General features: G+C 75.3%; 49 protein-coding genes (2 of these 49 cut by a window edge). 31 read left to right on the top strand and 18 right to left on the bottom strand.

Annotated elements, in window-relative coordinates; all coding sequences use genetic code 11:
- The 5 genes from serA to HWY08_RS13980 all read left to right on the top strand — a co-directional run.
- Positions 1–517 carry the 3' portion of a phosphoglycerate dehydrogenase gene (serA, locus tag HWY08_RS13960; RefSeq protein WP_176066193.1) on the top strand. It extends 1070 nt beyond the left edge of the window, so 517 of the gene's 1587 nt are visible here — the last part of the coding sequence; the start codon falls outside the window, past its left edge; its stop codon occupies positions 515–517.
- 166 nt (positions 518–683) lie between these two features.
- Positions 684–1394, top strand: coding sequence for a hypothetical protein (locus tag HWY08_RS13965; RefSeq protein ID WP_176066195.1), 711 nt, complete (start codon positions 684–686; stop codon positions 1392–1394).
- Between the two features lie 66 nt (positions 1395–1460).
- Positions 1461–2489, top strand: a complete 1029-nt coding sequence (hisZ, locus tag HWY08_RS13970; protein WP_176066198.1) for an ATP phosphoribosyltransferase regulatory subunit — start codon at positions 1461–1463, stop codon at positions 2487–2489.
- A gap of 78 nt (positions 2490–2567) precedes the next feature.
- Positions 2568–3875 (top strand): adenylosuccinate synthase, encoded by a 1308-nt coding sequence (locus HWY08_RS13975; RefSeq protein ID WP_176066200.1) that lies wholly within the window; start codon positions 2568–2570, stop codon positions 3873–3875.
- A 115-nt stretch (positions 3876–3990) separates the two neighbouring features.
- Positions 3991–4395 carry a PH domain-containing protein gene (locus tag HWY08_RS13980; protein WP_176066202.1) on the top strand — a complete coding sequence of 135 codons (405 nt, stop codon included), beginning with the start codon at positions 3991–3993 and terminating at the stop codon, positions 4393–4395.
- Positions 4396–4398: 3 nt separating this feature from the next.
- Here HWY08_RS13980 and HWY08_RS13985 read toward each other — a convergent pair whose 3' ends face one another.
- The 3 genes from HWY08_RS13985 to HWY08_RS13995 are packed head-to-tail and all read right to left on the bottom strand — an operon-like array spanning position 4399 to position 7537.
- Positions 4399–4917, bottom strand: a complete 519-nt coding sequence (locus tag HWY08_RS13985) for an FHA domain-containing protein (protein ID WP_176066204.1) — start codon at positions 4915–4917, stop codon at positions 4399–4401.
- Between the two features lie 40 nt (positions 4918–4957).
- Entirely contained in the window at positions 4958–5212 is a 255-nt protein-coding gene (locus HWY08_RS13990; protein ID WP_176066415.1) for a hypothetical protein, read from the bottom strand.
- Positions 5213–5227: 15 nt separating this feature from the next.
- Positions 5228–7537 carry a DNA internalization-related competence protein ComEC/Rec2 gene (locus HWY08_RS13995; RefSeq protein WP_235969634.1) on the bottom strand — a complete coding sequence of 770 codons (2310 nt, stop codon included), beginning with the start codon at positions 7535–7537 and terminating at the stop codon, positions 5228–5230.
- A gap of 182 nt (positions 7538–7719) precedes the next feature.
- On the opposite strand from HWY08_RS13995, the gene HWY08_RS14000 reads away from it, so the two are divergent.
- The 4 genes from HWY08_RS14000 to uvrB all read left to right on the top strand — a co-directional run bounded on the left by HWY08_RS14000 (position 7720) and on the right by uvrB (position 13241).
- Positions 7720–8253 (top strand): CarD family transcriptional regulator, encoded by a 534-nt coding sequence (locus HWY08_RS14000; protein ID WP_176066208.1) that lies wholly within the window; start codon positions 7720–7722, stop codon positions 8251–8253.
- Positions 8254–8430: 177 nt separating this feature from the next.
- Positions 8431–9597, top strand: a complete 1167-nt coding sequence (gene ispF / locus HWY08_RS14005; RefSeq protein ID WP_176066210.1) for a 2-C-methyl-D-erythritol 2,4-cyclodiphosphate synthase — start codon at positions 8431–8433, stop codon at positions 9595–9597.
- 50 nt (positions 9598–9647) lie between these two features.
- Entirely contained in the window at positions 9648–11105 is a 1458-nt protein-coding gene (gene cysS, locus HWY08_RS14010; RefSeq protein ID WP_176066212.1) for a cysteine--tRNA ligase, read from the top strand.
- A 39-nt stretch (positions 11106–11144) separates the two neighbouring features.
- Complete coding sequence (gene uvrB, locus HWY08_RS14015) at positions 11145–13241, top strand: excinuclease ABC subunit UvrB (protein ID WP_176066214.1); 2097 nt, start codon at positions 11145–11147, stop codon at positions 13239–13241.
- A gap of 6 nt (positions 13242–13247) precedes the next feature.
- Here uvrB and HWY08_RS14020 read toward each other — a convergent pair whose 3' ends face one another.
- Positions 13248–15239, bottom strand: coding sequence for a S8 family serine peptidase (locus HWY08_RS14020; protein WP_176066217.1), 1992 nt, complete (start codon positions 15237–15239; stop codon positions 13248–13250).
- Positions 15240–15423: 184 nt separating this feature from the next.
- On the opposite strand from HWY08_RS14020, the gene uvrC reads away from it, so the two are divergent.
- From uvrC to HWY08_RS14035, 3 genes are all read left to right on the top strand, one after another.
- Positions 15424–17520 (top strand): excinuclease ABC subunit UvrC, encoded by a 2097-nt coding sequence (gene uvrC, locus HWY08_RS14025; RefSeq protein WP_176066219.1) that lies wholly within the window; start codon positions 15424–15426, stop codon positions 17518–17520.
- 43 nt (positions 17521–17563) lie between these two features.
- Positions 17564–18493 carry a serine O-acetyltransferase EpsC gene (gene epsC, locus HWY08_RS14030; protein WP_209005155.1) on the top strand — a complete coding sequence of 310 codons (930 nt, stop codon included), beginning with the start codon at positions 17564–17566 and terminating at the stop codon, positions 18491–18493.
- A gap of 238 nt (positions 18494–18731) precedes the next feature.
- Positions 18732–19343 carry an inorganic diphosphatase gene (locus HWY08_RS14035; protein ID WP_176066220.1) on the top strand — a complete coding sequence of 204 codons (612 nt, stop codon included), beginning with the start codon at positions 18732–18734 and terminating at the stop codon, positions 19341–19343.
- A 17-nt stretch (positions 19344–19360) separates the two neighbouring features.
- Here HWY08_RS14035 and HWY08_RS14040 read toward each other — a convergent pair whose 3' ends face one another.
- Complete coding sequence (locus HWY08_RS14040; RefSeq protein WP_176066222.1) at positions 19361–19735, bottom strand: hypothetical protein; 375 nt, start codon at positions 19733–19735, stop codon at positions 19361–19363.
- 165 nt (positions 19736–19900) lie between these two features.
- Between HWY08_RS14040 and HWY08_RS14045 the strand changes: the two genes are divergently transcribed.
- On the top strand, positions 19901–21730 hold the full coding sequence (locus tag HWY08_RS14045) for a GspE/PulE family protein (protein ID WP_176066225.1): 1830 nt from the start codon (positions 19901–19903) through the stop codon (positions 21728–21730).
- Complete coding sequence (locus tag HWY08_RS14050) at positions 21727–23223, top strand: Ycf46 family AAA ATPase (RefSeq protein ID WP_176066227.1); 1497 nt, start codon at positions 21727–21729, stop codon at positions 23221–23223. The genes HWY08_RS14045 and HWY08_RS14050 overlap by 4 nt, the downstream gene beginning before the upstream one ends.
- Before the next feature lie 310 nt (positions 23224–23533).
- Here HWY08_RS14050 and HWY08_RS14055 read toward each other — a convergent pair whose 3' ends face one another.
- The 7 genes from HWY08_RS14055 to HWY08_RS14085 all read right to left on the bottom strand — a co-directional run bounded on the left by HWY08_RS14055 (position 23534) and on the right by HWY08_RS14085 (position 32226).
- Positions 23534–24427: a transposase gene (locus tag HWY08_RS14055; protein ID WP_176066228.1), complete on the bottom strand. Its 894-nt coding sequence runs from the start codon at positions 24425–24427 to the stop codon at positions 23534–23536.
- Positions 24428–24555: 128 nt separating this feature from the next.
- Complete coding sequence (locus HWY08_RS14060; RefSeq protein WP_176066230.1) at positions 24556–25311, bottom strand: WecB/TagA/CpsF family glycosyltransferase; 756 nt, start codon at positions 25309–25311, stop codon at positions 24556–24558.
- The gene (locus HWY08_RS14065; protein ID WP_176066233.1) at positions 25308–26111 is read right to left on the bottom strand and encodes an inositol monophosphatase family protein; all 804 of its coding nucleotides are present in this window, start codon (positions 26109–26111) and stop codon (positions 25308–25310) included. The genes HWY08_RS14060 and HWY08_RS14065 overlap by 4 nt, the downstream gene beginning before the upstream one ends.
- Positions 26112–26218: 107 nt before the next feature.
- Complete coding sequence (scpC, locus tag HWY08_RS14070; RefSeq protein WP_176066235.1) at positions 26219–27745, bottom strand: succinyl-CoA:acetate CoA-transferase ScpC; 1527 nt, start codon at positions 27743–27745, stop codon at positions 26219–26221.
- A 133-nt stretch (positions 27746–27878) separates the two neighbouring features.
- Positions 27879–30401, bottom strand: a complete 2523-nt coding sequence (locus tag HWY08_RS14075; RefSeq protein ID WP_235969635.1) for a 1-acyl-sn-glycerol-3-phosphate acyltransferase — start codon at positions 30399–30401, stop codon at positions 27879–27881.
- 91 nt (positions 30402–30492) lie between these two features.
- Entirely contained in the window at positions 30493–31251 is a 759-nt protein-coding gene (locus tag HWY08_RS14080; RefSeq protein WP_176066238.1) for a HEAT repeat domain-containing protein, read from the bottom strand.
- Positions 31252–31272: 21 nt separating this feature from the next.
- Positions 31273–32226 carry a DnaJ C-terminal domain-containing protein gene (locus HWY08_RS14085; protein WP_176066240.1) on the bottom strand — a complete coding sequence of 318 codons (954 nt, stop codon included), beginning with the start codon at positions 32224–32226 and terminating at the stop codon, positions 31273–31275.
- Between the two features lie 145 nt (positions 32227–32371).
- Between HWY08_RS14085 and HWY08_RS14090 the strand changes: the two genes are divergently transcribed.
- From HWY08_RS14090 to HWY08_RS14155, 14 genes are all read left to right on the top strand, one after another.
- Positions 32372–33079 (top strand): hypothetical protein, encoded by a 708-nt coding sequence (locus HWY08_RS14090; RefSeq protein ID WP_176066242.1) that lies wholly within the window; start codon positions 32372–32374, stop codon positions 33077–33079.
- Between the two features lie 5 nt (positions 33080–33084).
- Positions 33085–33600: a ribosomal protein S18-alanine N-acetyltransferase gene (rimI, locus tag HWY08_RS14095; RefSeq protein WP_176066244.1), complete on the top strand. Its 516-nt coding sequence runs from the start codon at positions 33085–33087 to the stop codon at positions 33598–33600.
- A gap of 24 nt (positions 33601–33624) precedes the next feature.
- Positions 33625–34713, top strand: coding sequence for a quinone-dependent dihydroorotate dehydrogenase (locus tag HWY08_RS14100; protein WP_176066246.1), 1089 nt, complete (start codon positions 33625–33627; stop codon positions 34711–34713).
- Between the two features lie 254 nt (positions 34714–34967).
- Positions 34968–35450, top strand: a complete 483-nt coding sequence (locus HWY08_RS14105) for a hypothetical protein (RefSeq protein WP_176066248.1) — start codon at positions 34968–34970, stop codon at positions 35448–35450.
- A gap of 2 nt (positions 35451–35452) precedes the next feature.
- Positions 35453–35800 (top strand): phasin family protein, encoded by a 348-nt coding sequence (locus tag HWY08_RS14110; RefSeq protein WP_176066250.1) that lies wholly within the window; start codon positions 35453–35455, stop codon positions 35798–35800.
- Positions 35797–36546, top strand: a complete 750-nt coding sequence (locus HWY08_RS14115; RefSeq protein WP_235969636.1) for a lytic transglycosylase domain-containing protein — start codon at positions 35797–35799, stop codon at positions 36544–36546. Before HWY08_RS14110 ends, HWY08_RS14115 begins: the two co-directional genes overlap by 4 nt.
- 11 nt (positions 36547–36557) lie before the next feature.
- Positions 36558–37190 carry a radical SAM protein gene (locus tag HWY08_RS14120; RefSeq protein ID WP_176066252.1) on the top strand — a complete coding sequence of 211 codons (633 nt, stop codon included), beginning with the start codon at positions 36558–36560 and terminating at the stop codon, positions 37188–37190.
- Positions 37191–37272: 82 nt separating this feature from the next.
- Complete coding sequence (locus tag HWY08_RS14125; protein ID WP_176066254.1) at positions 37273–37719, top strand: hypothetical protein; 447 nt, start codon at positions 37273–37275, stop codon at positions 37717–37719.
- A 2-nt stretch (positions 37720–37721) separates the two neighbouring features.
- Complete coding sequence (locus tag HWY08_RS14130; protein ID WP_176066256.1) at positions 37722–38489, top strand: tetratricopeptide repeat protein; 768 nt, start codon at positions 37722–37724, stop codon at positions 38487–38489.
- Positions 38486–38950, top strand: a complete 465-nt coding sequence (locus HWY08_RS14135) for a helix-turn-helix domain-containing protein (RefSeq protein WP_176066258.1) — start codon at positions 38486–38488, stop codon at positions 38948–38950. Before HWY08_RS14130 ends, HWY08_RS14135 begins: the two co-directional genes overlap by 4 nt.
- A 5-nt stretch (positions 38951–38955) precedes the next feature.
- Positions 38956–39729 (top strand): DNA repair protein RecO, encoded by a 774-nt coding sequence (recO, locus tag HWY08_RS14140; RefSeq protein WP_176066260.1) that lies wholly within the window; start codon positions 38956–38958, stop codon positions 39727–39729.
- Positions 39730–39823: 94 nt separating this feature from the next.
- Positions 39824–40543, top strand: coding sequence for an oxygen-binding di-iron domain-containing protein (locus HWY08_RS14145; RefSeq protein ID WP_176066262.1), 720 nt, complete (start codon positions 39824–39826; stop codon positions 40541–40543).
- Positions 40544–40598: 55 nt separating this feature from the next.
- On the top strand, positions 40599–41762 hold the full coding sequence (locus tag HWY08_RS14150) for a M24 family metallopeptidase (RefSeq protein ID WP_176066264.1): 1164 nt from the start codon (positions 40599–40601) through the stop codon (positions 41760–41762).
- Between the two features lie 234 nt (positions 41763–41996).
- Positions 41997–42443 carry a response regulator gene (locus HWY08_RS14155; protein ID WP_176066266.1) on the top strand — a complete coding sequence of 149 codons (447 nt, stop codon included), beginning with the start codon at positions 41997–41999 and terminating at the stop codon, positions 42441–42443.
- 16 nt (positions 42444–42459) lie between these two features.
- On the opposite strand, the gene senB is transcribed toward HWY08_RS14155, so the two are convergent.
- On the bottom strand, positions 42460–43407 hold the full coding sequence (senB, locus tag HWY08_RS14160) for a selenoneine biosynthesis selenosugar synthase SenB (protein WP_176066268.1): 948 nt from the start codon (positions 43405–43407) through the stop codon (positions 42460–42462).
- Positions 43404–44519: a selenoneine synthase SenA gene (senA, locus tag HWY08_RS14165; RefSeq protein WP_176066270.1), complete on the bottom strand. Its 1116-nt coding sequence runs from the start codon at positions 44517–44519 to the stop codon at positions 43404–43406. Before senA ends, senB begins: the two co-directional genes overlap by 4 nt.
- Before the next feature lie 142 nt (positions 44520–44661).
- Between senA and HWY08_RS14170 the strand changes: the two genes are divergently transcribed.
- On the top strand, positions 44662–45606 hold the full coding sequence (locus HWY08_RS14170; protein WP_235969637.1) for a ferritin family protein: 945 nt from the start codon (positions 44662–44664) through the stop codon (positions 45604–45606).
- A 199-nt stretch (positions 45607–45805) separates the two neighbouring features.
- On the opposite strand, the gene HWY08_RS14175 is transcribed toward HWY08_RS14170, so the two are convergent.
- From HWY08_RS14175 to HWY08_RS14190, 4 genes are all read right to left on the bottom strand, one after another.
- On the bottom strand, positions 45806–46987 hold the full coding sequence (locus HWY08_RS14175; RefSeq protein WP_176066272.1) for an efflux RND transporter periplasmic adaptor subunit: 1182 nt from the start codon (positions 46985–46987) through the stop codon (positions 45806–45808).
- A 2-nt stretch (positions 46988–46989) separates the two neighbouring features.
- Positions 46990–49356, bottom strand: coding sequence for an FtsX-like permease family protein (locus tag HWY08_RS14180; RefSeq protein WP_235969638.1), 2367 nt, complete (start codon positions 49354–49356; stop codon positions 46990–46992).
- Positions 49353–50072 carry an ABC transporter ATP-binding protein gene (locus tag HWY08_RS14185; protein ID WP_176066274.1) on the bottom strand — a complete coding sequence of 240 codons (720 nt, stop codon included), beginning with the start codon at positions 50070–50072 and terminating at the stop codon, positions 49353–49355. The genes HWY08_RS14180 and HWY08_RS14185 overlap by 4 nt, the downstream gene beginning before the upstream one ends.
- Before the next feature lie 97 nt (positions 50073–50169).
- Positions 50170–52746: a PEP/pyruvate-binding domain-containing protein gene (locus HWY08_RS14190; RefSeq protein WP_176066276.1), complete on the bottom strand. Its 2577-nt coding sequence runs from the start codon at positions 52744–52746 to the stop codon at positions 50170–50172.
- A gap of 95 nt (positions 52747–52841) precedes the next feature.
- Between HWY08_RS14190 and gdhA the strand changes: the two genes are divergently transcribed.
- Positions 52842–54194, top strand: coding sequence for an NADP-specific glutamate dehydrogenase (gdhA, locus tag HWY08_RS14195; protein WP_176066278.1), 1353 nt, complete (start codon positions 52842–52844; stop codon positions 54192–54194).
- A 210-nt stretch (positions 54195–54404) separates the two neighbouring features.
- Positions 54405–56471, top strand: partial view of a methyl-accepting chemotaxis protein gene (locus HWY08_RS14200; protein WP_176066281.1) — the 5' portion only. 21 nt of this gene lie beyond the right edge of the window; the window shows 2067 of its 2088 coding nt (coding positions 1–2067); it begins with the start codon at positions 54405–54407; its stop codon lies off the right edge, out of view.

The raw sequence follows: 56471 nt of genomic DNA on the forward strand, positions 1-56471 counted from the left end.
CGAGCTGTCGCGCGCGCCGCACCGCGTGCTCGCGGCGCAGGTGCTGAAGGGGCTCCTGCGCCACGTGCTCGACCAGCCCGTGAACGAGGTCTCGGCCCCCGCCATCGCCCGCGAGCGCGGGATCGTGCTGCGCGAGGACCTGAACCCGGAGGCGCGCGACTACGTGGCCGAGCTCACGGTGACGCTGCGCGGCGGCGGCGGCGAGGCGGTGGTGGCGGGCACGGTGTTCGGCCGGCACGAGCTGCGCGTCGTGCGGGTGAACCAGTTCCGGCTGGAGGCGGTGCCCGAGGGCGACATCATCATGTGCGAGAACGACGACGCGCCCGGGGTGGTGGGGCGGCTCGGCACCGCGCTCGGGCAGGCCGGCGTCAACATCGCCCGCATCTACCTCTCCCGCGACGCCGAGCGCCGCTCGGCCTTCTCGCTCATCAACGTCGACTCCGCGCCGGGCCAGGAGGTCCTGGAGGCCCTCCGCCGCCTGGAGCACGTCCGCGCGGTGCGCTCGATCCGGCTGTAGGAGCGGCGGCGCCGCGGCCGGCCCGCGCGTGCGCGCCCCCTGCGCTCGCCTCCCTCGCCGCCGGGGAGCCGCCCGGCCGGAGGCCGGGCGCGGGCGACGCGCCGCGGCGGTGCTCCCTTGTCGGGGCCGACCGGGATGGGCACCTTCCCGTCCGGAGGGTTCACTCATGGCGACGGAAGCGTTGACTCGAGGTGCATGGCCCAGGGTCCAGTGGGGCCCCGTCATCGCGGGCGTGCTGTGCGCGATCGCCTGCCACATCGTGCTCGGGCTGTTCGGCGCGGCCTTCGGCTTCGCCGCCGGGCCGGCCGACTCGAAGGGGATCGGGATCGGCGCCGGGATCTGGGGACTCTTGACGCCCTTCGCCGCCTCCCTCGCCGGCGCGTGGGTGGCGGTGCGAATCGCCGCCGAGCGCGAGGAGGCCGGGGCGGTGCTGCACGGCGCGATGGTCTGGGCCATCGGGCTCATCGCCGGCGCGATCTTCCTCACCGGCGTGCTGTCCTCGGGCGCGATGACGCTCGGCACCGCCGCCAGCGGCAACGTGGGGGCGCGGGCGGTCGAGCGGCGCGACACCCCCGGGAACCGCGCTCGCGCACAGGCCACCGCCGAGGATGCGGCCAAGGGCGCCGCCGCGGGCAGCGGCGCGGCCGGCGTGGCGGCGCTGCTCGGGCTCGCCGGGGCGGTGCTCGGCGCGACGATCGGGCGGCGGATGGTGACGGGGGAGGGGATGCGGCCGCGCCATGGCCTGCCGGCCCGTGCCTCCACGGAGCGGACGGTCGAGAGCGGCGTCGCCTACACGACGCGCGAGGGCTACGTCGCCACCCGCCCGCCCGGCGAGGTCGATCGCCTCCACGACGAGGGGCTCGACCCCCGCCACTGACCACGGGTCCGGGCGAGCGCGCCGCCCTTTCGCAGCTGCCCCGCAGCGGGTACATTGCCGCGCGCCATGCTCGACCTGTCGCTCCCCGCCGGACTGCGCGACCTCCTGCCCGACCACTCGGCCGACCTCGCCGAGCTGTCGGGCAGCTTGCACCAGGTCTTCTCCTCCTTCGGCTACCGCCGGGTGCTGCTCCCCACGCTCGAGCGCCTCGAGGTGGTCGAGCGCGGGCTCTCGCCGGCCGCGGTCGCGGGCGTGCTCAAGTTCGTCGAGCCGGGCTCGGGCGAGGTGGTCGCCATCCGGCCCGACATCACGCCGCAGATCGCGCGCCTCTACGCCTCCCGGCCCGACGCCCTGCCGGCGCCGGCGCGGCTCTGCTACGACGGGCCGGTGCTGCGCGCGCACGAGGCGCGGGCGGGACGGCCGCGCGAGGTGTACCAGGCCGGCATCGAGCTGCTCGGGGAGGGCGGGCCGAGCGCCGACGCCGAGGGGCTTTCGGTGCTCGCGCGCGCGCTCGCGAGCGCGGGGCTCGGGGACGCCGTGATCGAGGTCGGGCACGCCCGCTTCGCGCAGGAGGTCGTGGCCGCGGCCGGGCTGCCGCCCGCGGCCCGCGCCGAGGCCGCGGTGGCGCTGGCGCGCAAGGACGAGGGCGCCCTGGCGGCGCTGGCGCGGCGGGCTCGCGGGAGCGCGGCCGCCCGGGCGGCGCTGCCGGCGCTGGCGGGGCTCTACGGAGATCGCGCGCTGGAGCGGGCGCGAGAGGTGGCGGAGGTGGCGCCCGGGGCGGCCGCCGCGCTCGGCGAGGTCGAGGCCGCCATCAAGCTCGCGCGCCGGCGGGGGCTGCCCGAGGTGGCGGTGGACCTCGGCGAGGTGCGCGGGCTCGGCTACTACACCGGCATCACCTTCGCCGGCTACGCACCCGGCGCGGGGAGCGAGGTCGCGAGCGGCGGCCGCTACGATGGGCTCCTGGCGCGCTTCGGCCGGCCCGGCCCGGCGATCGGCTTCGCCGTCGACCTCGAGTTCGCCACCCAGGCGCTGGAGCGCGCGGGCGCGCGCCGCGCGCCCAGGCGCCGCGACGCGGGACGCCGCCGGCGCCGGTGAGCGGCGGCGCGCCCGCGCTGGCGGGTCCGCGGCACCCCTGATATCGTCCCAGGCTTCGCAGCACTTCGAGGAACGAGCATGCCCAACGTCGTCGTGATCGGTGCGCAGTGGGGAGACGAGGGGAAGGGGAAGGTCGTCGACCTCTTCACCCAGCAGGCGGACGTGGTGGTCCGGTTCCAGGGCGGCAACAACGCCGGCCACACGCTGGTGGTCGGGGGCCAGAAGACGGTCCTCCACCTCATCCCGTCCGGCATCCTCCACCCGGGCAAGTCCTGCGTCATCGGGAACGGCGTGGTGGTGGACCCGCAGGTGCTGGCGCGCGAGATCGACGCCCTCAAGTCCCGCGGCCTGCTGCAGGACGACGAGCAGCTCGTCCTCTCCCTCGACGCCCACGTCATCATGCCCTGGCACCAGGCGCTCGACGTCGCCCGCGAGCAGCGGATGGGCGAGGGCAAGATCGGCACCACCGGCCGCGGCATCGGGCCCACCTACGAGGACAAGGTGGCCCGGCGCGGGCTGCGCATCCGCGACCTGCTCGACGAGGCGCGGCTCGCGCGCAAGGTGAAGGAGCGGCTGCCGGCGGCGCGCGAGGAGCTGGCGCGCCTGGGCGCGCGCCTCGACGCCGACGAGGGCGCGATCGTCCAGCAGTACGCGCAGCTCGGGAAGAAGCTCGCGCCGTTCGCCCGCGACGCCTCGCTCTGGCTGCACCGCGCCATCGGCGCGGGCAAGTCGCTCCTCTTCGAGGGCGCGCAGGGCACGCTGCTCGACGTCGACCACGGCACCTACCCGTTCGTCACCAGCTCGAACACCGTGGCGGGCAACGCCGCCACCGGCTCGGGCGTCGGGCCGACCGCCATCGACCGCGTCATCGGCATCACCAAGGCCTACTCGACCCGCGTCGGGGGCGGCCCTTACCCGAGCGAGCTCAAGGACGCGACCGGCGAGAAGCTGCGGCAGGTCGGCGGCGAGTTCGGCGCCACCACCGGGCGCCCGCGCCGCACCGGCTGGATGGACGCGCTCGCCCTCCGCTACGCGGTGCGCGTGAACGGGCTCGACGGCATCGCCGTGACGAAGCTCGACGTCCTGACCGGCTTCCCCGAGATCAAGATCGCGGTGGCCTACCGCTGCGGCGACAAGACCTACGAGGAGATGCCGAGCGACCTCGAGACGCTGGAGAAGTGCGAGGCGGTCTACGAGTCGCTCCCGGGCTGGACCGAGAAGCTGGACGGCGCCCGCCGCTGGGAGGACCTGCCGCGCGCCGCCCGCGCCTACGTCGAGCGCATGGCCGAGCTCGTCGGGGTGAAGGTGGTGGCGGTCTCGGTCGGGGCCGACCGCGGCGAGACCATCGTCCTCGAGAACCCCTTCCTCGCCCCGCGGCGGCGCTGAGCCGCGGCGGAGCAGCGCCGGGGCGTCACCGAAAGGGACGCCCCGCGACAGGGCGCCCGAGCGGGAGGGGTTGCTCCGTTTGCGGAGGCGCGGCGGCGCTCCGTAGACTCTCCTCGTGGCGCCACGGACCTACCGCGCGCGGCTCTCGCTGCGGCTGGCGCTCCTCGCGGCTGCGGCCGTGTGGGCGGCGGCCCTCGGCGCGCTCGCCCTCTTCCCCGGTGCGCCGCTCGGGAGCGTGGCCGCCGCGCTCGCCTTCCTCGCCTACTTCGCCTGCTGCAGCGCGCACTACGGGCGGCTGGCGGTGGAGGTGGGACCGGAAGGGGTCGTCTTCCGGACCGTGTTCCGCCGCCTGCGCGTGACCTGGGACGAGATCCTGAAGGTCGAGGTGCGGGTCGGGCTGGCCGGGACGCTCTACGCCGTGCTCACCCGCCGCGGGCGCGTCCAGTTCTCGAGCCTGCTCGCCCGGCACCGCGAGCTGGCCCAGCTCATGCTCGAGCGGGCCGGACTCGTCCGCAGCTGAGGGTCACCGCGCCGCGGCGGCGAGGGCGGCCGCGCAGGCGAGCAGCGCCCAGGCGGCGGCGAGGGCCGCGGGCCGACGGGCCGCCACCGGTGGGGCGCCCGCCGGCGCGGGTGCGCGAACGGGCGCCAAGGCGCGGGCCGGCCCCGCCGCGGGGGGCTCGAACAGGAGCAGGCTATCGCCGACCGCCAGCCGATCGCCCGGGGCGAGCAGGGCGCCGCTCCTCGCCGCGGGCCGGCCGTTGACCCGCACGCCGTTCTTGCTGCCGAGGTCGTGGACCCGCCAGCTGGCGCCGGCGCGGGTGAAGCGCGCGTGGCTCCGCGAGGTCCGTCCGTCGCGCAGCCGCAGGTCCGCGGCGCGGCCGCGACCCAGCACGGCGCCGTCGCGCAGCGCCAGCCGATCGCCCGCGCCGGGCCCGCGGATCGCCACGAGCCACGAGCCGCTGCCCGCGCCCTCGGGGGGCCGTGGAGCCGGGGCGAGGATCGCGGCGAGGAGCGCCCGGGTGCTCTCCGGAGGTGCTGCCATGCCCTCGGCATCTTCCACGGGGCATGCCAGCCGGCGGTGGTCAGCCGACGTGGATGTCCCAGCGGCTGTCCGCGACGGACCGCTCGGCGGGATCTCCCTCGAAGTGGAGGTAGCCGTTCATCTCGAGCGTGTCGACGAGCTGCTCCGCCTCGACGTCGGAGCAGTCGAGCGCGTGGACGAGCACGTCGCGGAAGTAGCTCCGCCCGCGCAGGTACCCCACCGGCGGCTCTCCGGGCGGGATGTGCTGCTGGATGAGGCGCGCCACGCCGGCCAGGTCGATGTTCTCGAAGTCCACCATTCGACGCGGAACCTAGGGACGCTCCGCCCACAGCGCCAGCGCGTCGAGCGACGACGCCGCGGGCGCGCGACGGACCGTCCGTCCGTCCGAGAGGAACCGCGCCGCCCCCGCGCTGGTGCGCACGACCTCGGCGCCCGACGCCTCCCACCGCGCGACCACCTCCGGCGAGGGAAACCCGAACCGGTTGTCGCGCCCGGCCGTGACGACCGCCCAGCGGGCCCGCGCCGCGGCCACGAGGCCCGGGCCGGAGCTGGTGGCGCTGCCGTGGTGCGGGACCTTGACCACCTGGGCCGCGAGGCGGTCGGCCCCGCCCGAGAGGAGGGCCGCCTCGCCCTCCGCCTCGACGTCGCCGCAGAGGAGGAACGCGACGGCGCCGTGGTCGACGCGCAGCACCAGCGAGGCGTCGTTCTCGCTCCAGGCCTCGCTCCCGGCGGGCGGCCCGAGCACCTCGACGCGGACCCCGGCGCGCTCGTACGCCTGCCCTGGAGAGAGCGGGAACGCCGGGGGGAGGGCGGCGAAGCTCGCCGCGGTGGCCTCGTCGCCCGGGCGCCCGCTGGTGAAGAAGCGCTCGACCGGCAGCGCGCGGGCGACGGCGGCCAGGCCGGCCAGGTGGTCCGGGTGCGGGTGCGAGAGGAACACCGCGGCCAGCCGGCGCACCCCCGCGTCGCGCAGCCACGGCAGCACGTCGCGCGCGCCGGGGTCGCCATGCCCCTGCGCCTCGCCGCCGCCGTCCACGAGCACGGCGCTCCCGTCGGGCAGCAGGAGCGCGGCCGCGTCGCCCTGGCCGACGGAGAGGAACGTGACCTCGAGGCCGCCCCGCCGGACCGCGAGCGCGTGCCGGAGCGGCGCGGGCGCGAGCAGCCCGGCCAGCGCGAGCGCCGCCGCCCCGGCGCGCGCCGCGCCCCGCAGCCGGAAGGCGCCGAGGAGGCCGAGGTAGCAGAGGGCGCAGCCGAGGAGGCTGGGCGAGCCGACGCCCACGGAGGACCAGGAGGGCGCGGCGCAGCGGTCGTTCACCCACAGGAGCGCGGTCGCGAGCGGGCGCGCGGCGAGGAGGAGCGGCGGCGCCGCGCCCGGGGTGAGCGATCCCGCCGCGGCGGCCAGCGCGGCCACCACCGTCAGCGCGGAGCCGAGCGGCACGCCGGCCAGGTTCGAGATCGGCGCCAGCAGCGAGAGGCGCCGGAAGTGGAAGGCGACGATGGGCGCGGTGGCGAGCGTGGCCGCCGCGCTGGCGCAGGCGCTGGCGAGGAGGAGCTCGCGGGCGCGCCCCCACCAGCGCTCGCGCTCCGGCGGCCAGGGCAGCGCCCGCCGCAGCGGGCCGGAGAGGAGCGCCAGCCCCGCCACCGACGCGAAGGAGAGCTGGAGGGAGGGGTCGAAGAGCGCGCCCGGCTGGAAGGCCAGGACCGCCACCAGCGCCAGCGCGATCCCGCTCAGCGCGTCCGCCTCGCGGTCGAAGAGCACGGCGCCGAAGCCGAGCGCGGCGGCGAGCGCCGAGCGCACCACGGGTACGTCGGCGCCGGTGGCGAGCGCGTAGAGCGCCGCGAGGGGCAGCGCGAGGAGGGCCGCCGGGCGGCGCACGTCGCCCCGGCGCGCGAGCGGGCCCGCGCGGGCGAGCCCGGCCCGGAGGAGCCGGTAGGCGCCCAGCGCCACCACCGCGAGGTGGAGCCCGGAGACGGAGAGGAGGTGGGCGAGCCCGCTCCGCGCGAAGGCGTCGGCGGTCGCGGGGTCGACGCCGCCGCGGTCGCCGGTCCCGATGGCCCGCACCAGCCCGGCCTCGCGGGGCGGCAGCGCGCTCGCGGCCGCCGCCGCGAACCTCACCCGCGCGAGCTCCAGGTGCGCGAGCGGGGAGGGCGGCCCGGCGCGGATGGGCGGCGCGGAGGCGTGCGCCTCGAGCGCCACCCCGCGCGCCCGCAGCTCCGCGGCGCGGTCTCGGCCGCCGGGGTTGCGCTGCCCCTCGGGCGCGCGCAGCCGCGCCTGCAGCCGGAGGCGATCCCCGAGCGCGATGGGCCACGGGAGGTCGGGCGCGGTGGCGAGGAGGTCCGCGCCGGCGGTGCGGAGCGTGAAGCGCACCTGGCCCTCGAAGCGCTCCGGCACCGACGCGACGCGCCCCTGCACGATCCCCTCGGCCGGAGCGGCGGCGGCCGGGACGCGGGCGCGGGTGGCCGCCGCGGCGGCGTACCCCGCACAGGCGAACGCGAGCGGGGCGAGCGGCGGCGAGAGCGCGAGGAGGGCGGCCAGCGCCGCGGCCGGGAGCGGCCACCCCGCGCCGGGCCAGGCGACGCCGGCCGCGAAGCCGAGCGCCAGCGCCGGCAGCGGCCGCCGCATCAACGCGCCCGGGCGCCGGCGGTGTGCGCAACAGACGCACCACCCCCGACATCACCCGACTTTTCAAGATTGACGGGTTTGGAAAGCTGTGGTAGGGTCCCGCGACTCGGCACCCTGCCCGTTCCGCCCGAAGGTGGGAGGAGAACGGGTTCCGCCACTCCTGGCGAGGGCCGGAGGAACTGATGCCCGCAACCGCAACGCCTGCAGCGCAGACTATCCCAGCCGGCCACAATTTCAAGGTCGGAGACAAGGCCGTCTACCCCGGGCAAGGGGTCGGCGAGGTGCTGGGGATCGAGCACAAGGAGGTCGCCGGCCAGCGGCAGTCCTTCTACGTGCTCCGCATCCTCGACAACGGGATGAAGATCATGATCCCGATGAACAAGGTCGGCTCGGTCGGCCTGCGCGAGATCATCGGGGAGAAGGACGTCCGCCGCGTCTACAGCATCCTGCGCGAGAAGGAGGTCTCGGTCGACTCGACGACCTGGAACCGCCGGTACCGGGAGTACATGGACAAGATCAAGACCGGCTCGGTGTTCGAGATCGCCGAGGTGCTGCGCGACCTGTACCTCCTCCGCTCCGACAAGGACCTCTCGTTCGGCGAGCGGAAGATGCTCGACACGGCGCGCTCGCTCCTCATCAAGGAGCTGGCCATCGCCAAGGACTGCGACGAGCAGGACGTCGAGACCGACCTGAAGAAGATCTTCAACATCCAGTGACGTGCTCCGGGCCGGGCGCCACGCGGCGCTCGGCCCAGGGGTGCACCCTCCGCCGCGTGGACCCAGGTCCGCGCGGCGGTCGTCTGTAGGAGCGTCAGGGCGCGCTGGAACGTGGAGCCGGGGCATCCGCGGGCACGCTGAAGCACGCGCGGTGCCAGGCTCCGGCAAAGGAGCGGGATGATCGGCGGCGAGCGGGTGGGCGGGATCGTGGCGGCGGGCGGCTCCGGGACGCGGGCCGGCGTCGCGAAGCAGTGGCTCAGCCTGGGCGGTCAGACCGTCCTGCGCCGGAGCGCGGCCACGCTGGCCGCCTGCGAGCTGGTCGACGTCCTCGTGGCGGTGGTGCCCCCCGGCGAGGAGGCGCGCGCCGCGGCCGACCTGGCCGGGCTGGGGAAGCCGGTGCGCGCGGTGGCGGGCGGCCCCGCCCGCGCCGACTCGGTGAAGCGCGGGCTCGCCGCGGCCGACGACTGCGCGCTGGTGCTGGTCCACGACGCCGCGCGGCCGTTCGCGACGCCGGCGCTGGTCCGCGCGGTCGCGCTGGCGGCCGCGGCGGAGGGGGCCGCGCTGGCCGCGCTGCCGGCGAGCGACACGGTGAAGGAGGCGGCGCCGAACGCCGGCGGGGCCCCGCGCGCCGGCCGCACCCTCGACCGCCGCACGCTCTGGCTGGCGCAGACGCCGCAGGGCTTCCGCGCCGAGGTGCTGCGGCGCGCCTTCGCCGAGGCGGGGGCGGCCGCGGCCGAGGCCACCGACGAGTGCGCGCTGGTGGAGCGGCTCGGGCTCCCGGTCGCGCTCGTCCCGGGGGAGGCGGGGAACTTCAAGATCACGAGCGCCGAGGACGTGGAGCGGGCGCGGGCGCGGCTGGAGGCGCCGGTCGCGATGGGGGTCGGCTACGACGTCCACCCCTTCGGGCCCGGCCGCCGGCTGGTGCTGGGCGGGGTGGAGTTCGAGGGCGACGGCCTGGTCGGCCACTCGGACGCGGACATCTGCGCCCACGCCATCGGCGACGCCGTGCTGGGCGCCGCCGGGCTGGGCGACCTGGGCCGCCACTTCCCCGACACGGACGACCGCTGGAAGGGCGTCTCCTCGCTCGTCCTCCTGCGCGAGATCGCCCGCAAGGCGGCGGCCGCCGGCTGGCGGGTCGGCAACTGCGACGTGACCCTGGCGGCGCGCCGGCCGAAGATCGCGCCCCGCGCCGAGGAGATGCGCGCCCGGCTGGCGGAGGCGCTCGGCGTCGCCCCGGCGCAGGTGAACGTGAAGGCCACCACCGGCGAGCGGCTCGGCTTCGTCGGCCGCGGCGAGGGCATCGCCGCGCACGCGGTCGCGCTGCTCTACCGCGCCGCCCTTTAGCGGCCGGGTTCTCGACACCGGCGCGCGCTTCCGGGCTAGGATCGACCGCGATGGCCATCCAGATCCACGACACCCTCGCCGGGAAGAAGCGCGAGTTCGTCCCCCTCGAGCCGGGGCAGGTCCGCTTCTACGCCTGCGGCCCCACCGTCTACGACCACGCCCACGTCGGGCACGCGCGCAGCTACGTGGTCTGGGACGTGGTGGTGCGCCACCTCCGCGCCCGCGGCTACCAGGTGAAGTACGTCCGCAACTTCACCGACGTGGACGACAAGATCATCAAGCGCGCGAACGAGCGGGGCGAGGATCCCATCGCGCTGGCGGACTTCTACGCCCGCGCCTTCGACGAGGACATGGCCGCGCTCGGCAACGGGCCGCCGGACGTGGCGCCGCGCGTCTCCGGGCACCTGCCGCAGATCGTCGCGCTCATCGAGCGCCTCGTCGCGCGCGGCTTCGCCTACGCGCCCGGGAACGGCGACGTCTACTACGCGGTCCGCAAGTTCCCCGAGTACGGCCGCCTGGCCAAGCGCAACCTCGACGATCTGCTGTCGGGCGCGCGCGTCGACCCCGGCGAGGCCAAGCGCGACCCGCTCGACTTCGCGCTGTGGAAGGGCGCGAAGCCCGGCGAGCCGGCCTGGGACTCGCCCTGGGGCCGGGGGCGGCCGGGCTGGCACATCGAGTGCTCGGCCATGAGCGCCGCGCACCTCGGCGAGCCCATCGACCTCCACGGCGGCGGCAAGGACCTCGTCTTCCCCCACCACACCAACGAGATCGCGCAGTCGGTGGCGGCCGGGGGCGAGGGGGAGCTCCGCGCGGAGGGGTACTCCCGTTACTGGATGCACCACGGCTTCGTCGAGATCGACGACCAGAAGATGTCGAAGTCGCTCGGCAACTTCTTCACCGTGCGCGACGTGCTGGCCAAGTTCGACCCGGAGGCGGTGCGGGTCTTCCTGCTCAACACCCACTACCGCAACCCCATCAACTACAGCGACGCGGTGCTGGTGGAGGCGGAGAAGCGGCTCGTCTACCTGTACGAGACGCTGCAGAAGGCGGACGCGCTCGGCGCCGGCGCGCCGGCCGGCGAGGGCGCCGCCGACGGCGACCTCGTCGAGGCCTGCCGCGCCGCGCTCGACGACGACTTCAACACCGCCGCCGTGCTCGGCCTGCTCGCCGACGCGTTCACCGCCGCCAACGCCCTCGCCGACAAGAAGGGCAAGAAGACCCCGGAGGACCGGGCGCGCCTGGCCCGCTTCGCCCGCGACGCGCGGCTCGCCGGCCACGAGCTCGGCATCGTGCAGCGGCCTCCGGCAGCGGCGCTGGCGGCGCTGCGCGACCGGGCCGCGGCGCGGCGCGGCGTCGACCAGGCGCTGGTGGCCCGGCGCCTCGAGGAGCGCGCCGCGGCGCGGAAGGCGAAGGACTTCGCCCGCTCCGACGCCATCCGCGACGAGCTCCTCGCCCTGGGCGTCGCGCTCATGGACGGGCCGCAGGGCACCACCTGGAAGGTGGAGTAGTCCGCGGCGGGGGCCGCCGCTCCGCGTTAAGCTCCGCGGGTGTCCTTCGCGATCAAGAGCCCCTACCAGCCGACCGGCGACCAGCCGCGCGCCGTCCGCGAGCTGACGGAGGGGCTGCGCCGCGGCGACCTGGCGCAGGTGCTCCTGGGGGTGACGGGCTCGGGCAAGACCTTCACCGTCGCCAACGTGGTGGCGGAGGTGAAGCGGCCGACGCTCGTCATCGCCCACAACAAGACCCTGGCGGCGCAGCTCTACGGCGAGTTCAAGGAGCTCTTCCCCGACGCCGCCGTCCACTACTTCGTCAGCTACTACGACTACTACCAGCCCGAGGCGTACGTCCCCTCGACCGACACGTACATCGAGAAGGACTCGTCCATCAACGACGAGATCGACCGCATGCGGCACGCGGCGACCCACGCGCTCCTCACCCGCAACGACGTGCTCATCGTGGCGTCGGTGTCGTGCATCTACGGCCTCGGCACCGCCGAGGCGTACTACGGGCTGTTGCAGCAGGTGGAGAAGGGCCAGGAGTTCCTGCGCGACCGCTTCATCCGCTCCCTCATCGACATCCAGTACGAGCGGAACGACCTCGACTTCCACCGCGGCACCTTCCGCGTCCGCGGCGACACGCTCGAGGTCTTCCCTCCGTACGAGGAGGAGCGCGCCGTCCGCATCGAGTTCTTCGGCGACGTGGTGGACCGCATCACCGAGTTCGACCCCCTGCGCGGCCAGAACCTGGGGGAGCTGGACAAGGTCGCCATCTTCCCCAACAGCCACTACGTCTCGGCGCCGGAGACGCGCAAGCGCGCCATCGACGGGATCTGCGAGGAGCTGCGCGGCCGGCTCCAGGAGCTGCGCGCGCAGGACAAGCTGGTCGAGGCGCAGCGGCTCGAGCAGCGGACGATGTTCGACCTCGAGATGCTGGAGCAGATGGGCTTCTGCTCGGGGATCGAGAACTACTCGCGCTGGCTCTCCGGGCGCCGGGCCGGCGACGCGCCGCCCTGCCTCATCGACTACTTCCCGAAGGACTTCCTGCTCGTCATCGACGAGTCCCACCAGACCGTGCCGCAGATCGGCGCCATGTACCGCGGCGACCGCTCCCGCAAGGAGACGCTGGTGGACTTCGGCTTCCGCCTGCCCTCGGCGCTCGACAACCGCCCGCTCAAGTTCGAGGAGTTCGAGCGCATCGTGAAGCAGGGCATCTACGTCTCCGCCACCCCGGCCCGGTACGAGCTCGACCGGGCGGGCGGCGTGGTGGTGGAGCAGATCATCCGGCCCACCGGCCTCGTGGACCCGGAGGTGGAGGTGCGGCCGGTCGGGACGCAGGTGGACGACCTCCTGGCGGAGGTGCGGACGCGCGCCACGGCGGGCGAGCGCGTCCTCGTCACCACCCTCACCAAGCGCATGGCGGAGGATCTGACCGAGTACTACACCGACGTCGGCGTCCGCTGCCGCTACCTGCACTCCGACATCGACACGCTGGAGCGGAGCGCCCTCATCCGCGACCTGCGGCGGGGCGAGTTCGACGTCCTCATCGGCATCAACCTGCTGCGCGAGGGGCTCGACATCCCGGAGGTGTCGCTGGTGGCGGTGCTCGACGCCGACAAGGAGGGGTTCCTGCGCAGCGAGGTCTCGCTCATCCAGACCATCGGCCGCGCCGCCCGCAACCTGAACGGCCGGGTGCTGCTCTACGCCGACAAGGTCACCGACTCGATGCGCAAGGCGCTCGACGAGACGAACCGGCGGCGCGAGATCCAGCGCCGGTACAACGAGGAACACGGGATCACTCCCCAGTCGGTGCGGAGGAACATCACCGACCTGCACCTGGCCGAGGCCCCGGCGGGCGAGCTGCCCGTGCCGCTGGCGGCCGACGGCGCCGAGTACCAGCCGGAGGAGCTCCCGCGCATGATCGCCGAGCTGGAGAAGGAGATGAAGGCCGCCTCGCAGGCGCTCGAGTTCGAGCGGGCGGCCCAGCTCCGGGACCGCGTCCTGGCGCTGAAGGACCTCCAGCTCGGGGTGGTGCGGAAGCTCGGCGTCGGGATGAAGGGCCTGCTCGGCTCGGGGGCCAACCTCGCGGCCGGCGACGCGGCCCGGGCGCCTCGCCGGGCCCAGGCGATGCGGCGCCGGCGCCGGTGAGCGGCGCTACTGCACCACCGTGACCGCCGCGTCGTCGACGAGGAAGCTCGTCTGGAGCGTGGGATCCTCGGCGGCGTGGAGGTGGAGGCGGATGGTCCTGCCGCGCCACGCCGAGAGGTCGAAGCGCCACTGGGTCCAGCCGCTCGACGCGTCGAGGTTCGAGAAGGCGCCGAGCGTGCCGAGGAGGCTTCCGGCGCCGTCGCGCACGGTGACGGTGAGCGTGTCGAAGGCGGTCGAGGCGCTGGTCTCGGCGGTGGTCACTTGCAGCCAGAAGCTGAAGCTCGCGCCGCAGGCGCCGGCGGGGAGGGTGACCTCCTGCCAGAGGTCGTCCACGTGGGGGCTGCCGTAGCCGTCGAGCCAGGCCTTCCAGCCGCCGCTGTGCGCGGCCGGCGAGGTGGTCGGGTCGAGGACGCCGGCGGTGGCGACCCACGGCGCGGCGGTGCCCGCCTCGAAGCCGGGGTTGGCGAGGAGCTGGCGGGTGGCGGCGCAGGCGGCCGCGGGCGCGGCGTTCGCCACCGTCACGGACACGGCGGCCGACTCGCCGGCGTGGCCGGCCGCGTCGTAGGCCCGGCTGGTGAGGGTGTGCGGCCCGTTCGCGGCCGCGGTGGTGTCCCAGGGCGCGGTCCAGGGCGGCGCGGCCGCGGTGGCGACGAGCGCCCCGTCGACGTAGAGCTCGACGCGCGTCACGCCCACGTCGTCGCTGGCGGTCGCGGCGAAGGTCACCACGCCCGACACGGTGGCGCCGGGGGCGGGCGCGCTCACGCCGGTCGCCGGCGCGGTGGCGTCCGCGGGAGCGCCGAAGCCCAGGAACCCGGTGAAGAGCAGCGCGTCCGGGGAGCCGGTTCCGACCCCCGAGAGCTGGCCGGAGGTGGCGTTCGCGGTGAGCGCCGCCGCCACCTCGGCCGGCGTCGCCGACGGGCGCTGCGACAGGACGAGGGCCGCGGCCCCGGCGACGTGCGGGGTCGCCATCGAGGTCCCGCTGAGCGTGTTCGTGGCGGTGTCGGAGGTGAACCACGCCGAGGTGATGCCCACGCCCGGCGCGTACAGGTCGAGGCAGCTGCCGAAGTTCGAGAACGAGGCCTGGGCGTCCGAGGCGTCGGAGGCGCCCACGGTCAGGGCGGCCGGGAGGCGCCCCGGCGACTGCGTGCAGGCGTCGAGCGCGCCGTTGCCCGCCGCCACCGCGAAGGTGACGCCGGCGGCGATGGCGCTCTGCACCGCCTGGTCGAGGGTGGCCGAGGCCGCGCCGCCCAGGCTCAGGTTCGCGACCGCCGGCGAGAGGTGGTTGGCGGCCACCCAGTCGATCCCCGACAGCGCGGACGAGACCGACCCGGCCCCGGTGCAGTCGAGGACGCGCACCGACCACAGCCGCGCGCCCTTCGCCACGCCGTGGGTCGAACCCCCCAGCGTGCCCGCCACGTGCGTCCCGTGGCCGTTGCAGTCGTCGGTGCCGTGGCCGTCGTCCACGGCCGTGAAGGCGCCCGCGGCGCGGCCGCCGAACTCCGCGTGCGTGGCGCGGATCCCGGTGTCGATGACGTAGGCGTTCACCCCCGCGCCGTCCGCGCCGTAGCCGTAGCTGCCGTCGAGCGGCAGGCCGCGCTGGTCGAGGCGGTCGAGCCCCCAGGGGGCGCCCACCTCGATCCCCTCGGCGTGGAGCTCGCCGTCCTCCTCCACCCGCGCGACGCTCGGGTCCTGCGCGAGCGCCTGCGCCTGGGCGTCCGTCAGCTCCGCCAGGAAGCCGCGCAGCGCGTGGCGCCAGGTGCCCGCCACCCGCCCGCCGTGCTGGCCGGCGAGCGCGGCGGCGTCGATCGCCACGTCGTGCTCCTTGGCGAGGTCGTCGCGCAGCACCACGAGGTAACGGCCGCCCACCGGGTGCGCGACGCGGAGCACCGCGCCGGACTGGGTGTGGAGCGCCGGCGCCCCAGGGCCGCTCGTGGCGCCGGGGCCGCAGGCGAGGAGCGGTCCCGCCAGCAGCAGCGCGGCGGCGGAGCGGAGGTGCATCGAGGGTCCTCGCGGGCGGGCGGACGGCGCGCCTCCGGGCGGCTGGCCACCGGGTTCGACTGTGCCCCTGGGGGGTTCCCTCGATCAACGGGGACAAGGTGCGCAGGAGGTGGCGCGCGTGCGGTCGTCTGGCAGGAGGGACGACCGGCGCAAGCCGTGGGAACCGCTTAGAATCCCGCCGCAGATGGACGCCGCCCTGCGACAGAAGCTGGCCGACCTGCCGCCCGAGCCGGGCTGCTACCTCATGAAGGACCGGGCCGGGGAGGTGGTCTACGTCGGGAAGGCGTCGAGCCTCCGCTCCCGGGTGCGCAGCTACTTCGACGCGGGGCGGGGCGACGAGCGGGCCTTCGTCGCGCTGCTCGACGACCTCCTCGGCGACATCGACGTCATCGTCACCCGCTCCGAGAAGGAGGCGGTGCTCCTCGAGAACGAGCTCATCAAGAAGCACCACCCGCGCTTCAACGTCCGCCTGCGCGACGACAAGGACTTCATCGTCCTGCGGCTCGACGACCGCCACCCGTACCCGCGGCTCGAGGTGCGGCGCGCGCGCCAGCGCAAGGACGACGGCGCGCGCTACTTCGGGCCCTACTCGAGCGCGAGCTCGATCCGCGAGACCCTGCGCGTCGTGAACCGCTGGTTCCAGCTCCGGACCTGCAGCGACCACGTCTTCGACCACCGCAAGCGGCCCTGCATCCTGTACCAGATCCACCGCTGCCCGGCGCCGTGCGTCTACGAGGTGCCGGCCGAGGAGTACGGCCGCTCGGTGGAGGACGCGGTGGAGTTCCTGGAGGGCCGGGAGGGGGAGCTGGCGGGGCGGCTCCGGGCCCGGATGGAGGAGGCCGCCGCGGCGCTCCGCTTCGAGGAGGCCGCGCGCGCCCGCGACCAGCTCGTCGCCGTCGAGCGCAGCCTGGAGAAGCAGCGGGTGCTCATGGCGGACGAGAGCGACCGCGACGTGTTCGGCCTCTACCGCGAGGGGCCGGACCTCGTCCTGGCCGTGCTGGCCATGCGGCGCGGCCGGCTGCAGGACGCGCGCACCTACCCGTTCCGCGAGCAGGAGTTCCCGGACGAGGAGACGCTCTCCTCGTTCCTCGCCCTCTACTACGAGCAGAACCCGCCGCCGGACGAGGTGCTCCTCCCGCTCGAGGTCGAGGGGGCGTGGGCGCTGGCCGAGGTGCTCTCGGACCGGCGCGGGCGGAAGGTGAGGCTCCTCACCCCGCAGCGGGGCGCCAAGGCCGACCTGCTCGAGGTCGCGGCCAGGAACGCGGCGCAGGGGTTCAAGAGCTGGCACGAGAAGGACGAGCGGCGCGAAGAGGCGCTGGCGGCGCTGACGCGCGCGCTGCACCTCGCGAAGGAGCCGCGCTGGATGGAGTGCTACGACATCTCCACCTTCCAGGGCGCGCTGGCGGTCGGCTCCGGGGTGTCGATGAAGGACGGCGAGCCGGACAAGGACAACTACCGCCGGTACAAGGTGAAGGGCGTCGCCGGGCAGGACGACTTCGCCATGCTCCACGAGGTCGTCACCCGCCGGCTCAAGCGCGCGCTCGCGGAGGACGCGTTCCCCGATCTGCTCGTCATCGACGGCGGCAAGGGGCAGCTCCACGCCGCGCTGGCGGCGGCCCACGACCTGGGCGTCGCCACCGCGCCGGCCGCGGGCAACCCGGGCCTCCCCTTCGTGCAGATGGCGGGGCTCGCCAAGAGCCGGCTCATGGACTACGGGACGGCGCGGGTGATCTCCGGGCGGCGGCGGGCGAGCGCCGCGGCGCTGGCCGACGCGGCCGAGGCGAAGGGGCGCGGCTTCGTGTCGGAGCTGGAGCGGACCCCGGAGCGGGTGTTCCTGCCCGGGCGCAAGGACGCGCTGGTGCTGCGGCAGAACTCGGCCGAGCTCTACCTGCTCACCCGGCTGCGCGACGAGGCGCACCGCTTCGCCATCACCTTCCACCGCAAGCTGCGCCGCTCCCGCAACTTCCACTCGGTGCTGGAGGACATCCCCGGGATCGGCGCCGGGCGGCGCAAGGCGCTCCTGCGGGAGCTGGGATCGCTGCGGCGCATCCGCGAGGCGAAGGTGGAGGAGCTGGCGCGCGTGGAGGGGTTCGGGCCGCGGGCGGCGCAGGCGGTGTGGGACTTCTTCCACGCGGCCGCCGCGGCCCCCGCTGTCGCCGGGGCCGCAGAGGCCGCCGGGGCGGAGCCCTCACCCGAGGTGGAGGGCGCGCCGGCGCTCGAGGTGAGCGAGGCGGACCTCGACGCCGCGCTGGCCGAGGAGGCGGCCGGCGACGGCGGGTGATAAGGTCGGAGGGAACCCGACCCCGCCTCGAGGAGGAGATCCCGTGGAGAACCGCACCCGCACCGCGCAGCGCCCCCTCGCGCCCGTGGTCGATGCGCTGTGTCAGCAGGCCGCGGCGCTGGCCCCGCCGCGCAACGGGAACGGCCGCATCGTGCTGCCGTCGCGCGACGCGGTCCTCGCCTGCGTGGAGGGGCTCCGCGGCGTCTTCTTCCCCGGCTACTTCGGGGCGGCGGACCTCTCGGACGAGCACCTGCACTACTACGTCGGCGCCACGCTCGACCGCGTGCTGCAGGCGCTCGAGGAGCAGGTCCGGCGCGGCCTCGCCTTCGCCGAGCGGCACGAGGACGAGCGCTGCACGCACTGCGCGGACCGGGCGGCGGAGGTCTGCCAGGCCTTCCTGGGCCGGCTCCCGGAGGTGCGGCGGCTGGTCGGCTCGGACGTCGAGGCCGCCTACGAGGGCGACCCCGCCCTCAAGATCAAGGACGAGGCCATCTTCAGCTACCCGGGCGTGCTGGCCGTCACGAATCAGCGCATCGCCCACGAGCTCTACGCGCTCGCCGTCCCGCTCATCCCCCGCATGATCACGGAGCAGGCGCACGCCGTGACCGGCATCGACATCCACCCCGGTGCCCGCATCGGCGAGCGCTTCTTCATCGACCACGGCACCGGGGTCGTCATCGGCGAGACCGCGATCATCGGCGCGAACGTCCGCGTCTACCAGGGCGTCACCCTCGGCGCGAAGAGCTTCCCCAAGGACGAGAAGGGGCTGCCGATCAAGGGCATCGACCGCCACCCCATCGTCGAGGACGACGTGGTGATCTACTCCGGCGCCACCATCCTCGGGCGGGTCACCATCGGCCGCGGCTCCTCCATCGGCGGCAACGTGTGGCTCACCCACGGGGTGCCGCCCGGCAGCCGCGTCACGCAGGCGGAGGTGCGCGAGGCCGGGTTCGAGTACGGCGGCGGGATCTGATCCGACGGGGGCTGCGCCCCCGCCCCATCCAGCAAAGCTGGCTGGGGCCCCACCTCCGCTCGGCGGGTCCCGTGCACATGCGCGGCTGCGCCGCTCCCGCGCATGTGCCCCGCCTTGGAGGGCTCCGCCCTCCCCGCGGGCGCGGGGCCCCTCCTGCCTCGACTCGAGGCGGCATGGCCGCCGCGGTGGTGGTATAGGGTCGCGCCGATTCGACGCCGCAAGGAGGCGCGCTTTGGCCATGCATCCCTGGCACGACGTGGAGCTCCCCCGCTACGTGGAGGACTCCATCCCGGCCATCATCGAGATCCCGACCGGCACCAAGGTGAAGTACGAGCTCGACAAGGCGTCGGGCCTGCTCATCGTGGACCGGGTGCTCTTCTCCTCCGTCCACTACCCGGCGAACTACGGCTTCGTCCCGCGGACCTACTGCGACGACGGCGACCCGCTCGACATCCTGGTGTACTGCCAGGAGGCGATCCTGCCGCTCTCGATCATGCGCGCCAAGATCATCGGCGTGATGAAGATGCGCGACGACAAGGGGGAGGACGACAAGCTCATCGCCGTCCACGCCGACGACCCGGAGTACTCGGACTACAACGACATCTCCGAGATGCCGCCGCACCGGATGCGGGAGCTGAAGCGCTTCTTCGAGGACTACAAGGGCCTCGAGAACAAGAAGGTGCTCGTCGAGGAGCCGCAGGGCCGGCGCGAGGGGCTCCAGGCGCTCCGCGCCGCGATGCGCCTCTACGAGCAGGAGAAGCCGCGGCTCACCGGCCGGGCCGAGGCCCCGAAGGCCAGGCCGTCGCGCCGCGGGGCGCCGCGCCGGGCGGCCGGCCGCTCGCGCCGCTGAGCGGCGGGGGTCCGGCGTCACCGTCCGGCGAGCGCCAGCGCCGCCGCCACGGCGGCGGCGACCATCTCGGCGCCGTCGGAGGCGGCCGCTTCGCGCGGCGCCGGCGCGGAGGTCCGCGCGGCCCCGGAGGCCTCGAGCTGCGCGCAGGCCGCCTCCGCGGCCGCGCGGAGGCCGGGGTCGTCGCTGGCGCGCCAGCGCGCCTGGCGCACCTCGCCGGCGGCGTCGAGCCAGAGCCCGATCCGCACGGCCAGGTGGGGGCGCGCAGCCTCGCCGGTGACGGTCGCGCCCTGCAGCGCACCCGCGTGGTGGCGCGGCGGCTCGCTCGGGCGCGGCCCGATCCAGGGGTGAACGGCGGGCGGGGCCTCGGTCGCTCGTTCGGCTCGCGGGTCCATGCGGATCACCTCGGACCGAGCACTGTCGCACGTACCCCGCGTCCGCGAACAGTGACCCCGGCGGTACCCGCCGCGGGCCGCCGCGAGGGCGCCGATGGAGGTGGAGCGCCCACCTGGCGCGGTCGCCGGCTTGGGGGTGCTCCGGCCTCGCGCTAGACTCCGCCGGTGCAGCGCCCCCTCCGAGCCACCGACTTCACCCTCGACTACGTCGCCGAGGTCCTGGCGCAGCGCGGCGTCATCACCGCCGACGCCCGCCGCACCGCGCTCGCGCGCGAGCCGGCGCAGCGCGCCCGCCTCCTCCGCGAGCAGTCGCGGCAAGGCCGGGCGCTCCGACGCGCCGAGCTGTCGCCGGTCGAGCTCCTCGCCTCCTTCGCCTTCCCTGACGCCCGCCGCGAGGGGGAGCTCGTCGACGAGGACAAGGCGGCCGGCGTGGTGGCCGAGGCGGCCGGCGTCGTCTACCGCAAGATCGACCCCCTCAAGCTCGACGCGCAGCTCATCACCCGGACCCTCTCCCGCCCCTTCGCGCGCCGGCACGCGGTGCTGCCGCTGGAGCGCCGGAACGGCGCGCTGGTGGTCGCCACCGCGAACCCGTTCGACGGCGAGCTGTTCGAGAGCCTGCGCGGTCTCACCGGGAGCGAGATCCAGCCGGTGCTGGCCGCGCCCTCGGACATCCACCGCGCCATCGCCGAGGTGTACGGGTTCCGGCAGCAGATCCGCGAGGCGCAGAGCCAGCTCTCGGGCGAGGCCCCGGCCGCCGACGTCGGCAACCTGGAGCAGTTCGTCGACCTCTCCGGCCTCGAGGCGCTCGAGGCGTCGAGCGAGCCGGTCATCGCCGCGGTCGAGTACCTGCTCCACTACGCCTTCGAGCAGCGGGCGAGCGACATCCACGTCGAGCCCCGGCGCGAGGAGTCGATCATCCGGATGCGCATCGACGGCGTCCTGCACCCCGTCTACCGCATCCCGAAGGGCGTCCACGGCGCCATCGCCAACCGGTTCAAGATCATGAGCCGGCTCGACATCGCCGCCAAGAAGCCGCAGGACGGGCGCATCCGCACCGCCCGCGGCGACGCCGAGATGGAGCTGCGCGTCTCCACCGTCCCGACCACCTTCGGCGACAAGATCGTCATCCGCATCCTCGACCCGAACGTGCTGGTGCGCGACCTGTCGGAGCTGGGCTTCCTGCCCGACGAGCGCGAGACGTTCGAGCGCTGGCTCGACCGCCCGCACGGCCTCGTGATCGTGACCGGCCCCACCGGCAGCGGGAAGACCACCACCCTCTACTCGGCGCTGCAGGCGCTCACCTCGCCGGAGGTGAACGTGGTCACCATCGAGGACCCGATCGAGATGGTGCACGAGGACTTCAACCAGATCGCCGCCAACCCCAAGACCGGCACCGGGTTCGCGGACGCGCTCCGGCACGTCCTGCGGCAGGATCCCGACGTCATCATGGTGGGCGAGGTGCGCGACGCCGAGACCGCCAGCCAGGCGGTGCAGGCGGCGCTCACCGGCCACATGGTGCTGACGACGCTCCACACGAGCGACTCCGTCGGGGCGGTGGCGCGCCTGCGCGACCTGGGGGTGCCGAGCTTCCTGGTCGGCGCCACGCTCACCGGGGTGGTCGCGCAGCGGCTGGTGCGGCAGGTCTGCCCGGCCTGCGCGCAGGACGTGCCCCTCACCGCCGACGAGGTGGCCGCGCTCGGGGTGAAGCACCCGGAGGACTGGGCCGGCAAGCTCCTCGCCCGCCGGGGGGAGGGGTGCGCCAAGTGCCGCTACACCGGCTACTACGGGCGGACCGGGCTGTTCGAGGTGCTGCCCATGAACGCGCGGCTGCGCCACCTGGTGGCGGACGGCGCCACGCCGGAGGTGCTGCAGCGGACGGCGCGCCAGGACGGGCTGCGCAGCCTGCGCGAGCACGCGGTGCGCAAGGTGGCGAGCGGCGTCACCTCCTTCGAGGAGGCGGTGCGCGGGACGGCCGACGCGGAGGGCTGGCGATGAGCTTCGTCGAGGAGCTGGCCGAGCTGCGCCGCACCGGGGCGCGCCTCCTGTACGTGGTGACCGACGAGGAGGAGCGCGCGGTGGCGCTCTGCCGGGCGGCGCTGGGGGGCGAGGCCGGAGTGGCCGTCTGGTCCCGCACGCGCGGGCTCGACCCGGTGGACCGCGCCGCCAAGGACCCGCACGCCGCGCTGGACGCGCTGCTCCGGCCGAACGCGGCCGAGAAGCCGCTGGCGGCGCTGCTGCTCGACTTCCACCACGAGCTGGAGGACCGGTCGGTGGCACGCCACCTCCGCGACGTCCTCCCCGAGTTCTACCCGCGGCGGCGCTGCGCGGTCGTCATCGCGCCGGCGCTGCGGCTGCCGGAGGGGCTGGCCGCTGAGACGACCGTGCTGCGGCTCCCGCTCCCGGATCGCGAGGAGCTGGGGGCGGCGCTGGGCGCGCTCCTCACGGCGCGCGGCGCGGCCGCGGCGAACGCGCCGGCGCTCCACGCGATGCTGGGGGCGGCCGCTGGGCTCACCTACACGCAGGCGCAGCGCGCCTTCAGCCGCGCGCTGCACGTCGACCCGGCGCTGGGGGAGCGCGCGGTCGCGATCGTGACGGAGGAGAAGGCGCGGCTGCTCGCCTCGGATCGCGGCCTCGAGCTGGTCGAGGTGAAGGAGCGCCCGGAGGACGTGGGGGGGCTGGAGGGCTTCAAGGCGTGGATCGGCGAGCGGGCGCTGGCGTTCGCGCACGACGCGCGCGGCTTCGGGCTGGCGGCGCCGCGCGGCGTGATGCTGCTCGGCGTGCAGGGCTGCGGCAAGTCGCTCGCCGCGAAGGCCGTGGCGGGGCTGCTCCGCATCCCGCTCGTCCGGCTCGACCTGCCGTCGGTGCTCGGCGCGGGCGACGGGGCCGAGGAGGGGCTGGCGCGCGCGCTCGCCGCGGCCGAGGCCATCGCGCCCCTGGCGCTGTGGGTGGACGAGATCGAGAAGGGGTTCGCCGGCAGCGCGCCGGGGGAGGGGACGGACCCGCGCGCCGCGCGCGTGCTGGGGACCTTCTCGACCTGGCTGCAGGAGCGGCGGGCGCCGGTGTTCGTGGTCGCGACCGCGAACGACGTGACGCGGCTCCCGCCCGAGCTCCTGCGCCGCGGCCGCTTCGACGAGCTGTTCTTCGTGGACCTCCCGGACCTCGAAGCGCGGCGCGCCATCCTCGCCCTGCACCTCCAGAAGCGGGGCCGCGGGCCCGAGGCGTTCGACCTCCCCGCCATCGCCGCCGCCTGCGACGGGTACTCCGGCGCCGAGCTGGAGCAGGTGGTGGTGGGGGCGCTCCACCGGGCCTACGCCCTCGGCCGCGAGGTGGAGACGCAGGATCTTCGCCGGCTGGCGCAGGACCTCGTGCCGCTCTACCGGACGTACGAGGAGCAGATCAAGGCGCTGCGCGAGTGGTCGCGCGGCCGCGCCCGCGGGGCGGGGCGCGAGACGGCGGTGGTGGACCTGTTCCGGCGCGCAGAGCCGTGATCTCCGCCTGCCCAGCTGGTCCTGACCCAGAGTAATTGGGGCAGCCGCGGCTTGGCCGCCTCCGGACCCAGAGTAGTCGAGGTCTCGCGCGGAGCCCGACTGGACGAGCCGCGGTGAGACCGTCAACTGGCGGGCAGCGATTCGGGAGATCTGGCGATCATTGGCCGGGCGGGGCGCACTCCGGAACGCTCTCGCCGCCCTCGTGCGCGCAGCACGTTGAAGGGAAGGCGTGAGGTCCTCGCCGCGATCACCGCGTCGCGGATACGAGCGGGTGGCGGTTGTCGGTCGACTGCGCTCGTTCGATGCGCCGTTACATCGTGGCGCAAGGAACGCCGTGGGCGATCCGTAACAGGTACGTGCCGGGAGGAAAGACCGCCGAACCATCGCCAGCCCGCCTCGCCTGCCACGCAGCCCGGTAGCGGGCGACGAACGCCGCGAGCCGCATGAGTGTTTCGATGCGTTTCCACTTGTCGTGCGCTGCGACGCGAGGGTTCAGGTTCCGGCGAGGCTCCGCGCGGACGGGGCGGTTCCACGGCTTCTGGGCCAGCACTCTGGCGACACCGACGAACGTCCGCCGGGCGCCTTCTGTGGCGCGACGCGCGCGATGCTCGAGCGCGGCGAGCGCGGTGCTGACCTGTTCACGGAACGTCTCGTGGGAGTCGAACCCGGGTGGCGAGCTCAGCGCGAGCTCGGCCGCCGCGGGCATGGAGCCGGTTGCGCTGAAGAACGTGTCGGGACGCGGCGCGCGTAGGGGTGCCCCGCCGATGTGTTCCGGCCCCGACCAGAGGCCCGGCCAGTCTCGCCCGCGCCCCACGAGGCCAGCGGCGACCGGGTTCGCCAGCACGTACGCGGTCTTTTCGACGATGTCGGCTGGCGAGGTGAGGGCGACGGCGCTGTAGCTCGATGGTGCCCAGAAGGCTTCCCACCTGCCGAGGTGCGAGTTGATGGCGCGGGCTACGAGGGAGTCGAGGAACTGCTCGAACGCCGGGAGGCGAGCGAGAGGGTCGGTGAGGACGAGATGAAAGTGATTGGAGAGGACGCAGAACGCGTGGATCTGGACTCCGAAGCGCTCGGCGGCGACCGCCAGGACGTACAGGAAGATGGCGTTGATCGTGCGAGAAGGGCGGAGCAGGAACTGGCGCTGAGCGCATCGGCGGGTGACGAGATACGTCGTGCCGGGGAGAACCTGGCGAGGCGCCGTCATGAGCGGGGCGAGAGCAATGCGCGTGCCGATGCGAGAGCTGCGTCCTTGTGAATGAGTGCTGAGGATGGGCCGTTACTACCGTCCGAGTGGCGGACAGTGCGGGTGAATGGCGGAACTGTGGGTTGGGTTCAAGGGCGGCGGGCGCGCAGGGCGCGCCAGAGGATCGCGGCGAACGCGGGGTCCTGCATCAGGTAGCGGCGCCAGAGGCGGCGCGGCTCGCGGGCGAGGCGCCACAGCCACTCCAGCCCCGCGCGTGAGACCCAGCGCGGCGCGCGGCGCACCCGGCCGGCGGCGAAGTCGAGCGCGGCGCCGACGCCGACCGCGACCGCGGGCGCGAGGGCGGCGCGGTGGCGGTGGATCCACAGCTCCTGCTTGGGCGCGCCGAGCGCGACCAGCACGAGCTGCGGCCGCGCCGCGGCGAGCCTCGCGAGCGCGGCTGCGCTCTCGTCACCCGCCCCGTCGACCGTCAGTCGCGGCGCGTCGGCGCCGGCGACGACCAGCGCCGGGAAGCGCGCCCGGAGCCGCGCCGCTGCCTCGTCGGCGACGCCGGGGGCGCCGCCGAGCAGGTAGGTGCGCCAGCCGCGCGCGGCCGCGCGCTCGACGAGGGGCAGCAGGAGATCGGAGCCGGACACCTTCTCCGGGACGGGCGCCCCGAGGAGCCGGGACGCCCACACCACCGGCACGCCGTCCGCGAGCGACAGATCGGCCGCGGCGTAGGCGCGCGCGAGGTCGGGGACGCGCGAGGCCAGCACGACGTGGTCGACGTTGGGCGTGAAGACGGCCCCGCCGCGGCCCGCCTCCACCAGCGCCCCGATCCGGTCGAGCGCCTCGGCGGCGGTGACGCGGTCGACCGGGACCGCGCCCAGGACGAAGCGGGCGGTCACCGCGCCGCGAGGGCCGGCGCGAGCGCCGCCAGCAGGTGCTCGTGGACGAGGCCGTTGGAGGCCACGCAGTGCCCGGAGGCGACGGTGGCGGCGCCGGCGAGGTCGGTGAACCGGCCGCCCGCCTCCTCCACCAGCACCTTCATCGGCCCGAGGTCCCACAGCTGCACGCCGGCCTCGATCCACGCCTCGGCCCGGCCGGTGAGCACCATCGCGAATCCGGCCAGGTCGCCGTAGCAGCGGGTCCGGGCGCAGCTCGTGGCGAGCCGCTCCACCGGTCCGGCGAACGGCGGCGCGAGCAGCACGCGCGGCTCGCCGAGCTGGAGCGAGGCGTCCTCCCAGCGCACCACCCCCGAGACGCGCAGCGGCTCGGGCGCGCCGCCCCCCTTGGCGAGCCACGCCCCGCGCCCGCGCGCCGCGAAGTACACCTCGCCCGCCACCGGCAGCGCCATCGCGCCCACCACCACCTCGCCCTCGTGCTCGAGCGCCACGAGCGGGCCCCACAGCTCTTCGCCTCGCGTGAACCCTCGCGTGCCGTCGAGCGGATCGACGATCCAGCGCGTGGCCGCCGCGCCGGCGTGCGCCCCCGTCTCCTCGCCCAGCACCGCGTGATCGGGGAAGGCGGCCTTCACGATGGCGAGGATGGCCGCCTCCGACTCGCGGTCGGCGATCGTCACGGGCGAGCGGTCGGGCTTCAGGTCCACCCGGACGCCGCGGCGGAAGTGGGCGAGCGCCGCGGCGGCGGCGGCCTCCACGGCGCGGCGCGCGGTGGCGAGCGCGAGATCGAGGTCGAGCGTCGGCATGGGCTGAGCCTAGCGCAGGCGCGGGCGCCGGTCGCCCGCGGCCTCGCAAAAAAAAGAGCGGCCGCCCCGGAGGGCGGCCGCGCGTGCTGCCGGGAGATCTCGCCGGTCTACTTCTTGGGCCTCATGTCACCCGTCTCGAGGTACCGGGTGTGGAACGAGAACGCCTCCTTGAGCATGTGCGGCGACTGGAGGCCGGCGCTCGGGGACTTGCAGGAGCGCTTGAAGTAGTCCCACAGGATCGGCCGGTAGTCCGGGTGGGCGCACTTCTCGATGATCTCCTTCGCGCGCTGCTTCGGGCTCTTCCCGCGCAGGTCGGCGAAGCCGAACTCCGTCACGTAGCCCATCGTGTCGTGCTCGGTGTGGTCGATGTGCGTCGCGAAGGGGACGATGGCCGAGATCTTCCCGTCCTTGGCGGTCGAGGGGGACATGAAGATGGTGTAGGCGGAGTTGCGGGCGAAGTCGCCCGACCCGCCGATGCCGTTCTCGATGCCCTTGCCCACGATGTGGGTCGAGTTGACGTGGCCGTAGATGTCGGCCTCGACGAACCCGTTCATGGCGATGCAGCCGAGGCGGCGGATGACCTCGGGGCTGTTCGAGACGTCCTGCGGGCGCAGGATGATCTGCTTGCGGTAGCGGTCGATGTTCTTGTTGAACCGCTCCTGGCCCTCGGGCGAGACGGAGAAGGCGGTCGCGGAGGCGATGCGGAGCTTGCCCGAGTCGAGCAGGTCGAGCATGCCGTCCTGGATGACCTCGGTGTACGAGGTCATGTTCTCGAACTTGCCCTGGTTGAGGCCGACGAGCACCGCGTTGGCGATGTTGCCGACGCCCGACTGCAGCGGGGTGAGGCTGTTCGGGAGCCGGCCCGCCTTCACCTCGCCGTCGAGGAAGTCGAGGATGTGCTGCGCGATCTTCTTGTGGTCCTCGCCGGGCGCCTTGAAGGCGCCGTTGCGGTCGGGGAGCTTGGAGATGACGACGGCCGCCACCTTGGAGACGTCGATCGGCATCGACGGCGTGCCGATGCGGTCATCGGCCTTCATCACCGGGATGGCCTTGCGATCGCCGTGCTTGCCCGGGACGTTGAAGACGTCGTGCATCCCCTCGAGCCGCTCGTCCTGCCACTCGTTGACCTCGATGATGTACTTCTGCGCCATGTCGAGGTAGGCGGTGTTCATGCCGACGGACGAGCTGAAGACCAGTGAGCCGTCCTCGCGGATCTTCGCGACCTCGATGATGGCGAAGTCGATCTTGCCGTAGTAGCCGTACCGGACGAGGGTGCCGGCGTGGCTGAGGTGCATGTCCTGGTACTCGGCCGCGCCGGTGTTGATGCGCTCGCGCATCGTGGCGTCGCCGTTGTACGGGAAGCGGAACGCCACCGAGTCGGTGAGCGCCAGCGCCTGGTCGAGCTCGGGGCCGGTGGAGGCGCCGGTGAGGATGTTGAGGCGGAGCGGCTTGCCGCGGGTCTTGTCCTCCACGGCGCGCTGGGCGAGCGCGAGCGGGACCGCCTTCGGGTAGCCGGCGCCCGTGAAACCGCTCGTCGCGATGGTCGCGCCGGTCGAGATCATCGCGGCGGCCGCCTCGGCCGGCATGATCTTGTTCCACAGGGACTTGCAGAGAACTCGCGGATGCTCAGCCATCGTGACGGCCTCCTCGATGCTTGGAAAGGACGGGACTTCAGGGGCTTCGAGCCGGGTCAAACAGCAGCGCGGTGAAATGTCACAGTACCTCCATGACACACACGGTGTGAAGGGGGAATTCCCGTGATCGCGGTCAAGACGCGAGGTGTCGTTCGATCTCGCGCACGACCTCGGGGCCTGCCGCGTTGCGCCATGCGGCCGACGCCGAAGCCGCGGCCTCGTCCCGCCCAACCGCAGCGCCCGGCAGCGCGCCCTGCTGCTCGAGCCACTCGGCCGCGTTCTCGAGCGTCGCCTTCGAGAGCGACTCGCGCAGCGCGAGGCGGCCCGCGGCGTAGGCGGCGCGGCCGTGCTCCAGCGCGGCCTTCACCAGCGCGCGGCGATCGGCCGGCCCCTCGCCCGCCGGCGAGGCCAGGAGCACCTCGGCCGCCATGAGGTAGGCCTCGAGGTACGGGCGCAGGAGGTCGGCGAGGAACGCCAGCGTCTCCCGGTCCGGACCGGCGCGGAGCCGCTCGCCGTCCACCTCGAGCGCGCCGAGCCGCGCCAGGGCGACCACCGTCTCCGCGAACGTCTCCTCGAGCCGCGCGCCCACCCGGTACATGAACTCGAGCTTGAACAGGCGCGACAGCCAGTGCGTGCGCGCGAGCAGCTCGGCGCGGGTCGCGTCGCCGCCGCTCGCCCGCAGTGCGCCCGAGACCAGCGAGAGCGCCACGTACCGGTGCAGGACCGCGTTCTTGTGGTAGTCGAGCTGGGCGCGGCGCTCCTCCACCGCCTGGTAGATGACCTGGCCGGCGGCGCGCTCGACGCGGACGAGCCCCTCCTCCTCGAACCGCGCCACCGCGTCCGCGACCGGACCCGGCCGGCGCGGGTCGGCCTCGGCGTCGGCGAGGCCGCGCGCGAGCCGAGCCCCGTCGCGCGCCGCGACGGCGCGGAGCAGCGCCACCCGCCGGGCGAGCTCGTCGGCCGGGAGGCCGCGGCGCACGTGCGAGAGGAGCGCCGTCGCCAGGAGCCCGGAGGGCGTGACGGTGCTGGCGCGGTCGATCCCCCAGGCGATGCGGCTCGCGAGGCCCTGCACGAGCTGGCGCCGCGCCGCGCCCGCGTCCGCCGCGCCGGCGGCGAGGAGCCGCTCCCGGCCCTCCGGCCCGAGCCGCTCGGCGGCGAAGGCGCGCAAGGACACGGGCCGCTCGAACTGGACCGTGAGCCGGCCGTAGCGGCGGCCGAGCACCTTCCTGGCCTGGAGCAGCCCGCGGAAGCTCTCCCGGTCCTTCTCGCCGCCCGCCAGCTCGCGCGCGTAGCTCTTCGCCTCCATCAGCCGCTCGTAGTCGATGGCGACCGGGACGAACAGCACGTCGTCGGCGGCCTCCTCCAGCCAGGCGTCGACCTCCATCGAGACGAGCCCCGTCTTGGGGAAGAGCAGCTTGCCCGAGCGGCTGCGCCCGCCCTCCAGGTAGAACTCCTGCGGCACGCGCTGCCGGAGGAGGTGCTTCACGTAGGCGCGCAGGGTGGCGGTGTAGATGCGATCGCCTCGCATGCTGCGCCGGATGAAGAAGGCCCCGCCGCGCCGCGCCACCGCCCCGAACGGCCAGAACGAGAGGTTGAGGCCGGCGGCGATGTGCGGCGCGGTCATGCCGCGCTCGTAGAGCAGCCAGGACAGGACGAGGAAGTCGACGTAGCTCTTGTGGCTCGGGCAGAGCACGATGGGCGTCTCGCCGGCGGCGCGCTTCACGCGCGCCAGGCCCTCCTCGTCGACGTCGACCGCGTCGTACAGGCGCCCGAAGAGCCAGGCGAGGACGGGGCGCAGCAGCTCGACCAGCGCCGGCGCGTACCGGCTCGCGATCTCGTCGAGGTCGCGCTCGGCCTCGCGCTCCACCGCCGCGGGCGCGCGCCCGGTGCTGGCTGCCTCGGCCGCCAGCGCGGCCCGCAGCGCCCGGTCGCGCAGGACCTGCTCGCGGACGCGGCCGGGGCTCTTCAGCCGCGGGCCGACCACGGCCTCCACCGCCCGCGCCAGGTGGTGGTGGACGGCGCCGCGCACCTTGCGCCCCAGCACCGCGTCGCCCTCGGCGGCGCGCTCCGCCACGAACGCCGCCAGGTCGGAGGCGCGCCCGAGCCGCAGCACCGCGCGGCGGCGGTTGGCCGCGAAGCCGAGCGCGTTGGCGAGCCGGCTCGGCTGATCCGGGGTGCCGAACAGGATCTCCCCCAGCGTCGGCTTCAGCTTCTGCGGCCGGCGCGTCCACACGAGCAGCGCCGGGACGAGCTGGATGGGGCGGCCGAGCCGCCGCTGGAGCGCGACCAGCGCCGGGAACGGGTCCTCGCCGCGGGCGCCGCGCAGGAACACCAGCGAGGCGTCGCCGCCCTCGACGGCGGCCGCCAGCGCGGCCGGGCCTGACCGGACCCGAAACAGCCAGGAGAGGAAGCCGCCGAGGCCGAGCGCGGCGCGCAGCGGCGGCAGCCGGAGCTGCCGCAGGAGCCAGGCGAGATAGAGGAAGTTGAGCAGCCCGGCCGACCTCATCACGAAGACGAGGCTCCCCTGGCGCGCCAGGTCGGCGAGCTCGCGCCCGGCCTCGAGCGGCACCTGGACCGGCTTGAACCAGCGATCGAGGAGGCTGGCGCGGGCCGCGGGCCGTTCGGCGGCGAGCTGGGAGCTGGGCGGGTCGCGCACGCGTCGCATCCTACTCGGCGGCCTCGCCGAGTCGAGCCAGGCGCATGGTGCGGCGCGTCACGCGCGGCGCCGCGCGCGACGGGGCGCGGCGTCAGCCGCGCCGCTTCACGTGCCCCTCGCGATCGAGGTACCACGGCTCGACGAGCAGCGCCTCGACGGCGGGGCGGTGGCCCTTCACGTCGGCGCCGAGCTCCGCGAGCGCCTGCAGCACCTCGCCGCGGACGCGCGCGTTGTCCCGGTCCCGCTCGAGCAGCGCGAGGAGCGCCTCGCGCGTCCGCTCCGTCAGCGGCTGGCGCGCGAGGAGCCGCGCGGCGGAGATGCGGACGTCGTCCGCGAAGTCCTCGAGCAGCGGCAGCACCGCCTCCTCGAGCGAGGCCGCCGGCCCGGCGTGCTCGGTGAGGTCGCCGTGCTGCTCGGCCAGCCAGGAGAGGAGGACCAGCTTCTTCTCCGGGTCGCGCGTGTACTCGCCGCCGAGCCGCCGCAGGAGCTGGAGCGCGGTCTCGGCCACCTCCGCCGGCGAGGTGAGCGAGGTGAGCACCCGCAGCCCCCACGAGACGCCCGACTCCTGCGTCTCGAGGAACGCCTTCACCGGCGCGACGGCCTTCTCGCCGGCCTCGACCAGGATGAGGCGGACGTTCTCCTTCTCCTCGTCGTCGGTGATGCCCGGGTCGGCGCGGATGGTGAAGCGCTGGCACAGCACGCCCAGCGCCTCCGGCGTGCCGAGCTCGGCCAGCTGCTGGATGACCTTCTGGCGGTTCTCCGGCGGGCCGTACTTCTCCGTGACCTTCTGCGCCTGCTTGCGCAGGGCCCCGGGGCCGCTCTTGCGGCCGAAGATGTCGAGAAATCCCAAGGTGACGCCTCCCAGGCCTATCTACAACGAGATGCCGGCCCGCGGGTCGGCCTTGTAGAGCGCCTCGAGCGGCTTCACGGCCCGCTCGAGCGCCGGGGTGTGCTCCGGCAAGACGATGTTCACGGTGACGTACAGGTCGCCGCGGCTGTCGCCGCGCAGCGCCGGCAGGCCCTTGCCGCGCAGCCGGAGCTTCTTGCCGGTCTGCGAGCCGGCGGGCACGCGCAGGCGGACCGGGCCCTCGAAGGTGGGGAGCGTCACCTCGGCCCCGAGCGCCGCCTCCGGGACGGTCACCGGCAGGTCGAGGTACAGGTCCTTGCCCTCCCGGCGCACCCAGGGGTGGTGGCGCAGCTTGACACGCAGGTAGAGGTCCCCGTGGCGGCCGCCGTGGCGCCCCGGAGCGCCCTGGCCGGCGAGGCGGATGGTGGAGCCGTCGTCGACGCCCCGCGGGATCTTCACCCGGAGCGTCTTTCCGTCGAGGCGGACGTCGCGCTCGGCGCCCAGCACCGCGTCGCGCAGGTCGACCGTCAGCTCGGCCTCGGCGTGGGCGCCCTCCTGCGGGCCGACCGGCCGGCCGCGGCCGCGCCCGGCCCGGCCGCCGAACAGCTCCTCGAAGAGCGACCCGAAGTCGAAGTTGCCGTAGTCGCCGACCCGGACCTCCTGGAAGTCGCCGAAATCGGGCATGCCGCCGGCCGGAGCGCCCTGGCGCTTCCACTGCCGGTACTGCTCGGCCTTGCCGGGGTCGAACCCCGAGCGGAGCGAGTCGGCGCCGAACTCGTCGTAGAGCGCGCGCCGCTTCGGGTCGTTCAGCACCTCGGCGGCGGCGGTGACCTCCTTGAACTTCTCCTCGGCCGCCTTGTCGCCGGGGTTCACGTCCGGGTGGTACTTCCTGGCCAGCCGGCGATAGGCCTTCTTGAGCTCGTCGGCGGTGGCGGTGCGCGCCACCCCCAGCACGTCGTACAGGTCTCGCTCGGGCACGCCGGGAAGGTAACGCGGGGGGTGGCCAGGTCAAATTGCACGTCGCGTGCCGCCCGGGCCCGGCGGGTCCCCGCTCCGCAGGAGCCCGGCCGCGGGGGGGCGCGCCGCGCTCGCCCGGGCGGGGGCGCCCGACTACAATGTCGGGATGCTGCGAGCGCTCGCCGCCGCGGTGGCGCTCGCCGCCGGAACCGCCCCGCCGGCCCCGCCCGCGGGGCAGGAGGTGGAGCGCGTGGTGGCGGTCGTGCGCGGCCGCGCCGCCGGCGCGCCCCACGTGGTGACGCTCACCCGCCTCGAGGGCGAGACGCGCGTGGCGCTGGTCGCGCGGGGCGCGCTGCTCGCGGCGGAGGGGCCGCTCGACGTCGCCGCGCTGCGCGCCGGCCTCCAGGCGCTGGTGGACGAGCTGCTCCTCGGCGACGAGGCGGCGCGCCTTCAAGTCTTGGAGGTGGACGCGGCGGAGCAGCAGGCCGAGCTGGCGCGCTTCGCCGCCCGCTTCGCGAGCCCGGCGGCCTACCGGGAGTTCCTGCGCCGCTGCGACCTCGTGGAGGAGGAGGTCGGCGCCGCGCTGGCGCGGTCGCTCAGGGCCCGCCGCTACCTGGAGAGCCGCGTCGCGCGGGCCGGGCAGCTCTCCGACGCCGAGCTGACGGCCTGGCTCGACCAGCACGCGACCGCGCTCGGGACGCGCGATCGAGAGGTCGCCCGCGCCCAAGCCACCCGGGAGCGCATGGCGGAGGAGGCGCGGGCGCTCGTGCGCGAGGTGCGCGCGCGCGGCGAGGTGCGGCTCCTCGGCGAGCTGCCCGGGAGCGTCCTCGCGCCCGCCCCCACCCCGCTCCCCGCCCGCCAGGCGCGCCGCTGACCGCCATGCGCCGCCCCGTCGAGCCCGACCGCCCCGCCGCGCCGCTCGCCCCGGCGCCGTTCGCCTTCCGGCGCATGGCGCTCGACGACCTGGCGCGGGTGATGGAGATCGAGAAGGACGGGTTCGCCCACCCCTGGTCGGCCGACCTGCTCCGGCGGGAGATGGTGCACGACTGGTCGACGATCCTGCTCGCGACCGAGCTGCGCGACGGCCGGGCGGGCGTGGCGCGCGAGGCGATCCTCGGGTTCATCGTGTTCTGGCTCGTCCACGACGAGCTGCACGTGCTCAACATCGCGACCGCGCTCGAGGCCCGGCGGCGCGGCGTCGGGCGCGCGCTCATGGACGAGGCCGCGCAGCGGGCGCGGCGGGGCGGTGCGGTGCTGGCCACGCTCGAGGTGCGGCGCTCCAACGCCTCGGCCATCGCCCTCTACCGCGCCCTCGGCTACCGCCAGGTCGGGATCCGGCCCAACTACTACGCCGACGAGGGCGAGGACGCGATCGTGATGCTGTTGGATCTGTGAGCGCGCCGTCGTAGAACGCCGGGCATGCTGTGGCGCGCCCTCCGCTGGCTGCTCTTCCGCTTCGATCCGGAGACGATCCACCACCTGGCCGTGGTCGCGCTGCGCGCCCTCGGCTGGCGCCCCGTCGCGCGGCGGCTGCGGCGCCGCCCGCGCCCGGCGCTGGAGGTCGAGGCGCTCGGCCTGCGCTTCGCGCACCCGCTCGGCCTGGCGGCGGGGTTCGACAAGGGCGAGGTGGTGGCGCCGGGGCTCTTCGCGCTCGGCTTCTCGCACGTCGAGATCGGCACGCTCACCCCGCGGCCGCAGCCGGGCAACGACCGCCCCCGGCTGTTCCGGCTCCCGGAGCACCGCGCCCTCCTGAACCGCATGGGCTTCAACAACGGTGGGGCGGAGGCCTGCGCGGCCCGCCTGGCCCGGCTCGCGCCCGAGGACCGGCCGGGGGTGGTGGGCGTGAACGTCGGCCGCAACAAGGTGACGCCCAACGAGCGCGCCGAGGAGGACTACCTCGCCTGCATCGACCGGCTCCACCCCTTCGCCGATTACCTGGTGGTGAACATCTCCTCGCCCAACACCCCGGGCCTGCGGCAGCTCCAGGAGCGCGCGGCGCTGGAGCGGCTGCTCGGCGCGTGCGCGGCGCGGGCCCGCGCGCTCGCCACCCCGCGGCCGCTCCTCGTGAAGCTCGCCCCCGACCTGTCCGACGAGGCGCTCGACGAGGCGGTGGACGTGGCGCTCGCGGCCGGCGCCGCCGGGATCGTCGCGACCAACACGACCCTGCAGCGCCCGGGCGCCGTCGCCTCCCACCCGCGGGCCGGCGAGGCGGGCGGCCTCTCCGGCGCGCCGCTCGCGCCGCTCGCCCGGCGCGCGATCCGGCGCATCCACGCCCGGGCGGGGGCGCGCCTGCCGGTGGTGGGGGTGGGTGGCGTCATGACGGGCGCAGACGTCTACGATCGGGTCAGGTCCGGGGCGACCCTGGTTCAGGCTTATACGGGTTACATCTACGGCGGGCCCACGTTCGTGCGAGACGCGCTGCGCGACCTGGAGGCGCTGCTCCGCCGGGACGGATTCTCCCGACTTTCCGACGCGGTCGGCGCTGACGTCCGGGCGACCGGGCGCTGATTCACCCGGAAAGAGGCGTCCTACCGGCCGGATGGCCGCCCCTTTCCGTGTCCCGTACCCGGGGGCGGGAATCCAGGAGGGGGCTTTGCATGTACTCCAGGAGGAGGCCACTTCTGGATGCGTGCAGGGCAGGGGAGCAGGCATACACTGGCCCCTCCCGCTGGACGGGCATGACGCGATGCGCAATGATGGGGGTGTCAGGAACGCAGCGGGCGTGCCTGGCGAGGGATGCCTTCCAGAGGTGAGGTGAGGTCATGGCGGACAAGCACGGCAACATGAAGGTCCCGGAGTTCCTGCGCGAGCCGCTCGACGCGGCTCAGCTGCGCCTGGCCGAGTTCGAGGAGGAGGCGCAGCGCGTCTACTCCGAAGCCCAGCGCGTGCTGAAGGACCTGGTCGAGAAGGGGCGCGAGAGCCGCAAGGACGTGGCGGAGCTGGTGCAGCGGCTCTCGAAGCAGGACTGGAAAGGCGTGGACGAGCTCAAGGGGCGCGTCTCCAAGCTGCGCGACCAGGGCCTCTCGCGGGCCCACGAGCTGCGCGGCCGGGCCGAGAGCTTCCGCGCCGAGGCCATGGAGCGGCTCGAGGACCTGCAGACGAAGGCGGTCGCGTTCCTGGGCGTCGCCACCCGGTCCGAGGTCGAGGAGCTGTCGCGCGAGCTGGAGAAGCTCGCCAGCCGGCTCGAGAAGGGCGACAAGCCGGCCCGGCGCAAGTCGCCGAAGCGCCGCGCGGCGGGGGCCTAGCCATGACCGAGCTCCGCGAGAGGTTCAAGGTGGCCTGGTCGCAGGCGCTCGTCGGGCTTGACGCCGCCGAGCAAGAGGCCGAAAAGGTGCTCGCGAAGGTGGCCGACGCCACCGGGTTCGGCCCGGAGGACGTCCGCCGCCAGGCGCGCGACTTCACCGAGCGGCTGCAGACTCAGCGCCGCGAGATCGAGCGCACCATCGACGAGGCGGTGAAGCGCGCCGTGGGCCGCTTCAAGCTGCCCTCGCGCGACGAGATCGACGAGCTGCGCCGCCGGGTGGACGCCCTGTCGTCCCGCCTCGACGGCCTCGCCGCCGCCCGAGCCGCGCCGAAGGAGGATCAGCACGCGTGAGGAGACCGACCGTCAGGGGCTGCGCAGGGGCCTTCATCGCCGTCGCCGTGGGCGCCGCCGTCACCGCGGCGCCCGGGACGATGGGCGAGCTTCCGGTCCTGCCGCGCATCGAGACGTTCATCTCGTCCGCGTGCGGGGGCTCCTCGCCCTGCCCGACCCCTGACCGCCTGCGCTGGCTCGCCACCCTGGAGAAGACCCTCCAGGAGAAGATGCCCGGCCTCCCGGAGAGCGACCGGACGCGGCTCGCCGACGTCATCTACGAGGAGGCCAAGGCCGCCTCGCTCGACCCGCTCTTCGTCCTGGCGGTCATCGCGGTCGAGTCGGGGTACGACCACGTCGCCGAGAGCGAGCGCGGCGCGCGCGGCCTCATGCAGCTCCGGCCGGAGACGCTCCGCCACGAGGCGGCGCGCTCGCGCCTCGACGGCGAGGATCCTGACGATCCGGTGCTGAACGTCCGCGCCGGCGTGCGCTACTTCCGCCGGCTCGTGCGCGCCTTCGGCTCGACCGACCTCGCGCTCATGGCCTACAACGCCGGCCCGAACCGGATCCTGCGCTACCTGGAGGAGGACGGCGAGGTCCCGGATCGCTTCCTCGTCTACCCGCAGAAGGTGGCCGGTGAGCTGCAGCGGCTGAAGCGCCGCCCGCGGCCGCAGGTGGCCGCTCTCGGCGGCTGGCCGCGCCGCGCGCCCGAGGAGCCGGCGGCCGGCGCCGTCGCCCCCGAGGCGGCGCCGCAGGCCGCGCGCTAAGATCCGCCGGCATGCGGGTCACCGAGATCTTCTTCAGCCTCCAGGGCGAGGGGACGCGGGCCGGCCGGCCCTGCGTCTTCGTGCGCTTCACGGGCTGCGACCTCCGCTGCGGCTACTGCGACACCGCCTACGCCTTCCACGGCGGCCGCGAGCTCTCCCGCGCGGAGATCCTGGCCGAGGTGGCGCGTCACCCGTGCAAGCTCGTCCTCCTCACCGGCGGCGAGCCCCTCCTGCAGCGCGAGCTGCCGGAGCTCTCGGCGGAGCTGCTCGCGCGCGGGTACGAGGTGACGGTCGAGACGCACGGGCAGCGCCCCACCGAGGCGCTGCCGGCCGAGGTGGTGCGCATCGTCGACGTGAAGACGCCCGGCTCGGGCGAGGTGGCCACCGAGCTCAGCTACCTGGACCGGCTGCGGCCGCACGACGAGGTGAAGTTCGTCGTCTGCTCCGAGGAGGACTGGCGCTGGAGCCTGGACGTCATCCGCCGGCACCAGCTCGCCGGGCGGGTGCCGCTGCTCGTCTCGCCGGTGCACGGGGCGGTGGAGGCGAAGGACCTGGCGCGCTGGATCCTGGAGAGCGGGGTGGAGGCGCGCCTGAACCTCCAGCTGCACAAGATCGTCTGGGGCGCCGACGCGCGCGGGGTGTAGGCCCCCGCCCGCCCGCGGCCTGGCGGGCGCGGCGGCCGCGCGCGCTTGACGGTGGAAGCGAGAGGGCGCTACGACTCTGGCCGTGTTCCAGCCCGACGAGAGCCTCGGCTACCTCCCCGCGTCGCGCGAGCAGGTCGTGTCGCTGCTCGAGAGCATCAACCAGCCGCAGATCTCCATCCCGGGCAAGGCGGCCCAGACCGCGCAGGCCTACCTGTGCGGGCTGCGGAACGCCGACGGCAGCTTCGCGGTGTTCGCCTCGCTCTTCCTCTCGGCGGCGGGCGAGAACGTCATCTACGCGCACGCCCCGCCGCGCCTCCCCGGCGGCCAGTACGCCGCGGCCGAGAGCGAAGGCCGGCAGTTCCTCGAGTCGATGGGCTTCATCCTCGACGACCTCAACTTCCGCGGCATGGCCCCCGAGCAGCAGGCGCTCGCCATGGAGCGCGTCCCGCTCTTCTCGGCGCCCCGCGCCGCTCCGGCCGACCGCGTCACGAGCCCCGCCGCCCTGGCGCGGCTGCTGGCGAGCTTCTGACCATGACCTCCCTCTCCGCCTCGCGCCGGCTCCTCGTCCCCGGCGCGCTCCTCCTCGCCGCCGTGCTCGCCTGCGCCAGCGCCCCCACGCGCAAGGAGCGGGAGGCCGCCGAGATCCACTTCCAGCTCGGGGCCGAGGCGCTCCAGGGGGGGCGGCGCGACGACGCCCTGCGCGAGTTCAACGAGGCGCTCCAGCAGGACGAGCGCCACGCGCCCGCGCACCTCGGCCGCGGCATCGTGTACCAGTACTTCGGCAAGCTGCCGGAGGCCGAGGCCGACTACCGGCGGGCCCTGCAGCTCGACCCGGGCTTCTCCGACGCCCACAACGCGCTCGGGCAGCTCCTCGCCCAGACCGGCCGCCTCGAGCTGGCGGTGGGGGAGTTCGACCAGGCCCTCGGCAACGTGTCCTACCGCGAGGCGTACGTGGCCCGCTGCAACAAGGGCCAGGCGCTCTACCGCATGGGCAAGCACGAGGAGGGGGTGGCGGAGCTCCGGACCTGCCTCTCGAACGCGCCCCGCTACTGCCAGGGGCACCGCGCGCTGGGGCAGATCCAGCTCGAGCAGGGCAAGGTGAAGGACGCCCTGGCGAGCCTGCAGCGCTACACGGAGCTCTGCGAGAAGGTGCCGGACGCCTGGTTCCAGCTCGGGCTGGCGCAGATGCGCGCCGGGGACCCGGAGCAGGCGCGGGCCGCCTTCGAGCGCTGCGAGTCGGTGGCGGGCGACGCGCCGATGGCCGAGCAGTGCCGGCAGGAGGCGAAGGCGCTGCAATGAGTGAGGCGCGGGGCGGCGAGGCGGCGGCGGGCGCGTTCGGACGCTGGCTGCTCCAGGAGCGCGAGCTGCGCGGCCTGCCGCGCGAGGAGGTGGTCCGCCTCACCAAGCTCGGGCCCGGCGTCATCGAGGCGCTCGAGTCGGGCGACCCGGAGCGGATGCCCCCCAAGGCCTACGTGTTCGGCTACCTGCGCACCTACGCCGCGGCGGTGGGCCTCGACGCGGACGACGTCGTCCTGCGCTGGCAGGAGGTGGTCGGGCCGGAGGCGCCGCAGGGTGAGGCGCCCGTCCGCCGCCCGCTGCCGGGGGCCGCGCTCACCGTGGGGACCGTGGTGGTGCTGCTGGCGCTGGCCCTGCTGGCGTACCTCCTGCTCGACCCGCCGCGCGAGCGGGCGCCGCTCAAGCTCGAGCGGCCGCGCGCCGTCGAGCGCGCGCCCTACGCGCCCGCGCCGCCGGGGCGGTGAGGCCGGTGGCCGACGCGCTCAAGCTGACCGGCGTCGTCCTCCGCACCGTCGACTATGGCGAGTCGGATCGGGTGGTGACGCTGCTCACCGCCGAGCGCGGCAAGGTCTCGGCCTTCGCCCGCGCGGCGCGCGCGTCGCGGCGCCGGTTCGGCGGCGCCCTCGAGCCGTTCACGCTCCTGCGGGCGGAGGCGCGGGAGCGGCGCGGGGCGGACCTCGTCTCCCTGGAGAGCGTGGCGGTCGAGCGCGGCTTCGGCGCGATCCGGGGCGACCTGGCCCGCATCGCCTGCGCCGGCTACGCCTGCGAGCTCGCCCGCGAGCTGGTGCGCGACGCCGAGCCCCATCGCGAGCTCTTGCGGCTCCTGGTGGAGTACCTGGCGCGCCTCGACGCCGGGCCGGCGCACCCGACGGCGCTGCGCGCCTTCGAGCTGCTGGCGCTCGGCGCCGCCGGCCTCATGCCGCGCCTCGGCGCCTGCGCCCGCTGCGGCGGCGCGCTCGAGGCGGAGGGGCGGCTCGCCTTCGACGCCGCCCAGGGCGGCGCGCTCTGCGCGGGGTGCGCGCCGCGCGCCTCGCCCGCCGCGCCGCGCCTGGCGGCCGCGACGCTCCGGGCGCTGGCGCGGCTGCAGGAGGGCGGGCTCGCGCTCGCGGGCGCGGAGCCGCTCGCCCCCGGCGCCGGCGTGGAGGCGCGCGAGGCGCTCTCCGCCTTCCTCGAGCACCACCTGGGCGGCCGGCTGGCGAGCCGGCGCTTCCTCGACGAGGTCGGGCCGCTGCTCGGCGGGTGAGCGTCGGGCCGAGCGGCCCGCTCCGGGAGCGCGCCGGGCGCGGCGCGCTGCTAAGTGGTCTCCGGGCGCGCCCCGGCGGCGCGGAGGAGGAGCCATGGACCCGCGCAGCGAGACGGCGCTCGACGAGATCGCCGACGGCATCTACCGCATCAGCACGCCCGCCCCCGCCATCCCGGGCGGCTTCAGCTTCAACCAGTACCTCGTCGCCGACGACGAGCCGCTCCTGTTCCACACCGGGCTCTGCCGGATGTTCCCCGCGGTGCGCGCGGCGATCGCGCGCGTCCTGCCCATCGAGCGCCTGCGCTTCGTCGCCTTCTCCCACCTCGAGCAGGACGAGTGCGGGGCGCTCAACGAGCTGCTGGCGGCGGCCCCGCGCGCCGAGGCCGTCTGCAGCAGGATCGGCGCGATGACCTCGGTGGGCGACCTGGCCCTGCGCCCGCCGCGCCCGCTCGGCGATGGCGAGCGCCTGAAGCTCGGGCGCCACGAGGTGATGTGGTGGGACGCGCCGCACGTGCCGCACGGCTGGGACTGCGGCTTCCTCTCCGAGCTGACCACGCGGACCCTCTTCTGCGGGGACCTCTTCACGCAGCCGGGGGTGAGCCCCGCGGCGCTCGTCGAGGGCGACATCCTCGGGCCCTCGGAGGCGCTCCGGGCCAAGCTCGACTACTACGCGCACGCCCCCGCGACCCGGGCCACCCTCGAGCGGCTGGCCGGGGCGGCCCCCGGGACGCTCGCGTGCATGCACGGCGCCGCCTGGCGAGGCGATGGGGCGAAGCTCCTGCGGTCGCTCGCGGACGCGGTGGCGGGGACCTGAGCCCGGTCCGCGCGGCGCCTCGGACGCGCGCCGCCGTCGTATAGTCGCCTCGCCCATGACCCCCGCCACCGAATGCCGCGACCGGCTCGAGGCCCTCCGCGCGACGCTTCGCGCGCAAGGCCTCGACGGCGCGCTGCTCGCGCACGCGACCGACGTCTTCTACCTCTCCGGCACCCGCCAGAACGCGGCGCTGTGGGTGGCCGCGGAGGGCGAGGCGCTCCTCCTCGTGCGCAAGAGCCTGGCCCGGGCGCGGGAGGAGAGCCCGCTCCCGGACGTCCGCCCCTTCCCGCCCTCGAAGGAGCTGGCGGCGGCGGTGGGGGCGCCCCGCCGGGTGGGGTTCACCTTCGACGCCGTGCCCGGGGCGGTGGAGCGGTTCTGGGCGCGCGCGCTCGGCGCGGAGCTCGTCGACGTCTCGGCGCCGCTGCGGGCCCAGCGGAGCGTGAAGTCGCGCTGGGAGCTCGCGCGGATGCGGGAGACGGCGGCGCTGCTCGCCGGCGTCTACCGGGAGATCCCGTCGTTCCTGCGCCCCGGGCTGCGCGAGGTCGATCTCTCGGCCGAGGTCGAGTACCGGCTGCGGCGCGGCGGCAACGAGGGCAGCCCCCGGCTGCGCGGGTTCAACCAGGAGTTCTTCATGGGGTTCGCCCTCGCCCCCGGCTCGTCCACCGCGCCGAGCTACTTCGACGGGCCGGTCACGGGGCGCGGGCTGTCGGCGTCCTCGCCGCTCGGCGCCTCGCTCGAACCCATCCCCCCCGACGTGCCCATCCTGTTCGACTACACGGCCATGAAGGGCGGCTACGTGACCGACCTCACCCGCATGGCCGTCTGCGGCCGGTTCGCGCCGGAGCTGGCGCGCGCGTTCGAGGTCGCGCTCGCCATCCAGGAGGAGGTGCGGCGGCGGCTCCGCCCCGGCGAGGTCCCCTCCGCGATCTGGGCGCGGGCGCGTGAGGTGGCGGAGCAGGCTGGCCTGGGCGACCGGTTCATGGGCCCTCCCGGGGCGCAGGCGCGGTTCGTCGGCCACGGCGTCGGGCTCGAGCTCGACGAGCTGCCGGTGCTCGCGCCAGGGTTCGACGCGCCGCTCGCGCTGGGCCACGTGGTCGCGGTCGAGCCGAAGTTCGTCCTGCCGGGCCTGGGCGCCATCGGGATCGAGAACACCTTTGCGGTCGGGGAGGGCGGCGGCGAGCGGATGACCGAGCTGCCGGACGACCCGATCGTGGTGTGATGGCGCAGCCCAGTCGAAGTGACGCTTGCGATGGGGGGTGTTTGCGGGGGGAGAGTTCTCCCCCCGCAAGTGAGGCGCCGAAGGCGCCGGACCTGATCTCACGGCGGGGCGGCGCCGCCGCGATCAACCCGACCGAGCGCCGCCGTGAGGCCGGGCGGGCGCGCGCCTCCCCAGGGCGCGGGCAGCCAGGCGGGTCATTGCCGCTCCGGGCGCCACGCTGCATGCTACGCAGCGGTGCTCGCCGCCGACCCTCACGCCCATCCCGCCTCACCGCACCCGGAGCCGGAGCGGGACCTCCCGCCCGACGCCGAGCGGCACGTCGACGCCCGCGCGCGGGTGCTGGTGGTCGAGGACGAGCACGAGCTGCGGCAGCTCATCGCGCAGTGGCTCGAGCTGCGCGGCTACCAGGTGGTGGAGGCGGCCGACGGGGTGGACGCGGTCGACCTGCTGCAGGCCGGCCTGGAGCCGGACCTCATCCTGCTCGATCTCACCATGCCGCGGATGGACGGGCGCGCCTTCCTCGACTGGCTGCGCGCGCAGCCGAAGCACGCCCATCGCCGGGTGATCGTCGCGAGCGGCTACCTCGACGAGGACCCGCCGGTGCGCGCCGACCGGACCTTCGCGAAGCCGTTCCGGCCGGATCTCCTCGAGCGGGAGCTGGCGCGACTCGTCTCGGAGTGAGCGCGGCCGGCCTGGATCAGCGCAGCTCGGCGAGCAGCGCGCGCCACGCCGCGCGCTCCCGCGCCGGGTCGACCAGCGGCCGCAGCGCCTGGACCCGCGCGCGGAGCTCGCCCAGGAACCCCGCGTCCTCCTCCGCCCGGAGCGCGAGCGCCGCCAGCGCCGCCTCGTCGCCCACGGGGTAGAGGCCCGGGTAGTCCGGGCCGAGGACGCCCACCGAGCCGTCCACCCGCGTCGAGAGCACCGGCACGCCGGCGGCGATCGCCTCGGAGACCACGTTCGCCCCGCCCTCGAGCCGGGAGGTGACGGCGAGCAGCGCGCTCCCCGCGAGCGTCGCGAGCGCGTCGCGGCGCGGGTGCTCCCCCGCCCAGCGGTAGCGCGGGTTCGCGGCCATCTCGCGGCGGGCGCGCGCCTCCGCGCCGGCGTCGAGCGCGGCGCCGAGGTGCAGGAGCTCGGCGCGGGAGCGCGGCGGCAGCAACCGCATGGCCGCGGGCGCCAGGAAGACGTCCTTCACCGAGCGCAGGTGGGCGAGCAGGCACAGCCGGAACACGCCCTCCGGCGCCGGCGCCGGCGGGACCGCGCGGGCCGACTGCAGGATGGGGCGAGCCTTCGCGCGCACCGCGGGTGGGAGCGCCTCGATCCCGAGCGGCTGGAGGACGGTGAGCCGCGTCGCGAGCTCGAGCGAGCGGCGCGCCTCGGGGCTGGCGGGGAGATCCTGGTACAGGTCGGTGCCGGCCAGGCCGACGACGAGCGGCGCGTCGGGGCGGCGCTCGCGCCAGGCGGCGGCCGACGGGTAGCTCCGGGTGGCGTGGAGCGCCACCAGGAGGTCGCAGGGCTGCCCGGTCCACGCCTCGGCGAGGGTGGCGCGGTGGCCGAGGGCGCGCAGGTGCGCGGCCCAGCGGAGCGCGGTGACGCGGTTCCCCTTGTGCGAGCCGCGGGGCGCGGGCGTGACGATGAGGATCTTCACGTGGGGCAGGTCCGGAAGCCCGCCCACGGATCGCGGCGATCGGGCGTGTAGAAGTTGCGGAAGGTGGCCCTGAGCAGGCGGCGCGGCGTGGCGAAGCTTCCGCCGCGCAGCACCTTGTGGGAGCCGAACCAGGGCTGCGAGTACTCGCGGTACGGGTCGGGCGAGAAGCCAGGGTAAGGCAGGAAGTCGCTCGCGGTCCACTCCCAGACGGCGCCCCAGGTGAACGCGCCGGCCGCGGCCTCCCACTCCGCCTCCGAGGGCAGCCGGCGGCCGGCCCAGCGGCACCACGCCTCGGCCTCGTACCAGCAGGCGTGGACCATGGGCCGGTCCGGCTCGAGCGGCACCCAGCGGTCGAAGTCGCGGCGGGCCCAGCCGCCGTCGCGCCGGGCCCAGTACACCGGCGCCGCGGCCTCCGCGGCGGCGCGCCAGCGCCAGCCCGCCTCGCCCCACAGCTCGCGGCGGCGGTAGCCGCCGTCCTCCACGAACTCGGCGAAGCGCCCCTGGGAGACCGGCGCCCGGGCGATCGCGAACGGCGCGAGCGCGACGGGGTGGGCCCACTTCTCGTTGTCGAAGACGAAGCCGTCGCCGGCCCGCGCGCCGACGAGCCGGGTCCCGCCCTCCACCGGCACGTCGCCGGCGAGCTCCGCGCCGGCGCGACCGGCGGCCGCGGGCGGGAGCGGCGGCGCGGAGCGGGCCAGCGTCTGGCGCGTGAACGCCATCGCCTCGAAGTGCATGTCCTCGTGGAAGACCGAGAGCTCGACGAAGTACCGCTCGGCCGCGCCGCCCGCGACGAGCGCCAGCACCTCCCGCTCGACCTCGCGCAGGTAGCTCAGGGTCTCGGCGCGCCCGGGCAGCGCCAGCTCCCACCGCGCGTCGTGCGGGACGGCGGCCGAGTCGTAGAACGCGTCGCCGTCGGGGCGGAGGGGCGGACGCCCGGCGGCGTGGCGCAGCACCCACTTCTCCTGGAACCACCCGACGTGGCCGAGCTCCCAGAGCGGCGGGTTCACGATGGCCAGCCGGGGGACCGCGAGCTCGCTCTCCGCCGCCGCCGCCTCGAGCTGCAGGGTGCGGCGGCGGGCCTCCTCCACGATCGACGCCAGGTCCTGCAGCATGCCAGGACATCTACCGCGGGCGGCGCGCGCGTGCCCTGGCGGCGAGCAGGGCTCCGCCGGGCGAGCTCCCCGCGGGGTGAGCGCGGTGACACGCCCGAGACACGGCGCGCTTAGGTCCGGGGTCCCCTCGGAAGGAGACCGGATGGCGCTATACCCCGAGCTGTTCAAGACCATGGAGCGCGCGCGCTGGAACCTCGCCAGCGACGTGGCGTGGGAGCGGTTCGACCCGGCCGCGCTGAGCGACGACCAGGCGCTGACCGTCAAGATGAACGCCATCACCGAGTGGTCCGCGCTCCCGGCCACCGAGATGTTCCTGCGCGACAACCGGCACGACAGCGACTTCTCCGCCTTCATGTCGATCTGGTTCTACGAGGAGCAGAAGCACGCGCTCGTGCTCATGGAGTACCTGCGGCGGTTCCGCCCCGACCTCCTCCCGAGCGACGAGGAGCTGCACGCGGTGCGCTTCGAGTTCGACCCCGCCCCGCCGCTCGAGACGCTCATGCTCCACTTCTGCGGCGAGCTGCGCCTGACGCGCTGGTACCGGCGCGCCGCCGCCTGGCACACCGAGCCCGTCATCCGGCAGATCTACGAGCTCGTCGCGGCCGACGAGGCGCGGCACGGGGGCGCCTATCTCCGCTACATGCAGCGGGCGCTGGCGGCTGACGGCGCCGCGGCGCGGGCGGCGTTCGCGCGCATCGGCGTGCTCATGGCCAGCGCGGGCCGGGGGGGCAAGCCGCTCCACCCGACCAACCTCCACGTCAACAAGGGCCTCTTCCCGCGCGACACCGTCCAGAGCCGGCTGCCGGACCCCGCCTGGCTGGAGCGGTGGCTCGACGAGCAGATCCGCTTCGACGCGCGCTGCGAGGAGCGGGTGGAGCGCGCCATCCTGCGCAGCCTCTCGGCGCTCCTGGGTGAGCACTTCGAGAGCGTCCGCGACCTCAACCGTTACCGGAAGGCCGCCGCGGCCGAGGCCGCCGCCGGGGACCGAGGCTCACCCGGAGATGGCGACCGCGGCGGCCAGCGCGGCGGTGAGCGCCAGGGCGAGGGCCACGGCGTCGTGGCTGGGGCCCATCCGCCGCCGGGGTAGCAGCCGGATCACCTGGCCCTGGCCCTGCTCGCGCCCGCTCGGCCCCGCCCGTCTCGAGGACATGTCGCGCTCCTCCGCTCGCCCGCGCCGTAGCAGCCCAACCCCGCGGCGGCGCCTTCCGTTCCGTGAGGGGGGACGCGCGAGGCGCGCGGGTGTGAGGGAGCGCGGGTGGCCGGCGGGTCGAGCGCCGCGAGGGGCGTCACGGGGCCTCGACGCGGACCCCGTCGGCCAGCCGGTCGCTGGGGTGGACGATCACCCGGTCGCCCGGCGCGACGCCCTCCACGATCTCGACCGCCGCCTCGCCCGCGGCGCCGGTCCGGACCGCGCGGAGCCGCGCGCGGCCGGCCTCGACCGCGAAGAGCGCCCAGCCGTCGCGCTGGCGGAAGAGCGCGGCGGCCGGCACCTGGGTCACGCCCTCGCGGTCGGAGACGATCACCGCCGCGTCGAGCGCGAAGCCGTCGCCGAGCCCTTGCCAGCCCGGACCCACCGGATCGACGAGGACGTAGACCCGCTGCTCCTCCACCCCGAGCGCCGACACCTTCGTGAACGCCGCCGGCTCCACCCGCCGCACGGTGCCGCGCAGGGCGCCGTCGCCGCCCCAGTGGCGGACCTCCACCGGCGCGCCCGGCCCGACGCGCACCGCCTCCGAGCTGAGGAGATCCACCCGCGCCTCGAGCCGCGCCGGATCGCCGAGCTCGAGCAGCGGGGCGCCGGCCGGCAGGGGCGACTCGCTCTCCTGCAGCACGCGCAGGACGCGGCCGGCGGCGGGCGCCCGCACCTCCACCGGCGCGGCGCCCGGGCCGCCCCCGGCGGCCAGCGCCGCCGCCGCGGCCTCGGTCTCGCCGCGCGCCTGGCGGACGGCGGCCTCCGCCATCTCCAGCTCGTGCCCGCGCTCGGCGGCCGCGGTCTCCGCCTCCTCCAGCTCGCGGGGCGCGAGCGAGCCCCCGCGGGCGAGCGCCCGGGCGCGCTCCTGCGCCGCCCGCGCCAGCGCGCCCGCGTGGCGCGCCCGCTCCAGCGTGCGCCCGGCGAGCGCCTCGGCGCCGCGGGCGGCCGCGAGCCGGCCCCGCAGCTCGGCGCGGGTGCGCGCGTCGAGGGGCGCCGGCGCGGTGGCCACGATGCGCGCCACCACGTCGCCGGCCTGCACGGCGTCCCCGGCCGCCACCGCGAGCCGGAGGAGGTGGCCCGGGACGGGCGCGGCGACGAGGTACCGCTCCCGCACCCGGGTCCGGCCCGGGCCCTCCACCGTCACCTGCAGGCGGGCGCGGGTGGCCGTGGCGAGCTCGACCGGCACCGAGGCGGGGCGGAGGGCGAGGGCGAGCGCCGCCGCGCCGCCGGCGGCGGCCAGCGCGGCGATGGCGAGGCGCTTGCGCGGGGCGGTCATGATCACTCCTTCGCCTTCAGCACCGCCACCAGGTCGAGGCGGGCGAGCCAGCGCCGGGCGTGGAGCGCGACCGCGCCCGCCGCGGCGAGCACCACCAGCGCGGCCGCGGCGCAGTTGCCGCGGGTGACGAGCGCCGGGAGCCGCATGAGCTCCGAGGCGGTGGCGCGCGCGGTCAGCCCCACGAACCCGGCGCCCACCAGCCACCCCAGCGGCACCGCCAGGAGGAGCTGCGCGCCGACCGCGCCGGCCACCACCCGCCAGGTCTCGCCCACCGTGAACCCGACCACGCGCAGGGTCGCGAGCTCGCGCTCGCGCTCGGCCAGCGCGACGCGGGCGGCGTTGTAGACGACGCCCGCGGCGATGACGACCGCGAAGAAGCCGAGGAGGGTGGTGAACCAGAGGAGGCTGTCGTCGATCATCTTCGCGAGCGAGGCCAGCGTCGGCCCGCGCAGCGCGACCGAGGCCACCCGCGGCGCCGCGCGGAGGCGGGCGAGCAGCGCGTCCTGCCGGGCCGGATCGATCGCCAGCCACGCGCCGGTCACGAGCTCGCCGTCGCCCGCGAGCCGCGCCAGGGCCGGGGCCGCCAGCGTCGCCTGCACGCCCAGGAGGTCGTCCACCGTCGCCGCCACCGGCAGGTCGGCGGCGGCGCGGGTGCCCTCGAGCAGCTCGACCCGCAGCGCGTCGCCCGGCGCGACGCCGAGCGTCTCCGCCAGGCGCAGGCTGAGGAGGAGGCCGCGCGGCGGCACCGGGACCGCCCGACCGCCGCCGTCGACGACACGGTGCAGGCTGGCGCCCGGCGCGAGCCCGACCAGCGCGGTGCGGTAGGAGCGGTGGCCGGCGCGGAGCGAGACCGGGACCGCCCGCCACCCCTCCGCGGCCGTCACCCCGGGCAGCGCGCGCAGCTCCCGCAGCGCGTCCGCCGAGCGGACCACCTGCGTGAAGCCCACGGTCACGTCCTCGCGCGCCGCGACGTCGAACTGCTGGGTGACGAGGAGGTGGGTCGCGTCCCGCATGAACGAGGCCACCACCATCACGCCCACCGCGGTCGCCATCCCCGCGCAGGAGAGCGCCGTCCGGAGCGGCCGCCGGCCGAGGTCGCGCAGCACCATCCGCCCGGCCGGCGAGAGGTGGCGCCCGAGGCCGAGCCGCTCGAGCGCGCTCGGCCGGTAGGTGGGGGGCGCCTCCGGGCGCATCGCCGCGGCGGGCGGGAGCCGGGCGGCCCTGCGGATGGCCCCGGCCGCCCCGGCCAGCGCCGCCGCGAGCGCGAGCGCGGTGGCGAGGGCGACGACGTCGAGGTCGAGGGTGTAGCGGAGCGCCGGGAAGCGGTAGTAGCGGGCGTAGACCCGGGCCAGGCCCGCGCCCATGAGGAAGCCGCCGGCGCTCCCGGCGGCCGCGCCCGGCAGCACCGTGAGCAGCGGGAAGCCGGCGTAGTGGAGCGCCAGGCGGAGGTCCCCGTAGCCGAGCGCCTTGAGCGTGCCGAGGTGCGTCCGCTGCAGGGCGACCAGGCGCGACAGCGCCACCCCCACCAGGAACGCCGCGACGCCGAGGAAGATGGCGGGGATGAGCGTCGCCAGGGCGCGCAGCTGGGCGATCTCGTCGCTCACGTAGCGGTGGGACGGGTGGCGGGCGCGCTCGTAGGCTCCCTGCCCGCCCCAGGGCGCGAGGAGCCGGTCGAGCCCCGCGAGGACGGGCCCGGACGGCGCGCCCGGCGCGAGGCGGACGGCGATCGAGCTGAAGGCGTCCTTCAGGTCGAGCGCGGTCGCGAGCGGGGTCCGGGCCATCCACAGGACGCCGAAGTGACGGTCGTCGGGGACGAACGCGCCGGGCGCGAGGACGAAGAGGTGCTCCGGCGACAGCGCGACGCCGACCACGGTGAGCGCCTGCCGGCGGCCGTTGATGACGGCGACGAGGCGGGCCCCCTGCGCGAGGTGGTTCGCCTGGGCGAAGCTCTCGCTCACCAGGACCTCGCCGGCGCGGTCCGGGGCGAGGGAGCGCCCGCTGCGCAGGTGCAGCCGCGAGAGCCGCGGCGCGCCGTCGTCGGGGAGGGAGGTGAGGAGCGCGCTCGCGGGCTCGCCGAGCCCGGGGACCTCCAGCGTGACCTGCGCCCCGACGCGCGTCTCCACCTCGGCCACGCCCGGGAGGAGGGCGGCACGCCGCGCCACCGGCTCGGGCGCCCGGCGGCACTCGGCGAAGACGTGCGGGAACGCGTAGCCCGCGTAGTAGGCCGCCTGCGCCCGCTCCAGGGCGCGCCAGGTCCCCATCGCCCCGACGAAGGTGGCGACGGCGCAGGCGACGAGCAGGGCGATCGCCAGCAGCTGGCCGCGCGCGCCCCACAGCTCGCGCAGCAGCTTGCGCCGGAGCGCCTTCACCAGGCGATCTCCCGCGGGGAGCGGCGCGAGGCGTTCCGCGACTCCCGGGCCACGCGCCCGTCGGCCATCCGGACCACGCGGTCGGCGCACTCCGCGATGGCCGCGTTGTGGGTGATGACGAGCACGATGGTGCCGAGCTCCCGGTTCACGCGCTCGAGCACCTCCAGCACCGCCCGCCCGGTGGCCGCGTCCAGCGCGCCGGTGGGCTCGTCGCAGAGGAGGACGTCCGGGCGCTTCGCCACCGCCCGCGCGATGGCGACGCGCTGCTGCTCGCCCCCCGAGAGCTGGGAGGGGAAGTGGTCGAGGCGGTGCGAGAGCCCCACCCGGTCGAGCGCGTCCTCGGGCGCGAGCGGGCGCGGCGCGATCTCGGAGGCGAGCGCGACGTTCTCGCGCGCGGTGAGGCTGGGGATGAGGTTGTAGAACTGGAAGACGAACCCGACGTGGTCGCGGCGGTAGGCGGTCAGGCGCCGCTCGTCCGGCGCCGCCAGGTCGTGGTCCCGGTAGCGGACGAGCCCCGAGGTGGGGACGTCCAGGCCGCCGAGGACGTTGAGCAGGGTCGACTTGCCCGACCCGGACGGCCCCAGGATGACCACGTACTCGCCGTCCCAGACGCGCAGGTCCACCCCCTGCAGCGCCGGGACCTCGACCTCGCCCATGCGGTAGGTCTTCGTGAGCGCGCGCGCCTCGAAGGCGGGCCGCCCCACCTCGCGCGACATGACCGCCCGATGATGGGCGCTCGGGCCGCGGCTGTGCGCCGGCGTGAGGGGGTGCCCCGAGCGGGCGGCCGGGCCGGACGCCCGTCCGGTCCTCCGGTCACTCCGGGGACAGCAGGTAGCAGCTCGCCTCCTGCCGGACGCAGCTCGCGTCGAGCCACAGCGTCCGCGCGTCGCCGGGGAGCGGGAAGTCGATCACGCGCACCACCTCCGCCAGCCGCGCGTCGTCGGGGAGGAGCTCGGGGAGGCGGTTCGGCGCGGCGAGGAGGCGCTCGCGCTCGAAGGCGTGCCCGACGTAGGTCGGGTACACCGCCAGGTAGAGGATGTTCTCCTCGACGAGGTCGTTGAAGAAGTGCGAGCCGAGCGAGACGTCGGGGATGACCTGCCCGAGCTGCATCACCTCGCACACCGCCGAGGCGCGCTGGATCTCGGCGAGCGACACCGGCACGCCGAGCGAGGGGGTGGTGGTGCCCCAGCGCCCCGGCCCGACGAGCAGCAGCCGCAGCTCGCCGGCGGGCGCGAGGCGCGTGGCCCGGCCCACGACCCGGCCCACCTCGTGGCGCTCCTGGGTCGCCAGCGCGGCGTAGGCCTCGGGGTCGACGAACACGACGCGGTCGACCGGGGTGTGCGTGCTCTGCCCCACGACCGGGCCGCGGCTCTGGAGGAGGAGCGCGCCGGGCGCGAGCTGCCGCGGCATCGGGGCGGCGCCGCCGCCCTCGCGCACCTGGAGCGGCCGGCACTGCACCACGTTGAGCCGGAGCTGGCCGTCGCGGCCGAAGTTCCCGGTGAACTCGACGTCGACCGGCGTCCCGTAGGCGTCGCGCAGCGCGGCCAGGATCTCCCGCATCTCCTCGGGGAACGGCGTCCCCCACAGCAGCTCCTCGAAGGTCAGCACCCAGCCGCCGCCGCGCTGGCGCGCGGTGGCGAGCAGCCGGACCGGCAGCCCGGGGCTGTACCGGATCACCTCGTCCACGCCGAGGGAGGTGAGCCGGCGCGCCTCGAGGTCGAGGACGTCGACGCGCCGCTGCGCGTACTCGGTCACCTCGTCGAGGCTGGTCTCGGGCCGCAGCGAGGGGGCGTTGAGGGCCACGATGCGGGTGTAGTCGTCGTCGGCGCGCTCCACGGCGCGGGTCCCGAGCCCGAACACGAGCCGCACGACCCCGGCCTGCGGGTCGATCCGCTCGTCCCAGACGTACGGGTTGTAGGAGAGGGCCACCCCGGCGAGCTGCGGGTAGAACATCGCGCCGTGGAGCCCCCCCGAGACGCGCTGGACCAGGACCGCCATCTGCTCGTCCCGGTCGAGCAGGCCGCGCCGCTCGCGGTAGCGGAGCGCCTCCTCGCTCATGCTGCTCGCGTAGACGGTCCGGATCGCGGAGAGCACGGCCTCGAGCCGCTCCGCGGGCGACCCCTGGTTCGGGCAGAAGACGCTCTCGTACTTCCCGGTGAACGCGTTGCCGAACCCGTCCTCGAGCAGCGAGCTCGAGCGCACGATGATGGGCGACTGCCCGTAGTGCTCGAGCATGGCCACGAGCTGCTGCACCACGAAGTCGGGGAAGGTGCCGGCGAGCACCCGCGCGCGCGCCGCGGCGGCCACCTCGAGGAAGGGGCCCCCGCCGCGCAGCTCGCGGCGGGCGCGCCAGCAGCCGTTCCGCACGAGGTAGCTGTAGAACACGTCCGAGCCGATGAACCAGGAGTCGTGCGGCTCGAGCCGGGTGCTCCAGCGCGGGTGGGCGCGGGCCAGGATCGCCCGCGCCACCAGCATGCCGGCCGCCTTCCCGCCCACGAGCCCGGTCCCGATCATGCGCCGCTGGACGGCGAGCAGGTCGCCGAGCTCGAGCGAGCGGCCGGCCAGCTCGGCGAACCGGTCGTCGCGGGTGAGCACCATCCGGAGCAGCGCCTGGAACGCGAGCTGCTCGTCCTTCCAGGGGCGGGCGCCGGCGCGGCACGCCTCGCGGAGCTCGCGCGCCTCGCGGAAGCGCCGGTCCCAGACGTCGAGGCGCCCCAGCCCGGCCGGCGGCCGATCGGCCACGTCCGCCAGCTCCGCGCTCTCGGTGAGGGCGCGGAGGTCGTCGCCCTCCCAGGCGTGCGGCAGGTACAGGGTGGGCGTGTGGCGCCCCTCGACCCTGAGCGGCTGGACGTAGAGCCCGCGGCGCCGCCGGAACACGTCCACCAGGACCTGGGTGGTGTTGCGGATGGCGTCGATCGCCTGGGTGGCGTGCTGGTCGCGCAGCAGCCCGAAGCAGGTCACGGTCGCGAGCTCGTACAGGTACGGGCACGTGACCATGAAGAAGTTGCCCAGCATGAGGTCGCTGTACCAGTCGGCGGCCAGATCCGAGAGGCAGTCGAAGACGTGGAACGCGCCCGGTCCGGCCTCCGCGATGGCGCGGTGGATGGCGGCGGTGAAGCTCTCGAAGCCGATCGCCGGCGAGAGCCGCTCGACGCGGACGCCGGCGCCCTCCTCGACCAGCGGCGCGTGGCGGGCGAAGCGGAAGTAGACGAGGCGGCGGCCCTGCGCGAGCGCGCGCGCCACGAACGGCCGGGCGAGGAGCGCGTAGTCGTCGGTGGACTCCACCTGGAAGACGACGTTGTCGCCCGCCCGCAGCCCGCCGAGCACGCCGTCGAGCGCGGGCAGCCCGGTGCTGGGGGCGGCGGGATCCGCGCCGGAGGGCGAGGTCATCGCGCTGGACGGTTGTGGGGAAGCAGGCGCTTCGGGCACACTGATCGCCTTTCGGGCAGTGGGATCGCGCCCAACCACCGAAACGGAGGCAGGACATGGGGATGAAGTCGGACGAGCGGCTGGAGACGATTTACCAGGAGGTCCTGAAGCGTAACCCCGGCGAGACCGAGTTCCATCAGGCGGTCCGGGAGGTGCTCGAGTCGCTCGGGCCGGTGCTGGCGAAGTACCCGGAGTTCCGGGAGCGCAAGATCATCGAGCGCATCTGCGAGCCGGAGCGGCAGATCATCTTCCGCGTCCCGTGGCAGGACGACAAGGGGGAGGTGCACGTCAACCGCGGCTTCCGGGTCCAGTACAACAGCGCGCTCGGTCCGTACAAGGGCGGCCTGCGCTTCCACCCGTCGGTGTACCTCGGCATCATCAAGTTCCTCGGCTTCGAGCAGATCTTCAAGAACGCCCTCACCGGCCTGCCCATCGGCGGCGGCAAGGGCGGCTCCGACTTCGACCCGAAGGGCAAGTCGGACAACGAGATCATGCGCTTCTGCCAGAGCTTCATGACCGAGCTGTGGCGGTACATCGGCGAGTACACCGACGTCCCGGCGGGCGACATCGGCGTGGGCGGCCGCGAGATCGGCTACATGTTCGGCCAGTACAAGCGGCTCACCTCGAAGTACGAGGCGGGCGTGCTCACCGGCAAGGGGCTCGACTACGGCGGCTCGCTGGTGCGGACCGAGGCCACCGGCTACGGGGCGACCTTCTTCGTCCAGGAGATGCTGCGCGCGCGCGGCGACGAGGGCTTCGGGGGCAAGACCTGCGTCGTGTCCGGCTCCGGCAACGTCGCCATCTACACCGTCGAGAAGATCCACCAGCTCGGCGGCCGCGTCGTCGCCTGCTCCGACTCGAACGGCTTCGTGCTCGACGAGAAGGGGATCGACCTCGAGCTGCTGAAGCAGCTCAAGGAGGTCGAGCGCCGGCGCATCCGCGACTACGTCGAGTACCGCAAGCACGCGCGCTACGTGGAGGGCGGCAACATCTGGAGCGTGCCGTGCCAGGTGGCGATGCCCTCCGCGACGCAGAACGAGCTCAACGGGAAGGACGCGGCGCAGCTCGTCAAGAACGGCTGCATCGCGGTGGGGGAGGGCGCCAACATGCCCACCACGCCGGAGGGCATCCGCGTCTTCCTGGAGGCGAAGATCGCCTACGGTCCGGGCAAGGCCGCCAACGCCGGCGGCGTGGCGACGAGCGCGCTCGAGATGCAGCAGAACGCCTGCCGCGACAGCTGGACCTTCGAGTACACCGAGAAGCGGCTCGCGCACATCATGAAGAACATCCACCAGAACTGCTGGGACACCGCGGAGGAGTTCGGCGCCAAGGGCAACTACGTCGTGGGCGCCAACATCGCCGGCTTCATCAAGGTGGCCAAGGCCATGGTGGCGCACGGGCTGATCTAGCGGGCGCGGACCGGGCGCACGCCCCCTCTCCTCCGCGGTCCGGGTGGAGAGGGGGACACCCCGGGGCGCGGGTCTCTGCGACCCGCCCTGGTCGGGAGCAAGCCACCCGGGCGATCGAAAAAGTCCGCGCGGCGTCGCGGGTGACCGGCGGCACATCGGCTGCAGAGCGGGCGCGCGCCGTCCGTTCCCCCGACTGCCGGAGCCGCGCCCATGCACCTCGATCTCACCCTCAAGACCAAGGTCGGCGCGGCGTTCGCGCTGGCCTTCGCGCTCGCCGTGGCCGTCGGGGCGGTGGCGCTCCTCGCCACCCGCGACCTCCGCGATCGCCTGGTGGACGTGGCGGAGCGCGACGTCGCCTCGGCCACGGCGGTGGGGGCCTTCTCGGAGGCGCACACGGCCGTCATGCGCCGCCTGAACGGCTTCGCGCTGGGGGTGGATCTGACCCTGGCACAGCGGGCGAACGCGTACGACAAGACCGACGAGGCGGCGCGCCGCTACGACGAGGCCGCCGAGCGCTACCGCGCGATCCCGCACGGCCCCGCCGTGCAGGCGGCGTGGAGGGCGCTCGAGGCGAGCGACCGCGCCTTCCGGCGCAGCGCCCAGGACGCGCTGCAGGCGGCGCGGGAGCGCGACCGGGCGGCGGCGGCGGGCGCGACGCCCGAGGCGACCCGGGCCGCGGACGCGCGGGTGCGGGCGCTGTGGGAGCGCGCCTCGGAAGAGGTGAAGGGCGCCGACCGCGATCTGCAGCAGCTGAGCGCCGCGCAGGTCGCCGAGACGGCCGCGCACGTGGAGGACGGCCGGCGGGCCGCCGCGGGCGCGGTCGCGGCCGCGGTGGCGCTGCTCGCCGCCGCGGGCGCCCTGCTCCTCGGCCTGGGCTGGGGGGTCGCGCGCGCGGTCGGACGGAGCGTGCGGGTGCTCGCCCTGGAGGCCGAGCGGCTGTCCGGGGCGGTGGGGCGGGGCTCGCTCGACGAGCGAGGCGCGCCCGCGCTGGTCGCGCCCGAGTTCCGGCCGGTCGTCACGGGCCTGAACGGGATCATGGACGCGTTCCTCGAGCCCATCCGGCGGTCGAACGGGCTCGTCGAGGAGCTCGCCGACGGCCGCGTCCCGCCCGTCATCGAGGCGCGGTACGCGGGCGAGTTCGAGGCGGTGAAGCAGCGTTGGAACGCGCTCTTCGAGGCCACCCGGCGCCGCACGGACGACGTCGCCAAGCTCCTCGCGGCGGCGCGCGAGGGCCGGCTCGACGTGCGCGTCGACGCCTCCGGATACCGCGGCTACAACGGCAAGACCGTGGAGGACCTGAACGCCGTCCTCGACACCATCGACGCGCCGCTGGTCGAGGCGACCGCCGTGCTGGAGCGGCTCGCCGAGCGCGACCTCACGGCCCGGATGCAGGGCGCCTACCCGGGCGACTACGGCCGCATCAAGGCGGCGGTGAACGCGACGGCGCAGGCGCTGCAGGACGCGCTGGCGCGCGTGGCCACCACCACCGCCGGGGTGTCGGCAGCCTCGGCCCAGATCGCGGCCTCCAGCCAGGCGGTCGCGGCGGGCGCCTCCGAGCAGGCCGCCTCGCTCGAGGAGACCTCGAGCCAGCTCGAGGCGATGGCGGCGGCGGTGAAGAGCTCGGCCGGGAGCGCCCAGCAGGCGAGCGCGCTGGCGCAGGCGGCGCGCGGGATGGCGGGGGAGGGCGCCACGGCCATGGAGCAGATGGCGAGCGCGATGGCCAGGATCCGCGCCTCGGCCGAGGGCACCTCGCAGATCATCAAGGACATCAACGAGATCGCCTTCCAGACCAACCTGCTCGCGCTCAACGCGGCGGTGGAGGCGGCGCGCGCCGGCGAGGCGGGCCGCGGGTTCGCGGTGGTCGCGGAGGAGGTCCGCTCGCTGGCGCTGCGGAGCAAGGAGGCGGCCACCAAGACGGAGGAGCTGATCCGCGACTCGGTCCGGCAGACCGGCGAAGGCGACGCGACCGCCCGGGCGGTCGCGCGGAAGCTCGGGGAGATCACGGGCAGCGTGGCCCAGGTGACCGACCTCGTGACGGAGATCGCCGCCTCCTCGCGCGAGCAGTCGTCGGGGATCGAGCAGGTGGCCCGCGCGGTGGAGCAGATGAACGCGGTGACGCAGCAGAACGCCTCGAGCTCGGAGCAGTCCTCGGCCGCGGCGCTCCAGCTCTCCGGGCAGTCGGACGAGCTCTCGGCGCTGGTCGGCGGGTTCCGGCTGGAGGCCGGCGGCCGGCTGGCGCGGCCCGAGGCGGCCCGGGCGCGGTCCAGCGCGCTCGCC

Source organism: Anaeromyxobacter diazotrophicus (assembly GCF_013340205.1).
Classification (GTDB): domain Bacteria; phylum Myxococcota; class Myxococcia; order Myxococcales; family Anaeromyxobacteraceae; genus Anaeromyxobacter_A; species Anaeromyxobacter_A diazotrophicus.

What these genes read in the sequence shown, in the direction of transcription:
- HWY08_RS14000 (WP_176066208.1), top strand. Translation starts at nt 7,720, where the DNA reads ATGCCCGCAACCGCAACGCCTGCAGCGCAGACTATCCCAGCCGGCCAC.
- HWY08_RS14105 (WP_176066248.1), top strand. Translation starts at nt 34,968, where the DNA reads ATGGCGGACAAGCACGGCAACATGAAGGTCCCGGAGTTCCTGCGCGAG.
- HWY08_RS14065 (WP_176066233.1), bottom strand. Translation starts at nt 26,111, where the DNA reads ATGCCGACGCTCGACCTCGATCTCGCGCTCGCCACCGCGCGCCGCGCC.
- ispF (WP_176066210.1), top strand. Translation starts at nt 8,431, where the DNA reads ATGATCGGCGGCGAGCGGGTGGGCGGGATCGTGGCGGCGGGCGGCTCC.
- HWY08_RS14050 (WP_176066227.1), top strand. Translation starts at nt 21,727, where the DNA reads ATGAGCTTCGTCGAGGAGCTGGCCGAGCTGCGCCGCACCGGGGCGCGC.
- HWY08_RS14145 (WP_176066262.1), top strand. Translation starts at nt 39,824, where the DNA reads ATGGACCCGCGCAGCGAGACGGCGCTCGACGAGATCGCCGACGGCATC.
- HWY08_RS14190 (WP_176066276.1), bottom strand. Translation starts at nt 52,746, where the DNA reads ATGACCTCGCCCTCCGGCGCGGATCCCGCCGCCCCCAGCACCGGGCTG.
- HWY08_RS14170 (WP_235969637.1), top strand. Translation starts at nt 44,662, where the DNA reads ATGGCGCTATACCCCGAGCTGTTCAAGACCATGGAGCGCGCGCGCTGG.
- hisZ (WP_176066198.1), top strand. Translation starts at nt 1,461, where the DNA reads ATGCTCGACCTGTCGCTCCCCGCCGGACTGCGCGACCTCCTGCCCGAC.
- HWY08_RS14130 (WP_176066256.1), top strand. Translation starts at nt 37,722, where the DNA reads ATGACCTCCCTCTCCGCCTCGCGCCGGCTCCTCGTCCCCGGCGCGCTC.
- scpC (WP_176066235.1), bottom strand. Translation starts at nt 27,745, where the DNA reads ATGGCTGAGCATCCGCGAGTTCTCTGCAAGTCCCTGTGGAACAAGATC.
- HWY08_RS14175 (WP_176066272.1), bottom strand. Translation starts at nt 46,987, where the DNA reads ATGACCGCCCCGCGCAAGCGCCTCGCCATCGCCGCGCTGGCCGCCGCC.
- gdhA (WP_176066278.1), top strand. Translation starts at nt 52,842, where the DNA reads ATGGGGATGAAGTCGGACGAGCGGCTGGAGACGATTTACCAGGAGGTC.
- rimI (WP_176066244.1), top strand. Translation starts at nt 33,085, where the DNA reads ATGCGCCGCCCCGTCGAGCCCGACCGCCCCGCCGCGCCGCTCGCCCCG.
- senA (WP_176066270.1), bottom strand. Translation starts at nt 44,519, where the DNA reads ATGCTGCAGGACCTGGCGTCGATCGTGGAGGAGGCCCGCCGCCGCACC.
- HWY08_RS14055 (WP_176066228.1), bottom strand. Translation starts at nt 24,427, where the DNA reads ATGACGGCGCCTCGCCAGGTTCTCCCCGGCACGACGTATCTCGTCACC.
- HWY08_RS14090 (WP_176066242.1), top strand. Translation starts at nt 32,372, where the DNA reads ATGCTGCGAGCGCTCGCCGCCGCGGTGGCGCTCGCCGCCGGAACCGCC.
- HWY08_RS14150 (WP_176066264.1), top strand. Translation starts at nt 40,599, where the DNA reads ATGACCCCCGCCACCGAATGCCGCGACCGGCTCGAGGCCCTCCGCGCG.
- HWY08_RS14020 (WP_176066217.1), bottom strand. Translation starts at nt 15,239, where the DNA reads ATGCACCTCCGCTCCGCCGCCGCGCTGCTGCTGGCGGGACCGCTCCTC.
- HWY08_RS14110 (WP_176066250.1), top strand. Translation starts at nt 35,453, where the DNA reads ATGACCGAGCTCCGCGAGAGGTTCAAGGTGGCCTGGTCGCAGGCGCTC.
- uvrC (WP_176066219.1), top strand. Translation starts at nt 15,424, where the DNA reads ATGGACGCCGCCCTGCGACAGAAGCTGGCCGACCTGCCGCCCGAGCCG.
- HWY08_RS14120 (WP_176066252.1), top strand. Translation starts at nt 36,558, where the DNA reads ATGCGGGTCACCGAGATCTTCTTCAGCCTCCAGGGCGAGGGGACGCGG.
- HWY08_RS14185 (WP_176066274.1), bottom strand. Translation starts at nt 50,072, where the DNA reads ATGTCGCGCGAGGTGGGGCGGCCCGCCTTCGAGGCGCGCGCGCTCACG.
- HWY08_RS14040 (WP_176066222.1), bottom strand. Translation starts at nt 19,735, where the DNA reads ATGGACCCGCGAGCCGAACGAGCGACCGAGGCCCCGCCCGCCGTTCAC.
- HWY08_RS13965 (WP_176066195.1), top strand. Translation starts at nt 684, where the DNA reads ATGGCGACGGAAGCGTTGACTCGAGGTGCATGGCCCAGGGTCCAGTGG.
- HWY08_RS14135 (WP_176066258.1), top strand. Translation starts at nt 38,486, where the DNA reads ATGAGTGAGGCGCGGGGCGGCGAGGCGGCGGCGGGCGCGTTCGGACGC.
- cysS (WP_176066212.1), top strand. Translation starts at nt 9,648, where the DNA reads ATGGCCATCCAGATCCACGACACCCTCGCCGGGAAGAAGCGCGAGTTC.
- HWY08_RS13975 (WP_176066200.1), top strand. Translation starts at nt 2,568, where the DNA reads ATGCCCAACGTCGTCGTGATCGGTGCGCAGTGGGGAGACGAGGGGAAG.
- HWY08_RS13985 (WP_176066204.1), bottom strand. Translation starts at nt 4,917, where the DNA reads ATGGCAGCACCTCCGGAGAGCACCCGGGCGCTCCTCGCCGCGATCCTC.
- HWY08_RS14100 (WP_176066246.1), top strand. Translation starts at nt 33,625, where the DNA reads ATGCTGTGGCGCGCCCTCCGCTGGCTGCTCTTCCGCTTCGATCCGGAG.
- HWY08_RS13995 (WP_235969634.1), bottom strand. Translation starts at nt 7,537, where the DNA reads ATGCGGCGGCCGCTGCCGGCGCTGGCGCTCGGCTTCGCGGCCGGCGTC.
- HWY08_RS14035 (WP_176066220.1), top strand. Translation starts at nt 18,732, where the DNA reads ATGCATCCCTGGCACGACGTGGAGCTCCCCCGCTACGTGGAGGACTCC.